This is a genomic window from uncultured Psychrosphaera sp. (genome assembly GCF_947500655.1).
GTDB lineage: Bacteria > Pseudomonadota > Gammaproteobacteria > Enterobacterales > Alteromonadaceae > Psychrosphaera.
On record NZ_CANMSK010000016.1, the window covers coordinates 57,672 to 98,635 of the forward strand.

At 36.4% G+C, this 40,964-nt stretch carries 38 protein-coding genes and 1 tRNA gene (1 of these 39 only partly in view); 30 read left to right on the forward strand and 9 right to left on the reverse strand.

What is annotated here, in order from left to right; translation table 11 throughout:
• Window positions 1-588: the 5' portion of a cysteine synthase A gene (locus Q0940_RS13185; protein ID WP_299269274.1), read on the reverse strand. 483 nt of this gene lie to the left of the window's left edge; 588 of the gene's 1,071 nt are visible here — the first part of the coding sequence; it begins with the start codon at window positions 586-588; its stop codon lies beyond the left edge, outside the window.
• 350 nt (window positions 589-938) lie between these two features.
• On the opposite strand from Q0940_RS13185, the gene Q0940_RS13190 reads away from it, so the two are divergent.
• The 6 genes from Q0940_RS13190 to truB all read left to right on the forward strand — a co-directional run bounded on the left by Q0940_RS13190 (window position 939) and on the right by truB (window position 7,380).
• Window positions 939-1,015, forward strand: a tRNA-Met gene (locus tag Q0940_RS13190).
• A gap of 214 nt (window positions 1,016-1,229) precedes the next feature.
• Complete coding sequence (gene rimP, locus Q0940_RS13195; protein WP_299269276.1) at window positions 1,230-1,688, forward strand: ribosome maturation factor RimP; 459 nt, start codon at window positions 1,230-1,232, stop codon at window positions 1,686-1,688.
• 22 nt (window positions 1,689-1,710) lie between these two features.
• On the forward strand, window positions 1,711-3,207 hold the full coding sequence (gene nusA, locus Q0940_RS13200; RefSeq protein WP_299269278.1) for a transcription termination factor NusA: 1,497 nt from the start codon (window positions 1,711-1,713) through the stop codon (window positions 3,205-3,207).
• 26 nt (window positions 3,208-3,233) lie between these two features.
• Window positions 3,234-5,870, forward strand: a complete 2,637-nt coding sequence (gene infB / locus Q0940_RS13205; protein WP_299269280.1) for a translation initiation factor IF-2 — start codon at window positions 3,234-3,236, stop codon at window positions 5,868-5,870.
• A gap of 128 nt (window positions 5,871-5,998) precedes the next feature.
• Window positions 5,999-6,427, forward strand: coding sequence for a 30S ribosome-binding factor RbfA (rbfA, locus tag Q0940_RS13210; RefSeq protein ID WP_299269282.1), 429 nt, complete (start codon window positions 5,999-6,001; stop codon window positions 6,425-6,427).
• 2 nt (window positions 6,428-6,429) lie between these two features.
• The gene (gene truB / locus Q0940_RS13215) at window positions 6,430-7,380 is read left to right on the forward strand and encodes a tRNA pseudouridine(55) synthase TruB (protein WP_299269284.1); all 951 of its coding nucleotides are present in this window, start codon (window positions 6,430-6,432) and stop codon (window positions 7,378-7,380) included.
• Between the two features lie 127 nt (window positions 7,381-7,507).
• Here the strand turns inward: truB and Q0940_RS13220 are convergent, their stop codons facing one another.
• Together Q0940_RS13220 and Q0940_RS13225 are read right to left on the reverse strand one after the other, a co-directional pair.
• On the reverse strand, window positions 7,508-9,412 hold the full coding sequence (locus Q0940_RS13220; RefSeq protein WP_299269287.1) for a phytase: 1,905 nt from the start codon (window positions 9,410-9,412) through the stop codon (window positions 7,508-7,510).
• Window positions 9,413-9,572: 160 nt separating this feature from the next.
• Window positions 9,573-12,251: a TonB-dependent receptor gene (locus Q0940_RS13225; RefSeq protein ID WP_299269288.1), complete on the reverse strand. Its 2,679-nt coding sequence runs from the start codon at window positions 12,249-12,251 to the stop codon at window positions 9,573-9,575.
• Between the two features lie 325 nt (window positions 12,252-12,576).
• Here Q0940_RS13225 and Q0940_RS13230 point away from each other — a divergent pair, with 325 nt between their 5' ends.
• The 5 genes from Q0940_RS13230 (at window position 12,577) to Q0940_RS13250 (ending at window position 17,996) form a co-directional block, all read left to right on the forward strand.
• Window positions 12,577-13,506, forward strand: a complete 930-nt coding sequence (locus Q0940_RS13230) for a GGDEF domain-containing protein (RefSeq protein WP_299269290.1) — start codon at window positions 12,577-12,579, stop codon at window positions 13,504-13,506.
• A 5-nt stretch (window positions 13,507-13,511) separates the two neighbouring features.
• The gene (locus Q0940_RS13235; RefSeq protein ID WP_299269292.1) at window positions 13,512-14,540 is read left to right on the forward strand and encodes an AraC family transcriptional regulator ligand-binding domain-containing protein; all 1,029 of its coding nucleotides are present in this window, start codon (window positions 13,512-13,514) and stop codon (window positions 14,538-14,540) included.
• 220 nt (window positions 14,541-14,760) lie between these two features.
• Window positions 14,761-15,030 carry a 30S ribosomal protein S15 gene (gene rpsO, locus Q0940_RS13240; protein ID WP_105052125.1) on the forward strand — a complete coding sequence of 90 codons (270 nt, stop codon included), beginning with the start codon at window positions 14,761-14,763 and terminating at the stop codon, window positions 15,028-15,030.
• Window positions 15,031-15,320: 290 nt separating this feature from the next.
• On the forward strand, window positions 15,321-17,423 hold the full coding sequence (gene pnp / locus Q0940_RS13245; RefSeq protein WP_299269296.1) for a polyribonucleotide nucleotidyltransferase: 2,103 nt from the start codon (window positions 15,321-15,323) through the stop codon (window positions 17,421-17,423).
• Between the two features lie 294 nt (window positions 17,424-17,717).
• Window positions 17,718-17,996: a DUF4282 domain-containing protein gene (locus Q0940_RS13250; RefSeq protein WP_299269298.1), complete on the forward strand. Its 279-nt coding sequence runs from the start codon at window positions 17,718-17,720 to the stop codon at window positions 17,994-17,996.
• 104 nt (window positions 17,997-18,100) lie between these two features.
• On the opposite strand, the gene bfr (Q0940_RS13255) is transcribed toward Q0940_RS13250, so the two are convergent.
• The 3 genes from bfr (Q0940_RS13255) to Q0940_RS13265 form a co-directional block, all read right to left on the reverse strand.
• On the reverse strand, window positions 18,101-18,568 hold the full coding sequence (bfr, locus tag Q0940_RS13255) for a bacterioferritin (RefSeq protein WP_299269301.1): 468 nt from the start codon (window positions 18,566-18,568) through the stop codon (window positions 18,101-18,103).
• A 21-nt stretch (window positions 18,569-18,589) separates the two neighbouring features.
• Entirely contained in the window at window positions 18,590-19,054 is a 465-nt protein-coding gene (gene bfr / locus Q0940_RS13260) for a bacterioferritin (RefSeq protein WP_299269303.1), read from the reverse strand.
• A gap of 160 nt (window positions 19,055-19,214) precedes the next feature.
• Complete coding sequence (locus Q0940_RS13265) at window positions 19,215-19,409, reverse strand: (2Fe-2S)-binding protein (protein WP_299269305.1); 195 nt, start codon at window positions 19,407-19,409, stop codon at window positions 19,215-19,217.
• Between the two features lie 241 nt (window positions 19,410-19,650).
• On the opposite strand from Q0940_RS13265, the gene Q0940_RS13270 reads away from it, so the two are divergent.
• The 19 genes from Q0940_RS13270 to Q0940_RS13360 all read left to right on the forward strand — a co-directional run bounded on the left by Q0940_RS13270 (window position 19,651) and on the right by Q0940_RS13360 (window position 38,337).
• Window positions 19,651-20,256, forward strand: a complete 606-nt coding sequence (locus Q0940_RS13270) for a peroxiredoxin C (protein WP_299269307.1) — start codon at window positions 19,651-19,653, stop codon at window positions 20,254-20,256.
• 194 nt (window positions 20,257-20,450) lie between these two features.
• Window positions 20,451-21,677 (forward strand): NADH:flavin oxidoreductase/NADH oxidase family protein, encoded by a 1,227-nt coding sequence (locus Q0940_RS13275; RefSeq protein ID WP_299269309.1) that lies wholly within the window; start codon window positions 20,451-20,453, stop codon window positions 21,675-21,677.
• Between the two features lie 48 nt (window positions 21,678-21,725).
• Window positions 21,726-22,310 carry a DNA-3-methyladenine glycosylase I gene (locus tag Q0940_RS13280; RefSeq protein ID WP_299269311.1) on the forward strand — a complete coding sequence of 195 codons (585 nt, stop codon included), beginning with the start codon at window positions 21,726-21,728 and terminating at the stop codon, window positions 22,308-22,310.
• A gap of 23 nt (window positions 22,311-22,333) precedes the next feature.
• Window positions 22,334-24,259, forward strand: coding sequence for an ATP-dependent DNA helicase (locus tag Q0940_RS13285; RefSeq protein WP_299269313.1), 1,926 nt, complete (start codon window positions 22,334-22,336; stop codon window positions 24,257-24,259).
• 1 nt (window position 24,260) lies between these two features.
• Window positions 24,261-24,944 carry a tRNA (adenosine(37)-N6)-threonylcarbamoyltransferase complex dimerization subunit type 1 TsaB gene (tsaB, locus tag Q0940_RS13290; RefSeq protein ID WP_299269315.1) on the forward strand — a complete coding sequence of 228 codons (684 nt, stop codon included), beginning with the start codon at window positions 24,261-24,263 and terminating at the stop codon, window positions 24,942-24,944.
• 133 nt (window positions 24,945-25,077) lie between these two features.
• A complete protein-coding gene (locus tag Q0940_RS13295; RefSeq protein ID WP_299269316.1) occupies window positions 25,078-25,677 on the forward strand; it encodes a TetR/AcrR family transcriptional regulator in 600 nt (199 codons plus the stop codon).
• 44 nt (window positions 25,678-25,721) lie between these two features.
• The gene (locus Q0940_RS13300; RefSeq protein WP_299269318.1) at window positions 25,722-26,303 is read left to right on the forward strand and encodes a Slp/YeaY family lipoprotein; all 582 of its coding nucleotides are present in this window, start codon (window positions 25,722-25,724) and stop codon (window positions 26,301-26,303) included.
• Window positions 26,304-26,341: 38 nt separating this feature from the next.
• Window positions 26,342-27,175 (forward strand): methyltransferase, encoded by an 834-nt coding sequence (locus tag Q0940_RS13305; RefSeq protein WP_299269320.1) that lies wholly within the window; start codon window positions 26,342-26,344, stop codon window positions 27,173-27,175.
• Window positions 27,176-27,177: 2 nt separating this feature from the next.
• Window positions 27,178-28,020, forward strand: a complete 843-nt coding sequence (locus tag Q0940_RS13310) for an alpha/beta hydrolase (protein ID WP_299269321.1) — start codon at window positions 27,178-27,180, stop codon at window positions 28,018-28,020.
• Window positions 28,021-28,107: 87 nt separating this feature from the next.
• Window positions 28,108-29,760: a long-chain-fatty-acid--CoA ligase FadD gene (gene fadD, locus Q0940_RS13315; RefSeq protein WP_299269323.1), complete on the forward strand. Its 1,653-nt coding sequence runs from the start codon at window positions 28,108-28,110 to the stop codon at window positions 29,758-29,760.
• Window positions 29,761-29,835: 75 nt separating this feature from the next.
• Window positions 29,836-30,987, forward strand: a complete 1,152-nt coding sequence (rnd, locus tag Q0940_RS13320; RefSeq protein ID WP_299269325.1) for a ribonuclease D — start codon at window positions 29,836-29,838, stop codon at window positions 30,985-30,987.
• 18 nt (window positions 30,988-31,005) lie between these two features.
• Window positions 31,006-31,284: a YcgL domain-containing protein gene (locus Q0940_RS13325; protein WP_299269327.1), complete on the forward strand. Its 279-nt coding sequence runs from the start codon at window positions 31,006-31,008 to the stop codon at window positions 31,282-31,284.
• Between the two features lie 53 nt (window positions 31,285-31,337).
• Window positions 31,338-32,357: a lytic murein transglycosylase gene (locus tag Q0940_RS13330; RefSeq protein WP_299269329.1), complete on the forward strand. Its 1,020-nt coding sequence runs from the start codon at window positions 31,338-31,340 to the stop codon at window positions 32,355-32,357.
• A 23-nt stretch (window positions 32,358-32,380) separates the two neighbouring features.
• Window positions 32,381-33,058: a fumarylacetoacetate hydrolase family protein gene (locus tag Q0940_RS13335; protein WP_299269331.1), complete on the forward strand. Its 678-nt coding sequence runs from the start codon at window positions 32,381-32,383 to the stop codon at window positions 33,056-33,058.
• A 28-nt stretch (window positions 33,059-33,086) separates the two neighbouring features.
• The gene (locus Q0940_RS13340; RefSeq protein WP_299269333.1) at window positions 33,087-33,578 is read left to right on the forward strand and encodes a YcgN family cysteine cluster protein; all 492 of its coding nucleotides are present in this window, start codon (window positions 33,087-33,089) and stop codon (window positions 33,576-33,578) included.
• 103 nt (window positions 33,579-33,681) lie between these two features.
• Window positions 33,682-34,617 (forward strand): hypothetical protein, encoded by a 936-nt coding sequence (locus Q0940_RS13345; RefSeq protein WP_299269335.1) that lies wholly within the window; start codon window positions 33,682-33,684, stop codon window positions 34,615-34,617.
• Window positions 34,607-35,629 carry a hypothetical protein gene (locus tag Q0940_RS13350; protein ID WP_299269337.1) on the forward strand — a complete coding sequence of 341 codons (1,023 nt, stop codon included), beginning with the start codon at window positions 34,607-34,609 and terminating at the stop codon, window positions 35,627-35,629. The genes Q0940_RS13345 and Q0940_RS13350 overlap by 11 nt, the downstream gene beginning before the upstream one ends.
• Before the next feature lie 90 nt (window positions 35,630-35,719).
• On the forward strand, window positions 35,720-36,637 hold the full coding sequence (gene nlpI / locus Q0940_RS13355) for a lipoprotein NlpI (protein WP_299269339.1): 918 nt from the start codon (window positions 35,720-35,722) through the stop codon (window positions 36,635-36,637).
• 47 nt (window positions 36,638-36,684) lie between these two features.
• Complete coding sequence (locus Q0940_RS13360) at window positions 36,685-38,337, forward strand: tetratricopeptide repeat protein (RefSeq protein WP_299269341.1); 1,653 nt, start codon at window positions 36,685-36,687, stop codon at window positions 38,335-38,337.
• Between the two features lie 8 nt (window positions 38,338-38,345).
• Here Q0940_RS13360 and Q0940_RS13365 read toward each other — a convergent pair whose 3' ends face one another.
• The 3 genes from Q0940_RS13365 to Q0940_RS13375 all read right to left on the reverse strand — a co-directional run bounded on the left by Q0940_RS13365 (window position 38,346) and on the right by Q0940_RS13375 (window position 40,455).
• Entirely contained in the window at window positions 38,346-38,564 is a 219-nt protein-coding gene (locus tag Q0940_RS13365) for a DUF3820 family protein (protein WP_299269343.1), read from the reverse strand.
• Between the two features lie 293 nt (window positions 38,565-38,857).
• Window positions 38,858-39,367, reverse strand: a complete 510-nt coding sequence (locus Q0940_RS13370; RefSeq protein WP_299269345.1) for a hypothetical protein — start codon at window positions 39,365-39,367, stop codon at window positions 38,858-38,860.
• A gap of 209 nt (window positions 39,368-39,576) precedes the next feature.
• Window positions 39,577-40,455: a LysR substrate-binding domain-containing protein gene (locus Q0940_RS13375; RefSeq protein WP_299269347.1), complete on the reverse strand. Its 879-nt coding sequence runs from the start codon at window positions 40,453-40,455 to the stop codon at window positions 39,577-39,579.
• Between the last annotated feature and the right edge of the window lie 509 nt (window positions 40,456-40,964).

Below are 40,964 nucleotides of genomic sequence, written 5' to 3' on the forward strand. Positions count from 1 at the left end.
TTGTGATTTAAGGTATTTAGATATCCCGCCTAATGTGCCGCCAGTACCAGCAACAGAAACAAACACATCAATATCTTTTTGAGTTTGTTGGTAAATCTCTGGACCGGTATAAGTAAAGTGAGCTTTTGAATTACTTAAATTCTCAAATTGATCTGCCCACCAGTATTTAGGATTGTTCTCAGCCATTGTGCGAGCCGTATGATAAAAGTGAGCTGGGTTTGAAAAGGGTACCGCATCAACAAGGTGTAATTTAGCACCATGGAGCTCAATCATTTGTTCTTTTTCTTTGGTTTGCCCTTTAGGCATTACGACCTCAAGATCATAGCCGAGTGACTTAGCAACAATGGCAAGTCCAATACCTGTGTTTCCGGCAGTGCCTTCTACAATTGTCATTCCAGGTTTAAGTTTGCCACTATCTATCGCGTCTGTGACCATTTGCAAAGCAGCTCTGTCTTTTACTGAACCGCCGGGATTCAAAAACTCACATTTAACATAGATGTCACAACCAGTTAATTGACTTAAACTGGCTATTTTAACCAGTGGTGTATCGCCAATTAATTCAGCTAAATTATTTGCAGTTTTGTTCATTGTCACAATACCTTTTATTAATTAGTTTCAATCTTTCTTGAATTCAGGCTTAGATACAGATGATAAAGGCGTAGCACTATGTTTTATAGATGCTTATCTTAATTCACTAATCGCACTTTTGATACGAAGTGTAAGTTAAAATTTACTTTTGTTTAAATAAAAGCAGACTCATTCAACTATATTTTACAAATAGGCGGCTATTAACTTGAATCTATTGAGATAGCAAGTATAATGCCCCGCAATAACGCTAGGTAAAGCTCTTTGTTGTATTCTATAAATACAATAAAGTAAGTGACCTAGCTCAAGTCCTTGGAATTAGACTTAAAACAATTAGCCAAGTAATTTACGGACGCGGGATGGAGCAGTCTGGTAGCTCGTCGGGCTCATAACCCGAAGGTCGTTGGTTCAAATCCAGCTCCCGCAACCAATTAGGTTTAATTGGTTGCTTTAATTAAAGTGTTATGGCTTTAATTAACACGTAAATTATAAAGGTAGATGCGCGCCTCGACACTCGGGGCGTTTTGGTTTTTCAAGCCTGCTACTTTAACAGTTTGTATTGTGGGTTCAATATAAGTTGAGCTCATGGAACTGGGGCTTATGGCCCTTTTTTTGTACTTATTTTTAGCAATAGGAGTGGTAATTTGACCAATCTAGAACTGCGTTTAACTGAAATGTTAAGCCCTGCAGTAGATGCTTTAGGTTTTGACTTATTAGGCATTGAATATTTACGTGCGGGTAGTCATTCTACTTTACGTTTATTTATAGACCATGCAGATGGAATTACTGTAGATAACTGCGCAGACGTTAGTCGTCAAGCAAGTGCGATCTTAGATGTAGAAGATCCTATTGCAAATGAGTACAGCTTAGAGGTCTCATCTCCGGGTGTAGATCGCCCACTGTTTACCCTTGCACATTTTGCAGCTGTGGTATCAGAAGAGGTAAGCGTTAAATTAAACGTGCCACAAGATGGACGTAGAAATTTCAAAGGCACATTGGTTTCGATTGACGAAGACATGATAAATGTTGAAGTTGATAACCAAGTGTTCTCTTTATTAATAGATAATGTCTCGAAAGCAAATTTAATTGCTAAATTTGGCTGATCATACTTAAAGGAGCGAGATAATGGCAAAAGAACTATTACTAGTGGCAGAAGCGGTTTCAAACGAAAAAGCCGTACCACGTGAAAAAATATTTGAAGCGTTAGAGTTTGCTTTAGCAGCTGCAACAAAAAAGAAAAGTCCAATTGATATCGAAGTTAGAGTTCATATTGACCAAGAAACGGGTGAATATGATACTTTTCGTCGTTGGTTAGTTGTACCTGATGATCATCAAATGGAAAACCCTGTAGCTGAAATGAGTATTTCTGCTGCACAGTATGATGAACCAGAACTTCAATTAGGTGACTATGTTGAAGAGCAAATTGATTCAATTAAATTTGACCGTATTACTACGCAAATGGCTAAACAAGTTATAGTGCAAAAAGTACGTGAAGCGGAACGTGGTCAGATTGCTGATGCTTATCGTGGTTTAGTTGGTGAATTAATTACAGGTATCGTTAAAAAAGTAAATCGTGACAATGTTACATTAGACCTTGGTAACAATGCTGAAGCGGTTTTATATCGTGAAGATATGATCCAACGTGAAACGTTCCGTCCAGGCGATAGAGTTCGTGCATATTTATATGCAGTAAGACCAGAAGTTCGTGGGCCTCAATTGTTTGTTAGCCGTACTAAACCTGAAATGCTGATTGAATTATTCCGCATTGAAGTGCCAGAGATTGGCGAAGAAATGTTAGATATCGTTGCTGCTGCTCGCGATCCTGGCTCTCGTGCCAAAATCGCAGTAAAATCAAACGACCGTCGTATCGACCCAGTTGGTGCGTGTGTTGGTATGCGTGGCGCTCGAGTTCAAGCTGTTTCTGGTGAACTTAATGGCGAACGTGTAGATATCGTATTGTTTGACGGTAATGACGCTCAGTTTGTTATTAATGCAATGGCGCCTGCGGAAGTTGCATCAATTATTGTTGATGAAGATCGCAAGTCAATGGATATAGCAGTTGCTGCCGATAACTTGGCAATGGCAATTGGCCGTAGTGGTCAAAATGTACGTTTAGCAAGTCAGTTAACTGGCTGGGACTTAAACGTGATGACTGAAGCTGATATGGCTGAAAAACATCAAGCAGAAAACAGCAAAACAATTGAAGTGTTCATGAAAGGCCTAGAGCTTGATGAAGACTTTGCCACTATGTTAGTGGACGAAGGATTCTCTTCATTAGAAGAAATTGCTTATGTACCAGTAGCTGAACTATTAGAAATTGATGGTTTGGACGAAGAAATAATTGAAGAATTACGAACTCGTGCAAAAGCAGTGTTAACGACTCAAGCGTTAGCAAATGAAGAATCATTAGAAAATTCAGAGCCTACTGAAGAGCTATTAAATCTAGAAGGCGTTGACCGTCATTTAGCGTTTGTATTAGCTAGCAGAGGTGTGACAAATTTAGAAGAATTAGCTGAGCAAGGCACTGACGATTTAGCAGATATTGAAGAACTAGGCGCAACAAAAGCCGGTGAATTAATTATGGCTGCTCGTAATATTGTTTGGTTTAGTGACGAAGCTTAAAGCTCAATGTGGAGGTAGTAAAGAATATGACAGAAGTGAGTTTAGACAAACTAGCACAAGATGTAGGTACTCCGATTGAGAAATTAGTTTCTCAGTTTGCAGACGCCGGAATCACTAAGAAAATTGGTGATATGGTTAATGAAAACGAAAAGAAACAGCTTTTGGAACATCTGAGCAAAGCCCATGGCGGCGAGAGCTCTGAACCAAAGAAAATGACCTTGCAACGTAAAACAAAATCGACGTTAAGTGTTAACAGTGGTTCAGGTAAATCAAAAGACGTTCAAGTTGAAGTTCGCAAAAAACGCACATTTGTGAAACGCAGTGATGCTGAGTTAGCTGAAATGGCGGCAGCAGAAGAAAAAGCGAAACTTGAAGCAGAAGCAGAAGCTAAAAAAGCAGCAGAAGAACGTGCTAAACGTGAAGCAGAAGCTAAAGCTAAAAAAGAAGAAGCAGCAGCAGCAAAAAAAGCTGTTGATGCTAAGCGTAAAGCTGATAATGCAACTAAAGCGTCACCTAAAAAAGCGAAAAAACCTGGTGAAACAGATGAAGAGCAAAAGCTTCGTTTAGCTGTTGAACAAGAAGCGCTTAAGAAAGCTGAAGAAGAAGCTGAACGTTTAGGTGAAGAAGCTAAAGCGATGGCTGTAGCCAACGAAAAAGCTTGGGCTGAAGAAGAAGAGAAACGTAAATACAAATTAGAGCATGAAAATGAAGATGATCTTCATGTTCACACTTCTGTTTACGCTCAGTTAGCGGAAGATGACCAAGATAAACGCGAAGAAAAAAATCGTCGTAAAGGTAAGAAATCTGGTAAAGCTACCGCTGATGAACTTGCTCAGTTAACAGGTCGTCGTCGTAAGAACAAACCTCAAAACCAACATGCATTCCAAAAACCAACGGCTCGAGTAGAGCAAGTTGTTAGCATAGGTGAAACTATCTCTGTATCTGAATTGGCATCTCGTATGTCTATCAAAGGTACTGAAGTAGTTAAAACTATGATGAAAATGGGTGAAATGGTTACGATTAATCAAGTTCTAGACCAAGAGACAGCTGTTTTAGTTGTTGAAGAGTTAGGTCATAAATATGTTTTAACTAAATCAAATGAACTTGAAGTAAAAGTATTAGCAGAGCGTGACTCAGGTCAAGGCGATGCAGTTCCACGTGCTCCAGTTGTTACGGTAATGGGTCACGTTGACCATGGTAAAACATCGCTTCTAGATTATATCCGTAAAGCAAATATTGCTGACGGTGAAGCAGGTGGTATTACTCAGCACATAGGTGCTTACCATGTAGAAACTGAAAACGGTATGATCACTTTCCTAGATACTCCTGGTCACGCGGCGTTTACGTCAATGCGTGCTCGTGGTGCTAAATCTACGGATATCGTTGTATTAGCAGTTGCTGCAGATGATGGTGTTATGCCACAAACTAAAGAAGCGGTACAGCATGCTAAAGCAGCAGGCGTACCTCTAATAGTTGCAGTTAACAAAATGGATAAAGAGGGTGCTGATCCGGATCGTGTTAAAAACGAATTGGCTCAACTAGATGTTATCCCTGAAGATTGGGGCGGCGAAACTCAGTTTATTCATGTATCAGCTAAAACTGGCGAAGGCATTCCAGACTTATTGGAAGCAATTAACCTAACAGCAGAAGTTCTAGAATTAACAGCAGTCGATCACGGTGCAGCACATGGTGTTGTAATCGAATCTCGTCTTGATAAAGGTCGTGGTCCGGTAGCGACTGTCCTTGTTCAAGAAGGTGAGTTGAAGAAAGGCGATATCGTATTATGTGGCTTTGAATATGGTCGCGTAAAAGCAATGAAAGATGAAAATGGTAAAGAAATATTATCAGCTGGACCTTCAATTCCAGTAGAAATCTTAGGTCTTTCTGGCGTTCCTGCGGCAGGTGATGAAGCGACAGTTGTACGTGATGAACGTAAAGCTCGTGAAGTTGCTAACTCACGTCAAGGTAAATTCCGTGAAGTTAAACTTGCTCGTCAACAAAAAGCGAAACTTGAAAACATGTTTGCTAACATGGAAGAAGGTGATGTTTCTGAACTTAATATCGTTCTTAAAACAGACGTACAAGGTTCATTAGAAGCGATTACTGATGCGCTAGTTGGTCTTTCGACTGACGAAGTTAAAGTAATTATTGTTGGTAGTGGTGTTGGTGGCTTAACTGAAACCGACGCATCATTAGCTCAAGCATCTAATGCAATAGTTGTTGGTTTCAACGTTCGTGCCGATGCATCAGCACGTCGTTTAATAGAACAAGAAGATATTGACTTACGTTACTACAGTGTTATCTATTCTGTTATTGATGAAGTTAAACAAGCAATGTCTGGTCTATTAGCTCCTGAGTTTAGACAAGAAATTATTGGTCTTGCTGAAGTTCGTGATGTATTCAAATCGCCTAAGATTGGTGCAATTGCTGGTTGTATGGTTACCGAAGGTACCATTAAACGTAGCGCTCCAATCCGTGTATTACGTGATAACGTTGTTATCTACGAAGGTGAACTAGAGTCGTTACGTCGCTTTAAAGACGATGTTCAAGACGTTAGAAACGGTATGGAATGTGGTATCGGCGTTAAGAACTATAATGACGTTAAAGTTGGTGACCAAATTGAAGTATTTGAAGTAGTAGAAGTTAAACGTACTATTTCTTAAACAGCAATTAGCTAGTGAAAAAGGGGAGCGATTGCTCCCTTTTTTAGCTTTATAACTCGTGTTTGACTAAGTCCGCAGGCTAAATGCCGTTGGCCTTGGTGAAACCACAAATTGATTAGGAGAGAAAAGTGCAAAAAAACTTTTCTAGAACAGATAGAGTTGCTCAACAAGTACAGCAAGAAATTGCGATGCTTTTACAACGTGACTTTAAAGATCCTCGTGTAGGTTGGGTTACTGTATCTTCAGTAGAAGTAACTCGTGATCTTGCTTACGTAACTGTGTTTGTAACATTGTTAGGTCAGGAAGAGGAAGAGGAAAAAATTAAACAAACTATTGAGATTTTAAATAAAGCTCAAGGTTTTTTCCGTTCAGAAATTGGCAAACGCATGCGTTTAAGAATTGTTCCTGAAATTAAGTTTGCCTACGACGACAGCTTAGTAACAGGTATTACAATGGCTCGTAAAGTTGATGAAGCAATTGCTAAAGATAATAACTTACGTGCAGAAAGCGGCGATAATCCAGCTGATATAGATACAGATAGCGCGGAAAAAGAGTAAAGATGGCACGACGTAAAAAAGGTCGGGCTATTTCCGGCATAGTATTGGTTGATAAGTCGCAAGGCTCTTCTTCAAACCATATATTACAAAGAGTTCGAGCTATTTACGGTGCTGAAAAAGCTGGGCATACCGGGGCATTAGATCCTTTAGCAACAGGAATGTTGCCAGTATGTTTAGGTGAGGCAACTAAGTTTAGTCAATATTTATTAGAATCTGATAAGACTTATATAGTAACGGCTAAATTTGGTCAGCGCACCGACACCAGTGATGCAGATGGTGAGGTTGTTGAAACTCACGATGTGAATATCACAGAGCAACAAATTCTTGAGTTTAAAAAAACCTTAACCGGTCCAATTAAGCAAATTCCTACAATGTTTTCAGCTTTAAAACACAATGGGCAGCCGTTATATAAATTAGCCAGACAAGGTATTACGGTTGAACGTGAAGCTCGTCCAATAACGGTTTTTAGTTTTGAATTGTTACGCTTTGAAGGTGATGAAGCTGACTTTGAAATACATTGTTCAAAAGGGACTTATATAAGAACCTTAGTTGATGATTTAGGTCAAATGTTAGGTTGTGGTGCTCATGTTCAAGCATTAAGACGCACTAAAGTTGCCAATTACCCAATTGATAAAATGTTGACGGTTGATCAAATTCAACAGCTTAAAGATGACAACTTTATTGATGGCGATGAAAGTAACGGTGTTGATTATATAGTGTTAGATAGTCATTTATTGCCAATGGATAGTGCATTAGAAGAGCTTACTCGAATTGAAGTAACCGCAGATGAAGTGAAAACTTTACGTCACGGACAATTCCCAGCTAGGCAAATGCCAGATCAAGAAGATTTAAAAGCCTATCAAATAGAAACCGGTGAGTTTATCGGCGTTGTTTCTATTAGACGTGGTGAGATAAGAACAAAACGCTTGGTTGTGACTGAAAACTTCTTGTAACCATTAACGTTATTATTTGATGTTAAAGTAGTAGCTATTAATTGGCTTGATCAAAACGCTTGAATAAAACTAGTGCTGCTCTTTTGACTTAGAGCAACACTGTTTATTCTTTTCAATAACTAATGAATTAATTATTGATTGTGCTTAACTTCTGATTTATCCAATCTTTTAATAAAGTTCCATCTACAAGTTTAAAGTTTTGCGGTGCTTTAGGCATAACATTACGACCATCTTGTACCACTAATAAGCCATTTGGTAGTTGCTTGCCAAGTGCTGAATTAGTTACTGCTAAACCATCAGTTTCCGATACACCATCCACCATATTTTGCCAATTGTTAACAATGTCAAATGCACCTAGAAATTGGTTTTTATCATCTACAGCGTACACTGCATAACGATTATTCCCTTGGCTAGATACAATAAGATAGTTTTTCCCATCTAGTTTATATAATCCCATACCTTCAATATCAGCAGCGAGCGTAGGGACAATTCCAGCAATGAAGGTATCAGGTTTATTTGAATCTATTTGTTTTAACCAAACACCTGTAGCTTCTTCACCGTAGAAGAGGCGCTGAGTTTCATCGTCGACCACACAGCCTTCTGGCTGACTTGGTACTGTCCATTCCATAGTTTTCTTGGCTAGTACTTTTTGTCCTGATACTGTGTATGCATCAAGGTTTAATTCATAGCGTTGAAATAGGCCGTCAGTGTCGTTTATCCAAACAGATATTTGTTGTGCTTTAACACTCATGCAAAGACCGTAAGGATCAGCTAAATCTGTTGTTATATCATTTAGAAATGTAGGCTCGCCAGTTGTTTTATCTATTGCAAATAAGCTAATACTTTTGGTTGTACGATTACTTGCGGCTGCTAAATCAACGATTTTATTGCCTAGCTTAACGTTATAACGAATGTCTACATTATTAACACGTCCAACGGCTAATTCATGTAGTAATTTACCATCCAATGTATACACATTAAGTCCATGTTTTTTATCAGTGCCATAAACTAAACTTTTATTTGGGTTAGTGTGATTTATCCAAATTGCTGGGTCGTCAGCTGCATCGCCATAAGCGTTAACTGGATCAGTCTGTCCGTAAGGTAATAAACCTGTGACTTTGTTATTAACTTTGATGTCAGGACGTTTCTGAGCGGTAATTGATTGGGTGATTAGTGTTTCGCTATTATCATCAAACACATTGACTAGTAAATCTTGACCTTGTCTTGTCACTTGTACTGTTTTTGGCGATAAGTGCTTTGGTAAATCGACAGATGTAACTTGCTTACTGCTAGCATTAAAAAACCAAAGCGCATTAACATCGGGGGAAACAATAACAACATCACCAGCTGAACTTGTATCTACGTATTCAATTTCTAACCCATCAGGTAATTGTATAAGTTGACGAACGACTTCATGCTCTGGGTTGGTAGAATAACGCCATACACCAATATTTTCTTCTGTGATGTATAACGACTCAGACAGCTCGTCAACGGCACAAGATTTCATATTCACGCCAACAGCAAAACGATTAACTTCTTTAGTTTGCCATTGCTGTGTACTCGCTTGATATATGGAGTAGTGTGTTGCCATACCAAGAACATCAACGGTGAATAAATCAATATTATTGTCATGACTGCTTAAACATATTGCATCAAAAGCTGATTGAGCTTGTTTAAAACGTTGTTTCACTGTGATTGCTGGGTGTTTAATATTAACTTCAGCTAAAACAATATCACCTGTATTTACGTCTATTGTTGCGACCACACCTAAGTCAGATTGATTTGGCATGCTTCTATAATCTAAATGTTCAGCGTTTATGTTTAGGGTATTAACAGGATTAAATTGCTTGTCTAATAATCCTAAACCTAAGGTTTCGCTGACGGCAATATGTTGAACTGAGTTAGTATTTTTAACATTCAGCTTTTTTAAAAATTGAGACTGTTTAAACCATGATGACTCTGCTGATACCGAACAACTGGCTAAGCAACTTACTAAACTAAATGTTAGTAAATTTTTTGATATATTTATCATTTAATTGATGTCCTTTTTTACTACTATGACGCTTACACTAGAGTGGTAAATTAGTTGTTCGCTATGAACAATAAGCTAATAAAGTAAACGTTTATAAAACTATCTATTGCTAAAGGGAGCAGAGCTCCCTTTGATTTATTTAACTATTTTTGACGAATTTCTACATCTGCCAGCGGAAACCAACTTCAACTGTACGACCGTACTCTTCGTACTGCGCATTTTTATTAGGTTGATCAAAGTAGTTATAGAAAGGTTCATCCGTTAAGTTAACTGCATTAAAGTAAATCGTCATTTCTTCATTCATGTAGTACTTAGCAGTGAAATCTATTTGCTGATGTGTATCTTCCATGCGTAACATGTCACCATCAATTTCTTCTAGGTTGTCACTTTTGTAAGTAGTGGTTAAGCGTAAATTTAGATCGTTGGTTTCATAACCAATAGTGAAGTTCATAATAGTGTCTGACTGATTTGGTAAGCTAGTTTCGTAGCGTTCACCGTCTAGCATTGTCACCGCATTTGAGCTTGAGAATGTACCGTTAGTCGAAAGTAGTAAACCGTTATCAAACGCTTTGACCCAAGATAATTCAATACCACTTAATTCTGCAGTTTCACCGTTTACCGCTTGCACAACTTCATCAAAACCGTCCCATTCTGGTGTGTCAGCAACATCAGCAAATATGACAAAGTTTTCAATCTCTTTGTAAAAGATGCCCGCTGAAATAATACCTATGTGGCCTGGATAATACTCTAATGCAAAGTCTAAGTTGGTTGACTCATAAGGCTTTAATTCTGGGTTACCTACTTCAGCCTCACGTTCAGTTACGAACTCTCCGTCATCTTCTTCTGTTTTGCTTTCTATTATTTGAAAGGCTGCGGCGTCTTCAAATTTAGGACGTGAAATAGTTTCAGTATATGCAGCGCGGCCAATTAATTTATCTGAAAACTCATAACGTAAGTTCACACTTGGTAACAAATGGCTGTAATCACGTTCTACATTCCATAACGTGTTAACAACTTCTTCTACGTCAGTTTCTTCATTTTCAATTAGCTCAACACGCATACCTGTTGTACTAAAATCAGTTTGTTCGTAACGTAATCCTGCCACCACTCGTAATTTATCTATGTTTATTTTAGCCATAGCGTAAGCAGCGAAGATGTCTTCATTGTAAACGTACGATGCACCGTTTGATTCTAATTCAGAATCTAGTTCTGCTAATTCTAAATTATCTTTGTTAGCCGCAAAGTCAGCTCTTAGATCTGAGCGGGAAAATGCAGGTCCAAATGTGCCAAGCCCCCAATCTGGAGTCGCTGACTCAAAGTCCGCACCAGAAATTCCATCAAAGTCACCATCGTAAATTGAGATATTAGCTTCGGTACTTTTTTCTCTGCTACGTAATTTAGCACCTGTTTTAAATTCAGCAATATGGTCGCCTATGGTGAATTGACGAGTTAAATCAATTTTCCCGCTAAATTCAGTATCTTCTGCATAATTCTTTTCAAATGATACTTCATCAAGCTCGTATGTTGAGGTATCCAATACAGAATTATCCATTGTCACTGATGGTATTTGAGTTTCTAAATCTGCATCAATTTCTTCGTTTTCAGTTACAAAGGTATAATACAAAGCGCTAGGTTCGTCTTCATTAGAGTAGGCATAACCAAGCTGGTAATTAAGTGTCCATAGGTTGGAAATATTTTCACCGCCCAGTGCCACACTCATAATGGTCTGTGTTTCTTCGCGGTCTTTTGTGCCAGCTTCAATTTCTGAATCTTCACCATCTAAGATAAATGTATTGGCTAGTCTAAATTCATTGTCGGTAAATTCATTGTACATAGTACGAATGTAATAAGAGTTTTTGTAGTCAGGGCGGAAGTCTAAGTTAATAGCTGCGCCAATGCGCTCACGAGAAATATCATAAAAACGTTGCTCTACTTCATCGTCGCCATTTGATTCAATATTATCTGAACCAAAATCTCGGCTTTGCCAAGATACGGCTCCAGCGATACCTACTTCATCATTAATTAAATGTGTGGCACTGGCTGAAACTTTAGGGCTTGTTTCGCTACGTAATGCATTTTGACTAAGTTGAGCATTTAATGTTGCGGTTGTGCCGTTTCGGTCAAATGCACTAACACTTCTTACTTCAACGGTTCCGCCAATTGCATCACCATCCATATCAGGAGTGATTGATTTTGACACGGCTAATGTTTGAATTAATTCAGACGGGATAACATCTAAAGCAACCGAGCGTACACCACCTTCAGGTGACGGTACGTTTAGGCCATTAATAACAACGTTATTTAGATTAGGATCGATGCCACGAATACTAACAAAACGACCTTCACCTTGGTCTCGTTCGATAGACAAACCCGGTAATCGTTGCAAAGACTCGGCTGCATTTTGGTCTGGAAATTGACCAATACCATCGGCCGATACAATTGAACGAATACTATCAGCAACTCGTTTTTGATTGATTGCACTGGCTTGTCCAGAATTTTGACCTAGTACAAGAACTTCTTCAAGGTTTTTCTCATTTAATGAAAGTATCAAAGGAGCGTTTCCACTTTCCTTTATAACAATAGTTTGCACTAATGTTTCTGCGCCTACATAAGTTACTTCTAAAGTATAAGTACCGGCCGGTAATTGTTTAAAGTTAAAGCTACCGTTAGAGTTAGTTTGAGTTTTTATATTCAACTCTTTAATTTCAATACTCGCACCAGCAAATATTTGAGAGTTAGAATTTGTTACTTTACCAACCACAACTGTATCAGCGTGAGCATTACCAACATACATTGCCGCGGCACAAGCCATGGCGATTACAGATAATTTAGCTTTCATGATCTTCTTCCAAAGTTAATTATTATTGAATGTGTTACGTAAAAAGTGGAGTGACTATAAAAGCGTAAAATGACAATTAAGTTACATAGGTTGATAGATATTCTTGAATAAAGATGAAAATCACTGAATTTATATCAATAGGAAGAACATGTGAGCTAATTTGACCCCTTTGCAACAAGGAGGGGAAACCATATGTTTTTGATTTTTTTCTTTTTCTGTCATCTTATCGTTATATTTACTGAGCTAAACTGACCCTGCTATTTTCACAACCAAATCTATTCACACGTAAACTGGTTGGCGATTTAATTATTTTTGAGAGAACCACATGAACCTATCGTTACTCTGGCGCCATACATCATTATTGGTGGTGTTCACTGTTTGTTTGTTATTACCTTTTGTATTGATGATCAATTTAGGAATAGCCAAAGACGTTGAAGAATATAAATGGACCGATATTATTGGGGAGGGCAGTGTTGCTCTGCTAACCATATTGTGGGTTATATCGGCGTTAGCAAGCCGTCCACCTGGGCTGGTGACAAGAATGCTAGTGCTAGGATTGTCGTGCTTTATGTTTTCATGTTTGCTAGATGTTATTGACGAATTTTTACGTTATGACAGTGAGCATATTTGGATGTCAATGGTGGAGTCGATTCCTGCGGCTATTGGTATGATCATTATGTCGGTAGCATTGTACTTATGGCATCTTGAGCAATTGGCACTTAATCGCCAATTACAGAGACGTGAATTTGAACATCGTTCATTTGAAAAAATTGATGTGATCACTCAACTATATCGAGTCGATTATTGGCGAGAGCGGGCTGAGGAAATACAACAACGTAATATTTCTGCCGCTATTGTTGTATTAGATATTAATGATTTTTCTAATTTTAATTTGAAATTTGGTGACACAGAAGGGGATCGTTTTTTAAGAGAAGTAGCGCACTTAATCTTAATGAATCTCAGACCTATGGATTTAGTTAGCCGCTACGCTGGTGACAGATTTGTTATTTTATTACCTGAGTCTACGTTAGCTAATGCTGTAGATATGGCGGAGCAAGTTGAGAATAGTGTAAAAAATGTTGCCTTTAAAGCGAATGAACAAACCACGGCTGCGTTTCAAAGTGTAAGAACCGCAGTACGGGTATTAATGCCAAATACCTCATTGCAACAATGTTTAACTGAGTTAAATATTGAGTTAGATAATAAAAGTCAGTTGGCTAATTCACTTCAAAATAACCAACATAAGGTTGCATAAAGGCTGTGACTTACCTTAATTATCAAGACAAATATTTACCATTAGAGCTGTACGCAGCTACCGTGGTGGATGTGTGTATTGCTAGAGGGGTAAACATAAATAAACTATTACGTGGTACCGGAGTTTTTAAAGCCGATATTATAAAAGGTGAACATGCCAGTCCGAGCCAAATTTTACGTTTGTTTAGCAATGCACAAGCGTTAACGCCGGGTTACGATTGTGCGTTTCAGATTGGACGGCGTTTGGCTGCAAATCAACAAAATACGGTTATGCAAGCCTTGCACTATAGCCGTAGTTTTGAAGAGTCCTTACGCTTAGTTACACTGTTTGAGAATATATGTAGTCCATTTATTGCAGCTACATTCATTAAACAAAACGGCAGTGGCTATTGGTTATTAAAGCAAAAGTTGGGCTTAGGCAAGCTAGAACAGTTTGTGATGGAAATCTTTTGTACTGCTTTAGTGAGTTTAAGTCAGCACGTATTAGGCCATAGAGTTAAATTTTATTTTGGTTTTCAGTGGCAGAAACCAAAGCAAATTCAAGAATATGAAGAAAATTTAGGTTACCGAACCTATTTTGAGCAACCTGCAAATGTTATTGCTGTTCAGTGGTCATCGTTGGCCAAGAGTAACGTTAACCGAAATGACTTATTAAAACGCCATGCAATTCATAAAGCCAATAAGTTAATAATGTGTAAATTCAGTTTATTGGAACATGTACGTTATTTAATTGCTGGTTCCCCAATAGCTCCTTTACCTCAAATTGCTGAGCAGCTTAAAACAAGTCCTGCAACGTTAAAACGAAAGTTAAAAGAACATGGCAGCAGTTTTAAGCAATTGCATGATGAAGTAAGAAAGCACCAAGCAATACATTGTTTAATCCTACAAGGTTTGAATAATGAACAAAGCGCACTGTTAATGGATATTTCTGACGCAACTAATTTTCGTCGTTCGATAAAACGTTGGACCGGCTATACACCATCAGAGTTGAAGAAAACATGTGACTTTTTACCTTTGATTGTTTTGCCATCATAAAACTTGCCATTATCATTCATGATAAATATCAGCAGAACATCATATATTCATATTAGATTGTCGAAAGTATTTTTAATAACTGCCTTTTATACGGTGGAGTAGGCTTGCAATTTAGTGTGGATTAAGTAGAATACGCGCTCCTCTTTTATATAGAGGGGTCCTTTGTTGGCTGAGTTAGTGATCGGCTGGCATAACAATTAATTATTTTCTGGAGAGACTTATGTCACTAAGCGTTGAAGAAAAAGCAGCAATCCTAGCTGAACACAGCACTGGCGAAAACGATACTGGTTCTACACAAGTTCAAGTTGCGTTATTAACAGCTGATATCAACAAATTACAAGGCCACTTTAAAGAGCATAAAAAAGACAACCATTCACGTCGTGGTCTTTTACGTAAAGTTAGCCAACGTCGTAAATTGTTAGATTACTTCAAAGGTAAAAACCTTGAAGCTTATAAAGATTTAATTCAAAAATTAGGCCTACGTCGTTAATCGATGTTTGCATAATTAGAAAAAAGGAGCATTTATGCTCCTTTTTTTATGCCTAAAATTTAATGATTTTGGATTTGTTACTCATTTCTGACAATAAACCTGAAAAATTCCTCATTAGCTTTTGATAAAAACTAGCAAATCATCAATTCCCACGTATAATATGCCACGAATTTAAACGACAAAAACAAGATCTAGCAGGGTTATATTTTATTTCAAATGAAATGAAACCGTCATTAAGACAACCTAAGATAAACGCTGGATCCAAAAATGAAAACTAAAGGAAAAATTACGTGACTCCAATTATTAAAAAATTTCAATATGGTCAGCACGAGGTCACTCTAGAAACGGGCGTAATCGCACGTCAAGCTACAGCTGCTGTTATGGCAAGTATTGGTGATACAACAGTATTTGTATCTGTTGTTGGTAAAAAGCAAGCTAGTCCAGGGCAAGATTTCTTCCCACTTACAATCAATTATCAAGAAAAAGCTTATGCTGGCGGTAAGATCCCTGGTGGATTCTTCAAACGTGAAGGTCGTCCTGCAGAAGAAGAAACGTTAATCGCTCGTCTTATTGACCGTCCATTACGTCCTTTATTCCCAGATGCATTCAAAAATGAAGTACAAGTTGTTTGTACAGTAATGTCAGTAAACCCTGAAATTGCTCCAGATATTGTTGCGCTAATCGGTGCATCAGCAGCTATCTCAATCTCTGGTATTCCATTTAACGGTCCAATCGGTGCCGCTCGCGTTGGTTTCTTAGATGGTCAATACATCTTGAATCCTTCACAAACAGAATTAAAAGCAAGTGATTTAGACTTAGTTGTTGCTGGTACTGAAAACGCAGTATTAATGGTTGAATCAGAAGCAGCAGTGTTATCTGAAGAAACTATGCTTGGTGCCGTTATGTACGGACACGAGCAAATGCAAGCTGTTGTTACAGCGATTACAGAATTTGCTGCTGAAGTTGCTACTCCTGCATGGGATTGGTCTGCGCCAGTAGAAAACACTGAACTTAAAAATAAAGTTAAAGTGTTAGCGGAAGACGGAATTGCTGCTGCTTATTCAATTGCTGACAAAATGGAGCGTTATGCTGCAGTTGGCGTTGTTAAAGCTGACACCATTGCTAAGTTAACAGAAGAAGCTGGTGATGAAGCATTCGATGCTAAAGAAGCATCTGAATTAGTTCACGACTTAGAAAAAGACGTAGTTCGTTCTCGCATCTTAGCCGGTGAAAAACGTATTGATGGTCGCGAACCTGACATGATCCGTGCACTAGACGTTAAAACTGGTATTTTACCACGTACTCACGGTTCTTCTTTGTTCACTCGTGGTGAAACTCAGGCTATCGTAACTTGTACACTAGGTACTGAACGTGATTCTCAAATCATTGATTCATTGTTAGGTGAAAGACGTGACCCGTTCATGCTTCATTATAACTTCCCTCCGTACTGTGTTGGTGAAACTGGTTTTATCGGTTCACCTAAACGTCGCGAAATCGGTCATGGCCGTTTAGCAAAACGTGGTGTATTAGCGGTAATGCCTTCGCAAGCTGAATTCCCGTATACAGTTCGTTTAGTATCGGAAATCACTGAATCTAATGGTTCATCTTCAATGGCTTCTGTTTGTGGTTCATCTCTAGCGCTTATGGATGCTGGTGTTCCAATTAAAGCTTCTGTTGCTGGTATCGCGATGGGTCTAGTTAAAGATGATAAGAGCTTTGTTGTTCTTTCTGACATCTTAGGCGATGAAGATCACTTAGGCGACATGGACTTTAAAGTTGCTGGTACTACTGAAGGTATCACTGCTTTACAAATGGATATCAAAATTGAAGGTATTACTAAAGAGATCATGGACAAAGCCTTAGTTCAAGCTAAAGCTGCTCGTTTACATATCTTAACAGTAATGGATGAAGCAATTGGCGGACACCGTGAAGAGATGTCTGAATTTGCTCCACGTATCTACACAGTTAAAATACCTCAGAAGAAAATTGCTGATGTTATCGGTAAAGGTGGCGCAACAATCCGTGCTCTTACTGAAGAAACTGGAACAACAATTGAAATTGACGACGATGGTACAGTTAAAATTGCTGCTACAGACGGTGCAAGTGCACAAGCTTGTATCGAACGTGTTAAGCAATTAACGACTGACCTAGAAGTTGGCCGCGTTTACCAAGGTAAAGTTGCTCGTATCGTTGATTTTGGTGCGTTTGTTAACGTTCTTCCTGGTAAAGACGGTTTAGTTCACATCTCTCAAATCTCTAGCGAGCGTGTTGAGAATGTAGCTGACGTATTAACTGAAGGCCAAGAAGTTGCAGTTAAAGTACTAGAAATTGACCGTCAAGGTCGTGTACGTTTAAGCATGAAAGAAGCAACTGAGCAACCAGCTGCTGAATAAATCTTATTTTAAATAATAGGGTTTAATAAAGAGAGAGCTTAGGCTCTCTTTTTTTGTGCCTAAAATTTAGATTGTACTGAATAGATATAACTGTATTTAACTAAAGCAGGGTTTTTACGTATTGAAAAATAAAACAGTGATGTGTAACTTACACCTAACATTATAATTCGTAAGAGAATTTTATCTTTTTTTGATTTTGTTGTAATACGTTAGGGGGTTTTACAACTCGGCTCCTAACGTAAATATATTTGAGTTGCTTTTAACCTTAATTGGAAGAATAAAAAGGATTTATTGATGAAAAATGTTTTTTTCTTTGACTCTATGCTAACACCTAAAATTATCACTGTTGTTTATTGGATACTGTTAATTAGTGTTGTTATTTCTAGTGTGACAATGATGTTCGCAGGCTACAATGGTGGACTATTTAAGGGATTAGGGGTTTTAGTTGGTGGCGCTATCGGTGTCAGAATTTGGTGTGAACTATTAATTGTATTATTTAAAATCAATGGTAATTTACAAAAAATAGCTGATAAATCAGATCTAACTGTAAAAGCTGATGATTCTGCAGAGTAAGTGTTAACTATGTAATAAATTTGCAAAGTTATAATACAAAAAAGTGAAATTAGCATAGGCTAATTTCACTTTTTTATTTATAGGCTTAAATTGTAAATGTGTAGTTACATTTGAGATTGTAAGTAGTTCTCTAAACCAATGGTTTTGATTAAACGTAATTGTTGCTCTAACCAGAAAGCGTGATCAACTTCTGTATCGTCAATTAATACCTGTAGCATGTTCTTGGTTACATAGTCGTTGTGTTTTTCACACAGCGCCATTACATCTTTTAAGCCTTGGCCTACGGCATATTCTACACGTAAGTCACTTTCAAGCATTTCAGGTACTGTCTTGCCTATCTGTAAACCATCACGAGTAACCATGTCAGGTGTGCCTTCTAAAAATAAAATGCGTTCTATTAATTTAGACGCATGGCCTTTTTCGTCATCAAACTCATGATCAATACGAACAAACAGTTTATTAAATCCCCAGTCTTCGTACATACGAGAATGAATAAAGTATTGATCCATAGCCGCTAACTCATAAGCCAACAAACCGTTAAGAGCGTTTATGATGTCTTTATTGCCTTTCATTTTTTATCTCCAGTAAGTCGGTTAAAGTTGCGCTTGTAAGTATTTATCAATACCCATATTCTGAATTTGGTAGTCTTGAGTTTCTAACCAATCTAAATGTTCTTCTTCGTGCTCTAAAATTTCAGTTAATAATTCACGAGTAACATAATCTTTTTCTGTTTCACAAAGCGCAATAGCCGTTTTCATTTGCTCTATTTGAGTGATTTGAACGCCAGTATCACATTTGATCATTTCAACAGTATGCTCACCAATTGATAATGCACCTAAGCGTTGCAGGTTAGGTAAGCCTTCTAGAAACAATATGCGTTCAATTAGCTTGTCGGCTTGTTTCATATCCATGATTGATTTTTTATAACACTTATCGTTTAAAGTGTTAAACCCCCAATTTTTGTACATGCGCGCATGTAAAAAATATTGGTTGATGGATGTGAGTTCTGTTGTTAACACTTCGTTTAACATGCTCAATATTGTAGAAGTACTTTGCATAACTATGCCTCAGTTATTTAATAATAGAATGAGTATAATGGTTGAATTGGAATATACAAAATAAACTTGAAAATAATCAATAAAAACAATAGTTTAATAATGACAATGATTTGTAATTAGATTTATATATGAACTGAAGGAGGTGTTTTTTAGCTGATGATCAGCCAACATTTTTGAATAATGTTTCATCAATAATTGTATTGTCGATAACCATTTGTGCAACTTTGGTACAAGTTCCACATTCACTACCTAAGGCAACATGTTGTTTTAATTCACGAATAGACCCAACTCCGTGCTCAAGCACTAATTGTTGAATATCTGAATCTGTAATGCCTTTACATAGACAAACGAACATTGGAAAACCTCATTTAATTGATGCGACTGATAATAATTCTCATTTGGTTGGTATGCAAGCGGTTTTGTATATTTTTCTTAAATTTATTTGTTTTTATTTTCCTTATCGCTGAATTCGATAATACTAATCGAAAAATCATATACAAATGCCCTTGGTTTAATTTATTTAATCTATATATAATCGGTAACGAAATAACGAGTGGATCTTTGATCTACAATTAATTATATAAATGGAGAATTTCATGGGCGTTTTAGTTGGCCGTCAGGCACCAGACTTTACTGCAGCAGCTGTTTTAGGTAATGGCGAAATCGTTGATAATTTCAACTTTGCAGAAGCAACAAAAGGTAAAAAAGCAGTAGTATTTTTCTACCCTCTAGATTTCACTTTTGTATGTCCTTCTGAATTGATCGCATTTGATCACAGATTAGATGAATTCAAAAAACGTGGTGTTGAAGTAATTGGTGTTTCTATCGATTCACAATTCAGCCACAACGCATGGCGTAACACCGCTGTTGCTGACGGTGGTATTGGCCAAGTTGGTTACCCGTTAGTTGCTGACGTTAAACATGAAATCGTTCAAGCATATGATGCAGAACATCCAGAAGCTGGTGTTGCTTTTCGTGCATCATTCTTAATTGACGAAGAAGGCGTTGTACGTCATCAAGTTGTTAATGATTTACCACTTGGTCGTAATATTGATGAAATGTTACGTATGGTAGACGCATTAAACTTCCACACAGAGCACGGTGAAGTTTGTCCTGCTGGTTGGGAAGAAGGCAAAAAAGGTATGGTAGATTCACCAGCTGGTGTTGCAGCATACTTATCTGAGAACGCTGAAGGTCTTTAATTTAATCGCTCATTGAGCATAAATTAATAACTGTGGAAAAGCCTCTGGATACAGAGGCTTTTTTTTATCTAATTTTTACATAAATAATCTATAGATATATACATTTCCCTGATGGATATCTTGTATACTAGCGGCAATAAACCTCGTTAAATTTAAATTCATTAAATTGAATCTTATTAGGAAGCACCTCTGTAATGTCTCTTGTCTTTAATTCATTTACTTTTCCAAATTCTACTACTATTAAAAATCGACTTGTTAAAGCCGCAATGGAAGAAAATATGTCTGATGAAAACTTATTGCCTAGTAAAGAGTTAATTAATCTTTATGGTCAATGGGCCAAAGGCGGCAGTGGATTATTAATTACCGGAAATGTCATGGTAGATAAAGAAGCGATGACGGGACCCGGTGGCGTTGTATTAGACAAAGACAGTGACTTAACTCGATTTAAGTTATGGGCTGATACGGCAAAACAAAATAAAACCAAAGTGTGGATGCAAATAAGTCATCCTGGACGCCAAGTGTATAAAAAAATGGGGGGGAAAGTTTACTCACCGTCAGACATACCTTTAGACATGGGCAAATTATCTGACATGTTTGGTCAACCTACTACAATGACTGAAGTTCAAATAAAGGATGTGATCAGTCGTTTTTCAGATACAGCAAAGCAAGCTGAATTAGCCGGTTTTGACGGTGTTGAAGTTCATGCCGCTCATGGGTACTTATTAGCACAATTCTTATCGCCTTTAGTTAATAAGCGTGAAGATGATTGGGGTGGCTCGTTAGATAACCGTTCTCGTTTATTATTAGAGGTTATCAAAGCAATAAAATCTAATGTATCAGACTCTTTTTCAATTTCAGTTAAATTAAATTCTGCTGATTTTCAACATGGCGGATTTGATGAAGAAGATGCTCTGGCAGTAGTTAAATCGCTGGAAGCGTTAAATATAGACATGATTGAGCTTTCTGGCGGAAGTTATGAGGCGCCTGCTATGCAAGGTGTTACTGCCGATGGTCGTACATTAGCTAGAGAAGCTTACTTTTTATCTTTTGCTGCTTCTATCTCAAAAAACACCTCGGTTCCGATTATGACAACCGGCGGGATTTATAAATTTGGAACAGCAAAAACAGTGCTAGCTCAAGGTGTTGATTTAGTAGGTATTGCCACAGCATTAGCGTTGCAACCAGATTTACCAAATAGATGGCAGCTTGGTAAAAATGTGGAAGTTGCTACACCACAAGTAAAATGGAAAAATAAAACCTTCAGAAGCTTAGCCATCATGGCACTTGTGAAACGTAACTTAAGACGAATAGGTGCAGGTAAAAAAACGAGCAGTAAATTATCACCATTTTTTACCTTGATATTAGATCAAATAAGAACGGCTAAATTAGTTAAACGCTACCAAAAGTTGTTAAGTCAATAACCTATTTTATGGTATAAATGCGCCATTAATTAACAGTTGAGAGTTGTAATGTCTGATGTTCAAAAAGAGATAAGTCGATGTGCTTGGTGCAACAGCGACCCTATTTACATTGCATATCATGATAATGTTTGGGGAAAACCTGAATTTAACTCTCAACAGTTATTTGAAAAGTTATGTTTGGATGGACAGCAAGCGGGACTAAGTTGGATAACTATTTTAAAAAAACAACAAGGCTATCGAGATGCTTTTGCTAACTTTGACCCTAAGTTAATCAGTGAATTTGATGCTGATAAAGTTGAAGAGTTAATGCTAAATCCGAATATTGTTCGTAATCGACTTAAAATAAATTCTATTATTAGAAATGCAAAAGCTTACTTAGCTTATGAAGAACAGCATGGAGTGGACAGTTTTAGTCAATTTTTATGGGCATTTGTTGGTGGTGAGCCAATTGTTAATAGTTGGAATGATAAATCTCAGGTTCCTAATGACACAGAACAATCTCAGGCCATGTCTAAAGCGTTAAAAAAATTAGACTTTAATTTTGTTGGCCCAACAATTTGTTATGCCTTTATGCAAGCGGTTGGAATGGTCAATGATCATTTAACCACATGTATTTCATCCCCCAAGCGCTGAACAACCGAAATAACAGTATATAAGTGAATATTGAATTGAGTGACTCTATATCAAAGTGTTTTTCTGACAATGGTGCATTAGCACAAGCTATTCCTGGCTTTAAAGCCAGGCAAGCTCAGCTGGATATGGCTACGGCTGTGCGTGGCGCAATAAAAGATAAAGCTCAGTTAGTGGTTGAAGCCGGAACCGGCACAGGTAAAACGTTTGCTTATTTAGCACCTGCGCTATTAGCGGGTAAAAAGGTAATTGTTTCTACCGGAACCAAGGCCTTACAAGAGCAGTTATTTCATCGTGATTTACCCTTAGTAAAAAAAGCGTTAAGACCTATGATGAAAACGGCGTTATTAAAAGGTCGTAGTAATTACTTATGTATTAATAGGTTGGAAGTAAATGGGCAACACCCTCCTTACGATGATCCTAGTTTTCTGAGTGATATTTCTAATGTGCGTAAATGGTCATCTGAAACCAGTGATGGTGATATTGGTGAGCTAACGTCAATTGAAGAAAATAGTCGAGTCCTACCTTTTGTTACTAGCACAGTTGATAACTGTTTAAGTAAAGATTGCCCTAATATTGCCGACTGCCATGTGATGAATGCGAGAAAAAAAGCATTGGAAGCTGATTTGATTGTAGTGAATCATCATTTGTTTTTTGCCGATTTAGCATTAAAAGACACAGGTTTTGGTGAGTTAATTCCTGATACTGACGTTATTATTTTCGACGAAGCACATCAAATCCCAGATATCGCCTCTGAATACTTTGGTGAGCACTTTTCATCTCGTCAGGTATTTGAATTATGCAAAGATATTCAAGCTGAATACCAAGCGCAGTTACGTGATATGCCGCAGCTATACAAAGCTGCGATGACGTTAGAAAAAAATATATTAGATATGCGTTTGGTTTTTGCCGAAGATCCTGAGCGTGGTAACTGGCGAGACAAATCAAAATCTGACGACATAGTAAATGCAATTCAATATGTATTAAAAGCATTCAACTTTTTATACGACGTAACAAAATTAGCCATTTCTCGTACAGAAACTATCGATAATTGCTTTGAACGTTTAGTGCAGCTAAAAGGTAAGTTTGAAAAAGTAAATCAAACTCAAGAAAATGGTTACAGCTATTGGTTCGACACCACGAAACGTCACTTCACATTACATATAACGCCTTTATCAATTGCCGATAAGTTTGGCGCTATTGTTGACGAGTCTAACTCATCTTGGATTTTCACCTCAGCGACTGTATCTGTAGATGATAACTTTGATCATTACACTTCTTTATTAGGTATTCCAGACGCTAGAACTCAAATGTTAGGTAGCCCGTTTGATTATCAAAACCAAGCTATGTTTTGTGTACCTAGATACTTTCCTGAACCAAATGACAAAGCCGCAGTAAGGGCATTCTCAGAGCTTGCTTTGGAATTAGTGGAAGCGAGCAGGGGACGTGCCTTTTTATTATTTACTAGTCACAGAGTGATGACACTTGTGGCTAAAATGATTGAAGACGAAATTAAATATCCAGTTTTAGTACAAGGTACAACAAGTAAACGTTTGTTATTAGAACAATTTACTAAATTGAAGCATGCTGTTTTACTCGGAACTGGATCATTTTGGGAAGGGGTTGATGTCCGCGGAGATATGTTGTCCTTAGTAATGATTGATAAGCTGCCTTTTGCTTCGCCTGATGAGCCTCTATTACAAGCAAGAATAGAAGATTGTAAATTGAAAGGGTTAGAGCCGTTTCAAAATGTACAAATACCCCAAGCGGTTATATCGCTAAAGCAAGGTGTTGGCCGATTGATACGAGATGTAACTGATAAAGGTGTTTTGGTTATTTGCGACCCAAGATTAGTTACACGCCAATACGGTGAGGTTTTTATGCGCAGCTTACCGAATATGAAACGCACCCGTGATTTAGATACAGTAAAAACATTTTTAAAAGGTTTATAACATGAAGATCCTAGCCGTTGATGCAGCAACCGAAGCATGCTCAGTCGCGTTATATAACGATGGGGAGATCAGTTCAATATTTGAAATTTGCCCACAACAGCATTCACAAAAATTACTACCTTTTATTGAAAAGATTTTATCTGACTCAGATATCAAGCTTAGTCAGTTAGATGGCATTGCATACGGGCAAGGCCCAGGCAGCTTTACTGGTGTTAGAATTGGTGTCTCAGTAACCCAAGGTTTAGCATTTGGCGCGGATTTACCTGTAGTCGGTGTATCCAATTTAGCCATTATGGCGCAACAAGCAATAGAGCAAGATAACGCTGAGTTTATTGTTGCAGCAATTGATGCCCGTATGTCAGAAGTTTATTTAGGTTGTTATAAAAATGTTAATGGTTTAGCGCAATTAATTAATAATGAAATAGCGATTAAACCTGAATTATTACGTAAAGACGATTTTAAATTAAATAACAGTGTCGCCGTTGGAACTGGATGGACGAGTTATTCTCAGTTATTAACTTCATGTTTTAATGCTAAAGTAACTGACATCGAACTGCCTAATGCTAAGTATATGTTACCGTTAGCATTAAATGCTTTTAATCAAGGTTTGAGTGTTTCGGCTGAGTTTGCCCAACCTAATTATGTACGTGATGAAGTAAGCTGGAAAAAACTACCAGGACGTTAAATGAACTTTAACAACATTTATCTGTCACATATAAATGGTTAACTACAGATAGTGTATTGTATAAACGTTCAAGCATTATATAATTGATGCTTATTTATTAATCTTATATTAGTTTATTTCCAATGAGGCCCTTATGGCGTTAAGAGATCCAGACAAAACAAGAACCAATATTATGGAAGTAGCTGCGGCTATTTTTCATCAAAAAGGGTTCAAAGGCACCAGTTTGTCGGATATTTTGAACGAAGCTCAAATATCCAAAGGGGCTTTGTATCATCATTTTTCAAATAAACAAGAACTGTTGTATGCCGTTTTCGATGAAGTTTACCAAGTAAACTTTTTAAAGCGTTGGATTAATATAACCACTGCAAAAAATCCAATTGATGAAATAATTAATGTAGTAGATGGCTTATCTTTAGAAGGCTCAGACGAAGAGATGTGTTGTGGCTGTCCTGTGCATAATATTTCTTCTGAGCTGGCTTCAGTCGATGAGAATATACGTCATCGTGTTGATGATCTTTTTTGTCAAATTCAGCAAATAATTAGTCAAGGAATTGATAAAGCCAAAGTAAATGGTGATGTTAATTCTTCAGTTGATAGTAAACAAATTTCTTTATTTTTTATGTGTATCATGAGTGGTATTCCACAAATGGTTAAAAGTTGTCAAGATAGAGAAGTTTACTTCCAATTAACTTCTGCTCTGTCCGATTATGTTCAACAGTTAAAGCATAAATAAATACGTATGAATGTTCAAATGAAAATAATTGTTAAGGATACACAATGAAAATTTTTTTATTAGCTAGCTTGATCCTCGTTTTATCAGCATGTGCTTCATATCCTGATAATGTCTCAGTTGTAGAAGGTACAGAACTAACTAGTTTTGGGGATGTAACTAAATCAGAGTCAACTCTTACTGGAAAGACAGTTCGCTGGAGCGGTATTATTGCAAAAGTCTCCAATGAAAAAACAGTAACAAAATTAGACGTGCTTTATTATCCAGCAAGTAGAAATGGTCGCCCAAAAACGACGGATGATCCTTTAGGGCGCTTTCGCGTAGTTATTGAAGGTTTTATCGACCCAGCTATTTATAAACAAGGCAAGGCTATTACCGCATTAGGTCAATTAAAAACCTCTGAAACTGCAAAAATTGGTGAATATGAATACGAATATCCAACATTAATAAGTAAAAATATTCATTTATGGGAACCTCTAGTAATTCAACCTCAAGTGCAATTTAATTATGGCTGGTATGGGTATAATCCACGTTGGCATTGGCGTGGAGGTGTTCGACATGTGTATGTTATTGGACAAGGGCAAACTAAAAAACCTACAGGTCAAGCAAAACCTAAGTTATCACATTAATTATAGTTAAGTTCGTTAAATGGAGTTAAGTTGAAAATATGAAAACGATATTGATGGTTTTATTGCTCGGTATTAATTTATTAATGAGCAATTTATTAGTTAGCACGGTTTCAGCAAATGAGCTTGATGAAATATTAACTTCACCTCATCGAAGCGATGAAAATAAGTCTCGCGATGAAGCGAGACACCCGAAAGAGACTATCGAGTTTTTTGGTACTAAGCCAACGGATCATGTTTTAGAAATGTGGCCAGGCGACGGTTGGTATAGTGAAATACTAGCTCCTTATGTAAAAGATAAAGGTCATTTTTCGGCAGTGACATTTTCCACTGGTAACCTTAATTCTAGCAATAAAAGGGACGTGTCTTGGAGTAGAAATGCTTTGTCATATAAAGAAAAAATGTCTGATGTTGCTCTTTATGGCAAGGTTGATTTTTTTGAATTTGAGCCTCCTAAATCGTTTGATTTGAAAGATATTAAGCCTGTTGATGTTGTTTATGTTATTAGAAATTTACATGTATGGGATGAATACGGTGCTTTGAATCATGCTATCCAAGCGATATATACGGTATTAAAACCTAATGGTATTTTAGCGGTTGTACAGCACAGAGGTGATGCAGTATCAAAAAATGCATCATCTGCCGCTGAAGGTTATCTAGACGAACGTTATGTTATTGAAGCTATTGAAAAAAATGGTTTTGAATTGGTTTCTAGCAGTGAAATTAACTTAAATTTAAACGATACAAAAGATTACCCTAAAGGTGTTTATGCGTTACCTCCTGTATTAGCTATGGGCGGAACTGAGCGTGATAAATATATAGGTATTGGGGAAAGTGATCGTATGACATTAAAGTTTATAAAAACGGTTGATTGAACTTGCTTAATGAACAAAATATATCGTTACCAACAGGTGTAATAGCGGCATTAGAAAATACACATAAATCTAACCAAATGCCTATTTTAGCTATTCATGGTTGGTTAGACAACGCTGCAAGTTTTATCCCTCTTATGAATGAGCTACCTGAGTTCAATTGGACCGCCATAGACCTACCTGGGCATGGTAATAGTTATCATAGACCTGAGCACTGCCATTATCATTTTATCGATTGGATTTCAGATCTAATTAGTATCATAAAAGTTAAGTATAATAATGAACCCGTTATTATCGTTGGTCACTCATTGGGGGGTATGTTGGCGACAGTTTTAGCCGGAGTATATCCAGAATTAGTCAAAAAACTCGTAGTAATAGATGCTGTTGGTTTAGTGACTCAAAGTGAAGATGCAACGGATATTAGGAAGGCATTAGATAGTCGAGTTGCTCAATCAAAAAAACGAAAAACTAAGCATATTTCATTTGAAACTGCAGTTAAAGCAAGAGCTAATGCTGGTGATATAAAACCCAGTTCAGCTGAGCTTCTGGTTACAAGAAATATTATGGAAACTGATGACGGTTTTTTATGGAAAACTGATCAACGACTCAGAACAAGTTCTCCAGTTCGTTTAAGTGAACAACAATCAATATCAATTATCCAACATATAAAAGCGCCAACTTTGTTATGCATAGCAAAAGATGGTTATGAAATGGTAAAAGTTGGTTATAAAAAATACAAAGTCTACTATCCTAATTTAATTAAAAAAGAAGTTTTAGGTTCACATCATTGCCATATGGATGAGCCAATTGATATTGCTATTAAAATAAAATGCTTTATTGGTTGTTAAATGCACAATATAAGTGAAAAATATTTGTCTCATCCGATCAGTTAAAGTATGGTAACCGGCTGAAAATAAATTCGTTAGGAGATTGTTTTGGAAAAAACGTGGTTAAATAATTATCCAAGTGGTGTACCTGCAGATATAAATCCTGAGCATTATCATTCTTTGTTGGATATATATGAGCAAAGTATTGTTAAATTTGCCGATAAACCTGCTTATATCAATATGGGAAAAAGTATAACTTTTACCGAGCTAGGTGAATATGCTAATGACTTCGCTGCGTACCTTCAAAATACCTTAGGCATAAAAAAAGGCGACGCTGTTGCCGTTATGATGCCTAATTTACTGCAATACCCAGTCGCTTTGTTAGGTATACATAGAGCTGGTGCTGTCGTGGTAAATGTTAACCCGTTATACACTCCTCGCGAACTAGAACATCAATTAATCGATAGTAATGCTAAAGCAATTGTTATTGTTAGTAACTTTGCAGATACTTTAGAGAAAGTTTTAGATAAAACCCCAGTAGAACACGTTATATTGACCAAAATGGGTGATATGTTAGGTGTTAAAGGTCATGTGGTTGACTTTGTTGTTAAATATGTGAAGAAAATGGTTCCGTCATTTTCATTGTCGAAAGCAGTAGGTTTTAAGCAAGTATTAAAACAAGGTAGAGAGTTAACGTTGAAGCCAGTTGATATTACTGGCGAAGACCTTGCATTTCTACAATACACAGGTGGTACAACAGGCGTCTCAAAAGGTGCGATGTTAACCCACAGAAACATGGTGGCTAACTTAGAGCAAGTTTCTGCGTTATTAGGTCAATGTTTAGATGAAGGTGAAGACACAATAGTAACCGCATTACCTCTGTACCATATCTTCGCTTTAACCGCTAACTGTCTACTGTTTTTAAAGTTCGGTGGCAGAAATTTACTAATCACTAATCCAAGAGATATGCCTGGATTTGTAAAAGAGTTAGGTAAATATAAATTCACGGCTATTAGTGGTGTTAATACTTTATTTAATGGTTTATTAAATACACCTGGATTTTCTGAACTAGACTTTTCTTCAGTGAAATTAAGCATTGGCGGCGGAATGGCTGTACAACGTGCTGTAGCAGAGCGCTGGTTAGCGGCAACTAAATGCGATTTGCTAGAAGGCTATGGTTTAACAGAATGTTCACCAGTTGTTTCTTTTGTTCCTTATACTATTGGTAAGTACACTGGCAGTATTGGTGTACCTGCACCGTCTACAGACATACGTTTAGTGTCGGATGAAGGTGAAGATGTTGCTCCTGGCGAAGCAGGTGAGTTGTGGGTAAAAGGCCCTCAAGTGATGAAAGGCTATTTAGGTCGTCCAGAAGATACTGCTGATGTTATGCACGGCGAGTGGTTTGCTACTGGTGACATTGCTAAGTTAGATGAGCAAGGTTTGTTATATATTGTCGATCGTAAAAAAGACATGATCTTAGTTTCCGGTTTTAACGTATATCCAAATGAAATTGAAGATGAAGCTGTAACACATCCTGGGATTTTAGAGTGTGCTGCTATTGGTATCCCAAATGATGCTTCAGGTGAAATTGTTAAACTATTTGTTGTTAAAAAAGACCAATCACTAACTGAGCAAGATGTAATAGACCATTGTCGTAAAAGATTAACGGGATATAAAGTACCTAAAGTGATAGAATTTCGAGACGATTTACCAAAATCAAACGTTGGTAAAATTTTACGCCGAATGTTAAAAGATTAATTCAGTAAACTCTGAATTCGATTTTTATATAAAGCTGGCTTATGCCAGCTTTTTTTGTATCTAGATGGAAGTAGTGTGAACAAGTTGAATAGTGAATATTTGTATATAGAAGAACAAGAACAGTTAAATACATACTGTCAGTTAGCTAAACAAGCCGACGTATTAGCTTTGGATACCGAGTTTGTCCGCACTAGAACATTACGCTCCCATTTAGGCTTGATCCAAGTGTTTGATGGGCGAGAGATTGCATTAATAGACCCTTTATGTGGTTTAGATTTAGAGCCTTTTTGGCAATTATTATCAGATCCCTCAATTGTTAAAGTTTTACATTCTTGTCACGAAGATTTAGAAGTTTTCAAACATTACGCTAATCGTTTACCTACACCTTTATTTGATTCTCAAATAGCAGGGCAGTTTCTATTTAAAGGCAAAGTACTTGGTTTTGGTGCTATGGTTTCTCAAGAACTAGGTATTGATTTAGATAAAGGCGAAGCAAGAACAAATTGGTTAAAACGCCCGTTGTCGGATAGTCAGCTACATTACGCGATGAACGACGTAAAGTATTTATTGCCTTTGTATCATAAGTTAAATGAACAATTGCAAGAGGCTGGTTTACAGCAATACAATTTAGACGAAGCTCAACTGAAAGTAATACAAAAAACGGCAGATAAAAATACTGACCAGTTATATTTAGATTTTGGTAATGCTTGGCAGTTGAGTAGAAGAGAGTTAGCTGTATTACAGGAGTTAGCTTCTTGGCGCTTATCGGTGGCTCAAGACAAAGATTTAGCACTTGGTTTTGTGGTTAAAGACGCTACCTTATTCTCTATAGCTCAACGCAGACCAACCGACTTAAACAGCTTACGTAGTATACCAGATGTTAATCCGCATGAAATTCGTATTCATGGTAAAGCGTTACTTGAGCAGGTTGCAGTGGGTAAACAAATTCCAGATGATTTATGCCCAGTTAAAGTTCCACGTTTAACCGACTACCCAACCTATAAACAAAGTTTTAAAGCATTAAAACAGGCTATTACAGAGCGCTCTATTGAATTAAGCGTGCCTATGGAATTATTAGCAACTAAAAAACAGCTAAACCAATGGATAAAGTATGTATGGAGAGTTTCGTATGCTGCACCGTCAGATTTTGAATTATCTTGGCGTTATGAGTTACTGGAGCCTGTTTTACTTCAGTGGAATGAGCAATACTCACTAGAACAGAATTAAGAAATAAAGGTTTATTAAATGCAACTTTGTACGATTTATAAATGCTCAAAAAGAGCCGATACATTTTTATACGTTGAAAAAGCTGACGATTTCTCTAAAGTACCAGAAGAATTAAGAAAATTAATTGGTATACCAAAGTTATTTATGACGTTAGATTTAGATGGCAGAAAAAAACTTGGTGTTGCTGAATTAGAAAAAGTAAAAAATGAATTGCTCGAAAACGGTTTTTATTTGCAGTTACCACCGCCAGTAAAAAACTTATTAGATGAACATAAAGAATTGAACGGATCCTTGTAGTAGTTGTCATAGAGTGAATATTAAATATTATAAAAATAAAATAGAGATTAATTATGAAAATTAAATTTTGGTTAGCTGGTTTATTCTTTTCTGTATCAGCTACAAATAGTTTTGCCGCAAAAGTAAGCTTTGAACAATATGTTGAAGACTTAAAAAAAGAAGCCATTTCCAAAGGCTTTGAAACAGAATTTGTAAACGATAAGCTTAAAGATTTAACCTATCTGCATAGGGTTGTTAAGGCTGATAAAACCCAACCTGAATTTGTTGAAACTTTAGACACCTACTTACCTAAACGAGTGCCTGAGTGGAAGGTGAAAAAAGCGAGAGACGCTTATAAAGAAAATTTACCTCTATTAACTCGTATTAGTAAAGAATTTGGGGTTCAACCACGTTTCATTGTGTCTCTTTGGGCTCTGGAAACTAACTTTGGTCGAATTCAAGGCAAGATGCCAATTATAGAATCTCTGGTTACGTTAAGTTATGACGGTCGCAGAGAAGCATTCTTTAAAAATCAACTTTGGGCATCGTTAACCATTTTAAAAGAAGGTCATATTAGCCACGAAAAATTCTTAGGTTCTTGGGCTGGAGCAATGGGACAATGTCAATTTATCCCAACTTCATTTATAGCTTATGCTGCCGATGGTGACGGTGATGGTAAAAAAGATATCTGGAATAATAAAGCCGATGTATTTGCTTCTATCGCTAATTATTTAAAATCAGAAGGTTGGTCAAACTCTAAAACATGGGGAAGACAAGTTAAGTTGCCTAAAGGTTTTGATATGTCTTTGATCATGCCTAAAGGAAGTAAAGGTCGTGGTGAGTGGTTGAAAAATTGGAAAGAGGCTGAAAAACCTTTATCTGAATGGGCTAAGTTAGGCATAACCAGAATGAATGGCACTGTATTACCTAAAACATCAATTACAGCTACATTAATTACACCTGATGATGCAAAAGGTCGAGTGTATTTAGCTTACGATAACTATAAGTCTTTAATGCATTGGAATCGTTCATATTACTTTGTGACATCAGTTGGCTCTTTAGCTGACCGAATAGGTTACCCGAAAATATTGTAGAACAAACACCTCGGATACTCGTTATGCAACAGATTTACTCTCATCAAGATATTAATGGTCAATACCTACCTTTCCCCGCGGGAAAGGTAGTTTGTATAGGCCAGAATTACGCCGACCATATTGCTGAACTTAACAGTGTGAAACGTCCAGAACCTCTTTTTTTTATAAAGCCGAACAGTGCTTTGTGTGCCGTTGAAGCTAGTTTTGAAATTCCTAAACATTCAGGTGTTTGTCATAACGAATTAGAGCTTGCCGTGTTGATTTTTAAACCATTAAAAAACGTAACTCCAGAACATGTTAATGCTGGTATTTGGGGCTACGGATTAGCGTTGGATTTAACGTTAAGAGAAGTACAGTCTAAGTTAAAAAAACAAGGTCGTCCTTGGGAATTAGCTAAAGGTTTTGATGGTGCTTGTCCAATATCGCCTTTTATTAATAAATCTGAAATAGAATACCCACAAGATATCGATTTGCAGTTAACCGTGAATGGACAATCTCGTCAAAAAGGTAACACTAAGAATATGATCAGAGGTATTAATCAACTTATCTCTCAGATGAGCCAACATTTTACTTTAATGCCTGGTGATGTAGTACTTACTGGCACTCCTGCTGGTGTTGGTCCATTAAAATGCGGTGATAAATTAGAATTATCTTTGTCATCAGCTAAATCCAATTGGCAATTTAATAGCACAGTTCGTTAGTCTTACCTTTGTATATATAAGAGAAAAAATGGAACCATTTTGGAAAGTTAAATCATTGCAACAAATGTCTCGCCCTGAGTGGGAGTCTTTATGTGATGGATGTGCAAAGTGTTGTTTGCATAAATTAATAGATGATGATGAACAAGAAGACATGGTCGACACCACAGAAATGGCCGATACCGAGCAACTACATTTTACCTCAGTTGCTTGCCAATATTTAAACGACAAAAAATGCGAATGTACGGTTTATCCCGAGCGTACTGTGCTAGTTCCTAGTTGTGTGCAACTGACTCAAGATAATTTAGATGACGTATTTTATATGCCGAGTAGTTGTGCATATAGACGATTGCAAGAGGGCAGGGGCTTACCTAGTTGGCATCCATTATTAAATAAAGGGAAAAAATCTAAGATGCATCAAGCTGGTATGTCAGTGAGAAACAAAGTTGTGTTTGATAACTTAGTGGAAGAGCAACAATATGAAGACTTTATTGTTGTTTGGCCATTAAATGACCTTGATTAGCCAATCTACGTTTTTACTTTCAAATAAAGCATATATCTTAATGATATAACTGATGTTTTAATTATGATAATCTTCTTGAGTATCATAATTAAAAGGAATTGTAATGGAACGATTTTTTATTTGTAGTTTATTTATCTTTAGTTCTTTGATTCAAGCTGAATCACTACCAACATGGTTTGCTGCTCCACCATCTGATACGTCAGAGTCTTACTTTATTGCAGCTAATGGATTAACTTATCAAAATGCATTAAAAGAATCTCATTCGCTCTTGTCTCAACGTTTATTAACTACTGTTACTACTTCATCAGAGCAAAATATTCATAAAATTAATAATAAAACTGTTTCTGAATTTAAACAAAAAATCAAAACAAAAGGTTTAGCTATTTCACTCCCATCACCGAGTAAACTAAATGAGTATTATGATGAAGGAAGTATGAGTTATTTCTATTTATTTAAGTACAATAAAATAGATGTGATAAATTTAATAAATAAGCAGAAGCTAGATATTTTAAACTCTATAACAAACATACTATCTACAGTTTCAGATCATCCTTTTCAATGTGGTGTTGTTGAAAATAAAAATGCGAAAAAGCTTCAACTATTAAAAGGTTTATTACTGATTGAGTCTAATAGCAATGTATTAAATGAAAATACATCTAAAGAGCTTTTTGGTGTTTTTGATAACTGCTTTATTAACCGAAAACTTGCTTTAATAATTCCTGAAGAATATCCAATATTAAAAGGGTATATCGAAGAGCTACTTATTAACTGGAATATAAAGTTAAACCCTAACAGTAAAAATAAACTAATAATAAAAATTGCTCCTAAAGAATTCGAACGGTTTGGACAATCTGGTATTCAGCTTAATACGAAAGTCACTTTAAGTGAGGATGAAATAGCAGTGTTACAAGTAACTACTAAAGTTTCAGGGTATAACCCAGTATCTACTGATAAAGCCACAAATAATGCACAATTAAAGCTAATTAAAAAGCTTAAACAACAACTAAATCCACTATTAAGGAATATCAATGATTTATAAATCTTTATCGTTAAGTTTTATGTTTTTTTTATTGGCAGCATGTTCTACAGCTAAGCCTAAAATTAATTTAAATTTAATAGCCTCAACTCCAATGTTAGATGTTGCGGGTATTACAGATAGTAGTGATTTTTCTGGTAGCTCTCTTAATATCTTAACTGTGGCTCCAGTTAACACCAATACAATAATAAAGCAGCTTAAATTAGATAAAGACATGCCAGGAAAAATAGAACGAATTATTAGTGAAGCGGGTGCAGATCCTGTTGATCGTAATCTAGCATTTACGTTAATGGATGAAATAGATCTAGCTGAAGAATCTGGAGATTATGGAAATTATGAAGGCCCTGCAATATCGGATCTAGTATTAGTAACAAAATTAACAGATGCTAATTTATCATATTCGTTTGAAATTGAATCAACTTATAAAACTACAAATCATGGCGTTGAAATATCTGAAGCAAATTGTAACTTTAAGGCGTCTGTCAGTGGATACATAAAAGTATTGTCTATGCCGCATATGAAGTTAATTGAAACTATACCGTTTGAAGGTAGCCAGTCTCAAGATATAGATACGCTTGATTCAGAATGCCCAATTACAGATACTCAAAAAGCGAATATGTTTTCGAGTGCAATTACTGATGCACTATCAAGCAACTCGACTAACTTCAAATTACACTCTGCTGTTGCGGCTAGAGCATTTATTGTTGATAAAAAAGTAGATGAAAAGCGAACTTATTTTAAAACAACTTTAAAACGAAGTTTAGGAGCCAAAGAAGGGGAAGGTGTTAGGTTGTATATGGAAGATGAGGATAGTAATGAATTACTGTTTGTAGCTGATGGTGTTATAACTGCTAATGAATATATTACAGATAAGTTTTCATATATCTATTTATTGGATCGTAAGCAAATACCTCTAATTCGTAAAGGTATGATTGTTAAGCTGCATAAGAAGTGTGGGATTTTATGCAAAGCGAGTAATGCTTCTAGCTCATTTAATAAATTCATATCGAACTAACTAACGATAAAATAATCATATATCTTTTATTAACACTTATTACCAAAGTGATTTTATGATATTAATAGTTATCTACAGGTAGGAGAATATATGAAAATCTTATTGTTAGTTGTGATCACTGCAACTAGTTTATTAGCAGGGTGTGCAACTAAGCCTAAAGTGTTAGGTAATAATGAACCTCATGTTGTAAACCGAGTCGTTATAACGGAACCTCTTGCTATTGATTATAAAAGTGAATTAGCAATAGCTAAGTTAACTCAGATCATTAATCACGTTAAGTTAGATCAAAATAAGCTAGCACAAATGCTATATGACCGTGGTGTCATTTATGACAGCTTAGGTTTACGTTCGTTAGCCCAATTAGATTTTCGTAGAACGTTAGAATTAAAACCAGATCATGCAGATGCCTATAATTTTATTGGTATTCATATGACGTTAATCGGTCAATATACTCAAGCTTCTGAAGCATTTGATTCTGCTTTAGAAATTGAACCTGACCATAGTTATGCAAATTTAAATCGTGGTATAGCCTCGTATTATTATGGACGTACTGGTTTATCAATTGATGATTTAGAACTGTTTTTTATAAAAGATCAAGCAGATCCATATCGTGCTATTTGGTTATATTTAGCGGAATATAAAAATAACCAAGAGGAAGCGAAACAACGTTTAGCTGGCAATGCCATCATGTTAGATAAATCTAAATGGGCCAATCAAATAATTGAGCTGTATTTGGGTAAACTCGATGAGCAAAACTTCATTGATAACATGGGTAAGAATATACAGAACAGTCGCGAATTGGTTGATAGACTATGCGAAGGATATTTCTATCTAGCTAAATTTAAGTTACTGAATAATGAAGTTGAAGCGGCTAAAAATTATTTTAGACTGGTATTATCGACTAATGTGCACGAATTTGTAGAGCATAAATATGCACGCTTAGAGCTTAACGAGCTATATAGAGAAGATAAACAAAAGTATTTAGAGATGTTATCTACTAAACCATAATGGCCGCCCTCATATTTTTCGGTCGACTAATCTTTAGTTTGTTTTTTTTGCTGTTGGCACAAGCCGACAGCATTGTTTTTTCTAAATCATTAGTCGACTATTATTTTAAACAATCACAACATTATGTTTATCCCGCCGCACTTCTTGGCAACAATGAAGCAAATTACCAAATATACTTAGCAACCCAAGATCAATCATGGCTAAAAAAATCAGCCAGATTAAATCATGTTAAGTCAGTGTTTCAGTGGTATTTAATTCAAAAAGAAAATCAGCATATAAGCCAAACTGTCTGGTTACAACAAGCCATTAATTTAAAACATCCACAAGCTACATTAATTAAACTACAGAACTTAACAACGGACGAACATTGGCATAAAGCCAGTGAGTTTGAGCATTTACATAGTGAAATATTAACTAATCTACAAGGTGAGCTAGGTGAACAGTACTCTCAGATAAAATCACTTTTAGCCGCAGTGGTAGAAAGTAACAAGTCAGTTCATATTTCACCTTCCATAACTCCCCCTAATGACGTAAATAATGTTCTATTCAATCAGCCACCGTCATTATTAAAGTGCGCTATTAGTATTCAAGCGGTGGCTAGTACAAAGTCATTGTTAGGCAATGCTAAACGGTTTAGTCAGGCTTTTGCTGACTCAAAATTGAATGGTTTGTCGATATGCTTCTTACCTCCTAAGGTAATGTTAGCCTTACCAGCTATTTGCAAACAAGACGAACACAGTAGAATTGAATGTTCACTTGATAAATTAGCCCAGAGTTTATTAGAAAATACCCAAGTCGACCCACGTAGTTACAATCATTTAATGGTGATAGTGGAAAAAGGCGAGGCTAATACTCGTGGCGGTTTAATGTATTTGGACAAAGCTGATAGTGATCAAGTTTTTATTCATGAATTAGCGCATTGGTTAGGGTATACCGACGAGTATCAAATTAAGCCAAAACAACAGCAGCAGTTATGTGTTGTTAATTCTGCAAAGTGGATAAGCCGTAATATATTTGTAGCACCGGCTAATAACAGTAAACAACAAGCTGAGGCTTTAGCGGGACAAAAGTTATATAACACTAATACATGTAAAGGCTCTAAATTTAATGCCTATAAGCCGTTACCTGAGTTAAGTTTTATGGAGTATTTAGATTTACCTTTATCTGAGCAATACGCGCAATATATTGAAGATAATCAGGACTATAAAAAGATAACGCCAGTAGCTATCAATTTTTGGAGTTTTTATTTATCCAAGAAGAATTTATCAGTAAGTAATACAGATAAACAATACTACAATGCTCAGTACTTAAAGTGGCTTAAAGTTTCAGCCGATCAAAACTATCCTCCTGCAATGACATTACTTGCTCAGAATTACATTAAATCTGAGTCGTACGATACTGCATTTTCTTTGTTATACGACTCAGCTCAACTTGGTAATGCAAACGCACAGTTATTACTTGGACATGGTTATATTGAAGGTCGTTGGTTACCACAGAATACAATTAAATCCGCTTATTGGTATCAACAAGCCGCGGATCAAAACGACCCTTATGGTTTATATTTTTTAGCTAAGTGTTATGAAATGGGCTGGGGCTGTAAACACTCTGTTAAAAAAGCGATTGGTTATTATAAACAAGCTAAAGCAGTAGGCAGTAAACTCGCTGATAAACGCTTAAAGATGTTATTACCTAGTTTATAAAGCGAATACTAACGCTCAGTTATTAATGGCTTTAGCATGCCTTCTAAGCCGTTCAGTTTAATCTCATATAATAAAGCCAATTGTTGCCCTAACTTACCTTGTGGGAAGCCTTTTTGATGGAACCAAACTAAATATGGTTCTGGTAATTCAATTAACTTCCGACCCGCATATTTGCCAAAAGGCATAGTGGCATTAATTGCTTCTTTCATCGCTTGGGGATCAAACATAAGGTAGTTTCGCTTTAATTTTGAATTATGCATCTAAGTTTTGATTTTAGATCATTCATAAATTAAAGCAGAAAAGCAACGGTTTTGTGTGTGGATGAATATTTTACATAGGAATGTAGTCGGGAGAGGAATTTAGCCGGGGAAAAGAAAAGGTGTTTATACTTGAATTTAAGTCACTAATATAACTATCTGGATATAAATACTAAGTAGTTAACACCTTTTGAGGAGCAGGGAGCTAATACAAGCCTCCCGCATTATAATCATTATCAAAATAATATCCTTGTAATATGAGTTTAGGCTTGTGTTACCTGCATAGTCTTAAATTGAATGTTATCTGCTTGCTGATGAATAAGTTTTAGTAAATTACTTTCAACTATTGAAGTACTTTTAACCTGAGCTGCTTCCATTAAATCTTGTAATGCACCATCAAAATCTTGCATTTTTGTTTTAAAGATAGCTCGGTTATTTAATGCAATAGCAACAACTCTAGCCGCTGAGTTATCTACTTCAACAAACGTTTTAGATAAAGTAATGGCTTGATCACAGGCTTTATTAGCTAGTTCAAACTGGTTTGAATTAGCGTATGCAACACATAAATTCATTTGCATTGCTACCTGTTCATCGGCTTCTATTGCTGTCGTGCGTGTAACGATACTCTCAATCCCTTTTTCATAATCACCTTTACGGATATCTGAAGCACCGTTAGTACCTTGTACTACAGCCATTTTAAAAGTTGATGAGGTTTCTGCAAATGCACTTGATGCAAATAAAGAGGCTATTGTTAATGTAAGTAATTTTTTCATGACTCTCTCCTAGTTTTTGGGTAACGAATATTTTCGTTATGTTTAATGTAGAGAAAGGTGCAGGAACTGACAAAGGAGATAAATCATCGTAATAATGAAATAAAATTCACGTATGCTTTAAGTAAATACTTAGGCAAAAAAAGAACTGATTTTTTATATAATTAAATATGAAAAAGCAGTTCTGTTGTTATGATTTTTTGGAAAAAATACTACAAACTAAATTCTGATAATAACCATTGGACAAAAATATCCAAATCTTCTCGTGATGCATGCCAGTCGTGTTGGATTAAATAATACTTATCACGAGTTTTTAGCTGCTGCTCAAATAGTGGGTATATCACACCTTCATCAAACCAATTTTGGCTCAAAGGCAATGGAATTAATGCCACTCCAATTCCCTGTTGTGCAGCCCTAGCTACTGAGAACATACTATCTACTTGTACAATACGCTTAGGAGAAAAATTTTCTATATCATTTTCTTCAGCCCATTGATGCCAAGCCCAAGGACGAGACTGATGAACAATTAAAGGTGCTTGATTTAGTGCATCTTTACCAAATGGTTTAAGTTTTGTAAATAAATCTGGACTACATGCTGGCATATAACTAATTGGAAATAGCTCATAAACGATCGCATCCGCGGGCTTAGTACTCGCTAGCACGATAGATAAATTTGTTTCCTTAGATGATTGCGTTCTATTTTTTACCGTTTCTAATTGCAGGTTAATGTTTGGATGTTTATCTGACCATTCATTAAGTCTAGGAACAAATACTTCACTAGAAAAGAATTCAGGTAAAGTAATACTAATAGTAGAAAGTGAACCTGAGTTAGTAAATTCTGTAATTGTTGATTCTAGTTGCTCAATAATAGGAGCGACTTTTTTATAAAATAATTTACCATCTTCAGTTAATTCAATAGCACGAGTTTGTCTTAAGAATAACTGCTTATCTATTTGCTGCTCTAATAATCTTATCTGATGACTAATCGCAGAGGGCGTTAGGTATAATTGTGCTGCTGCATGTTTGAAGCTTAAACACTTCGCCGCAACACAAAAAGACCTTAAGCCTCGAATTGGCGTTTGAACAGCCATATAACACCTATGTTATAAATATTGAAAGTATAGATTAATTAGCAATGCTTAAGCCAATAGTTAAGTTGTTGATATTAATTGTAAAATTAATTCACGATTTTATTTTTGCACCAAATTGGTTAGAAAGATTTAAAAAATGGAAAAAAAGCACCTAAACAGGGTGTTCTAAAATAGTTTTATATTAAAGTTATAGAATTTATAGGTGAATAAAATTTAGGCAAAAAAAAGGGCATCCAAATTGGATGCCCAAAAGACTTTAAGTATTTAATATCCACAACAAGATATTTAATAAAATCAATCAACAGGGTTAATTCGAGCTTGAGGAGCAACGAACTGAATTTAGAATAAAGTACTTAAATATCAGTGGCAAACGATAGGAATTAATCTTATGAGTTAATTTAATTAACTCACTAACTCACTTATTTATGATCCGAGTTCAGATGTTAAATTTTAGGCAAAAAAAAGGGCATCCAAATTGGATGCCCAAAAGACTTTAAGTATTTAATATC

Coding starts and splice junctions, on each gene's coding strand:
- nusA (WP_299269278.1), top strand. CDS start 1,711: ATGGCAAAAGAACTATTACTAGTGGCAGAAGCGGTTTCAAACGAAAAA.
- infB (WP_299269280.1), top strand. CDS start 3,234: ATGACAGAAGTGAGTTTAGACAAACTAGCACAAGATGTAGGTACTCCG.
- truB (WP_299269284.1), top strand. CDS start 6,430: ATGGCACGACGTAAAAAAGGTCGGGCTATTTCCGGCATAGTATTGGTT.
- Q0940_RS13220 (WP_299269287.1), bottom strand. CDS start 9,412: ATGATAAATATATCAAAAAATTTACTAACATTTAGTTTAGTAAGTTGC.
- Q0940_RS13225 (WP_299269288.1), bottom strand. CDS start 12,251: ATGAAAGCTAAATTATCTGTAATCGCCATGGCTTGTGCCGCGGCAATG.
- Q0940_RS13230 (WP_299269290.1), top strand. CDS start 12,577: ATGAACCTATCGTTACTCTGGCGCCATACATCATTATTGGTGGTGTTC.
- rpsO (WP_105052125.1), top strand. CDS start 14,761: ATGTCACTAAGCGTTGAAGAAAAAGCAGCAATCCTAGCTGAACACAGC.
- Q0940_RS13250 (WP_299269298.1), top strand. CDS start 17,718: ATGAAAAATGTTTTTTTCTTTGACTCTATGCTAACACCTAAAATTATC.
- bfr (WP_299269301.1), bottom strand. CDS start 18,568: ATGAAAGGCAATAAAGACATCATAAACGCTCTTAACGGTTTGTTGGCT.
- bfr (WP_299269303.1), bottom strand. CDS start 19,054: ATGCAAAGTACTTCTACAATATTGAGCATGTTAAACGAAGTGTTAACA.
- Q0940_RS13265 (WP_299269305.1), bottom strand. CDS start 19,409: ATGTTCGTTTGTCTATGTAAAGGCATTACAGATTCAGATATTCAACAA.
- Q0940_RS13270 (WP_299269307.1), top strand. CDS start 19,651: ATGGGCGTTTTAGTTGGCCGTCAGGCACCAGACTTTACTGCAGCAGCT.
- Q0940_RS13275 (WP_299269309.1), top strand. CDS start 20,451: ATGTCTCTTGTCTTTAATTCATTTACTTTTCCAAATTCTACTACTATT.
- Q0940_RS13280 (WP_299269311.1), top strand. CDS start 21,726: ATGTCTGATGTTCAAAAAGAGATAAGTCGATGTGCTTGGTGCAACAGC.
- tsaB (WP_299269315.1), top strand. CDS start 24,261: ATGAAGATCCTAGCCGTTGATGCAGCAACCGAAGCATGCTCAGTCGCG.
- Q0940_RS13295 (WP_299269316.1), top strand. CDS start 25,078: ATGGCGTTAAGAGATCCAGACAAAACAAGAACCAATATTATGGAAGTA.
- Q0940_RS13300 (WP_299269318.1), top strand. CDS start 25,722: ATGAAAATTTTTTTATTAGCTAGCTTGATCCTCGTTTTATCAGCATGT.
- Q0940_RS13305 (WP_299269320.1), top strand. CDS start 26,342: ATGAAAACGATATTGATGGTTTTATTGCTCGGTATTAATTTATTAATG.
- Q0940_RS13325 (WP_299269327.1), top strand. CDS start 31,006: ATGCAACTTTGTACGATTTATAAATGCTCAAAAAGAGCCGATACATTT.
- Q0940_RS13330 (WP_299269329.1), top strand. CDS start 31,338: ATGAAAATTAAATTTTGGTTAGCTGGTTTATTCTTTTCTGTATCAGCT.
- Q0940_RS13335 (WP_299269331.1), top strand. CDS start 32,381: ATGCAACAGATTTACTCTCATCAAGATATTAATGGTCAATACCTACCT.
- Q0940_RS13340 (WP_299269333.1), top strand. CDS start 33,087: ATGGAACCATTTTGGAAAGTTAAATCATTGCAACAAATGTCTCGCCCT.
- Q0940_RS13345 (WP_299269335.1), top strand. CDS start 33,682: ATGGAACGATTTTTTATTTGTAGTTTATTTATCTTTAGTTCTTTGATT.
- Q0940_RS13350 (WP_299269337.1), top strand. CDS start 34,607: ATGATTTATAAATCTTTATCGTTAAGTTTTATGTTTTTTTTATTGGCA.
- nlpI (WP_299269339.1), top strand. CDS start 35,720: ATGAAAATCTTATTGTTAGTTGTGATCACTGCAACTAGTTTATTAGCA.
- Q0940_RS13365 (WP_299269343.1), bottom strand. CDS start 38,564: ATGTTTGATCCCCAAGCGATGAAAGAAGCAATTAATGCCACTATGCCT.
- Q0940_RS13370 (WP_299269345.1), bottom strand. CDS start 39,367: ATGAAAAAATTACTTACATTAACAATAGCCTCTTTATTTGCATCAAGT.
- Q0940_RS13375 (WP_299269347.1), bottom strand. CDS start 40,455: ATGGCTGTTCAAACGCCAATTCGAGGCTTAAGGTCTTTTTGTGTTGCG.